Source organism: Arthrobacter sp. C9C5 (genome assembly GCF_013359735.1).
Taxonomy (GTDB): domain Bacteria; phylum Actinomycetota; class Actinomycetes; order Actinomycetales; family Micrococcaceae; genus Arthrobacter.
This window is the reverse complement of record NZ_JABFMX010000013.1, coordinates 1-55,032: the sequence shown is the minus strand read 5'-3', so window position 1 is coordinate 55,032 and position 55,032 is coordinate 1. Positions and strand designations below refer to the sequence as shown.

Genomic DNA, 55,032 nt, shown 5'->3' with positions numbered 1-55,032 from the left:
GTGGTCGTTTCCGCTGGCCCTGGTTCCGCCGGTCCGGGTCCAGCCCCTGTCGCTTCCGAGCCGGCACCCGGCGCTACGATCGGCGTCGTGTACGTGCCGCGTTTCGGCGCCGGGTACATGCGGCCCGTCGTGCAGGGAACCACACCCGAGGTACTGGACTCGCTGGGGCTCGGACACTACGACGGCACCGCGATGCCCGGCGCGGCGGGAAACTTTGCGCTGGCCGGGCACCGACAGACCCATGGCGCCGTCCTGGACAATATCGACTCCTTGATCCCGGGCGACAGGATCTACGTGCAGACCCGGGAGGGCTACTACGTCTACCGCTTCCGCAACAGCGAGATCGTTCTGCCCTCCGCCACGGACGTCCTGTTGCCTGTCCCGGCCCAGCCCTCGGCCACCCCGACGGAAAGCTACCTCACCATGACCAGCTGCAACCCGCGCTTCGGTTCGCAGGAGCGGATCATCGCCTACTCCCTGCTGGAGCGCTGGCAGCCCGCCTCCGCGGGGCCGCCGGCCGAAATAGCAGCCCAGGTGGCCCGCACCCTCGGGGAGGATTAGGCGATGTACGGATGGATTTTCAGCAGGCTTCCCGGACCGTTGTGGCTGCGTATTGTCACGTCGCTGGTATTGCTGGGCGGCGTGCTGGTATTGATGGTTCAGTTCCTATTTCCCTGGATGGCGCAATTCAGCCCGTTCACTGATTCGACGATTGGCTAAGCAAGGCACCCATGAGCACAACCAAGATCCTGGTCGTAGACAACTACGACAGCTTTGTCTACACCCTGGTCGGCTACCTCCAGGAGCTCGGCGCGGAGACCACCGTGGTCCGCAACGACGACGTGACGCTTGCCGAGGCGATCGAGATGGCCGAAGCCCGCGACGGCGTCCTGGTCTCGCCCGGACCCGGTGCGCCGGCCGACGCAGGTGTCTGCATCGAGCTGATCAAGTGGTGCGGCAGCCACAACAAGCCTATGCTGGGCGTCTGCCTCGGACATCAGGCGCTGGCGGAGGCCTACGGCGGGCGCGTTACGCACGCCCCCGAACTGATGCACGGCAAGACCTCGCTCGTCGAACACCATGGGGCCAGCGTCTTCAGCGGCCTCCCGTCGCCCTTCACGGCGACGCGGTACCACTCCCTCGCCGCCGTGCGGGAAAGCATCCCGGAGGTCCTGGAGATCACCGCTGAGACGGCTACCGGCGTCGTGATGGGACTGCAGCATCGCTCGGCACCGCTCTGCGGCGTCCAGTTCCACCCCGAGTCGGTGCTCACCGAGGGCGGCTACCTGATGCTGGGGAACTGGCTTGAATCACTGGGCATGGCAGGGGCGGCGGCGCGGGCCGCGGCACTGAGCCCGCTCATCCAGCACTGACCCTGGCGCGGCGCTAGGCGCCGGGGCCCAGCAGCTTGCCGACGCCTTCCGTGACGTCCGTCTGGGTCGGCGAAGGGGTGGGCGAAGGGGACGGCGTCGGCGGGGGCGGCGGGGCCTTTGCCACGGTTACGGTAATCGCCTTGCCCTGCTCGACGGCGGCCTGCGCGGCATCGCTTTGCGCCGTCACCTTGCCCGGCTGGACCTGCGTGTTTTCGACTTCCTTGATGATGGCGAGGAGGCCGACTTTCTTCAGTGCAGCCTGAGCCTCCGCCTTCGGGAGGCCGATGAGCTGCGGCACCGCCACCTTGCCGGTGGATACGATGATTTCCACCGTGCTGTCCACGGCCACGGTCTGGGCCGGTGCCGGGTTGGTCGTAATGACGATGCCCGCCGGCACATTGGGGCTGTTGTCCAGGGTGGTTTTCGGGGCACCGGTCAGCCCCGTCCGGCGCAGCTCGTCCCGGGCATCCGCCTCGGTCCGGCCGGGAAGGTCCGCGGGGATGGTGATCACACTGGGGCCTTCGGAGATATTGAGGGTGATCTCGGAATTGTTTTCCAGCGAGCTCCCGGCCGTGGGCACGGTGCCGACGGCGATGCCCTTGGGGATGGTCTCGTGCTGGATGCGCTTCAACTGGGGCTTGAGCCCGGCGTTGTAGAGCTTTTGCAGCGCCTCGGATTCGGTCAGTGATGTCACCGCGGGGACGTCGACCTTGGCTATGGGCGCAGGCTGCTGGTTGACCATGTTGTAGAGCCACAGGCCGCCTCCGGCCAGTACCAGCAGCGTGAAGATCAGCAGCGTTGCAGTCCACATCCGGCGGCGGGACTTTTGCCTAGGGGTGGGTTCGCGTTCGGCCGGAAGGCTCAGCTCGAGACTGTCGGTGTCGGGGTGACCGGGCGAGGCCGAGCCGGACTGGGCGGGTGCCTCGTCCTCGACGGGGGTCTGTTGCGGCGTGATGCGGCCGGAAGGAGCGTCATCGAGGAACTTGGCCCCGGTCAAGGCGAAGGCGGCCGTGGGCGGCGCCTGCTCCGCGCCCGCGACCGTGTTGTTCGGGTCTGTCGGCGCCTCACTGGTCGGCAGGGCCGGCACGGCGACGCCGCTGCGAGCCGCCCGGAGCGCGCGCCGGAAAGCAGCCGCGTCCTGGAACCGGTCGGCCCGGTTCTTTTGCAGGGCCTTGGCCAGCACGCTGTCCAGCGCCGCGGAAACGTCAGGGTTTAGGCTGCTGGCCGGTTCCGGAATCTCACGCACATGCTGGTAAGCGACGGAGACCGGGCTGTCGCCGACGAACGGCGGGCGTCCGGTCAGCATCTCGTAGAGCAGGCAGCCGGCCGAGTACAGGTCGCTGCGCGCGTCGACAGTTTCGCCGCGTGCCTGCTCCGGGGAAAGGTACTGCGCCGTTCCCACCACGGCCTGCGTCTGCGTCATGGTCGCAGAGGAGTCGGCCATGGCGCGGGCAATCCCGAAGTCCATCACCTTCACGCTGTTCGAGTCCGGGCAGAACATGACGTTGGCCGGTTTGATGTCGCGGTGCACGATTCCGGCCTTGTGGCTGTAATCGAGGGCGGACAGCACTCCGAGCGAAAAGTCGACGGCCTGGTCGATCGTGACTTCCTTGGCCCTGATCAGGTCGCGGATGGTCTTGCCCGAGACGTACTCCATCACGATGTACGGCACGCGCATGTTGTCGTCGGGACCACCGGGGACGGCATGGTCCCCGGTGTCGAAGACCGCAACGATGGAGGGATGATTCAACGCCGCGACGGCCTGCGCCTCACGCTTGAACCGGGCCTGAAACTGCGGGTCCCTCGCCAGGTCCGGGCGGAGCAGCTTGATGGCCACGGTCCGTCCCAGCCGGGTATCAATCCCGCGGAACACGTCCGCCATCCCACCGCGGCCAATCAGCTCACCCAGCTCATAGCGCCCGCTGAGGACGCGCTGGGCCGACGCCGGGCTGCTGTCCTCCCGGTGCGATGGAGTGCGGGGTGAAGTGGACACGGATGCCTACTTGGTGGTGCTGACGCTCGGCGAGGGAGAGTCCGAGGCGGGCGCCGGCGCGCTGGCAAGGTGGTAGGTGACCACGGAACCGGCGGGGACCTGCTCGCCCGATCCCGGTTCGGAGCTCACAAAGGTGCCCTCGTCCTGGGTGCCGTCGCCCTCGACCGGAGCGCCCTTCTGCCAACGCAGCCCGGCCCCCTCGATCGCGCGCTGGACGGCGGCCTCGCTGGCCCCCGTTTCCAGCGTCGGAACGGTGACCTTCTCCGGTCCCTTGGAGTAGCTGACCGTGATGGTTTCGCCCGGCTGCACGGGGCCGGAAGGATCGATATCGATCACCGTGTCGGGAGCGGAGGGGTCTGCGACGGGGTTGCCCTTGACCTGCAGGCCCAGCCCGTTCAGTTCCGCCCGGACGTCGTTGTAGGGGCGGCCCTTGTAGGCATCCGGAATCAGGTTGATGGCGGCCGGCGTCGACTCGGTGGGCGTGGCCGAGCTGCTGGAGGGGCTGGGGCTGGGGCTGTTGGAGGTCGGCGCGGCGCTTGTCGTACTGACCTTGGCGCTTGAGCTCGTGGCGGCCGGGGACGAGGGGAACAGGATCCCGGCCTGCGAGAGGACCACTCCCACCAAGGCAAACAGAACCAGCAGGATCAGGGCGATCAGCGGCCAGGTCCAAGGGCTGCGGCCCTTCCGCCGTGGCTCTTCCTCTTCCGGTTCGTAGCCGTCATAGTCCTCTTCCTCCGGGACCCAAGTGCGTTCCGCGGCCAGCGCATCCGCGCGGGACAGGGCACTGCGTGCGCCGTGTCCGCTTGCCGCGGCGGCCCCGGCCGCCAGCCCGGCTGCGGCACCCGCGCCGGCGGCGCCGATCACCGGCAGCGCCGACGTCGACTTGTCCTCAGCCGCGCTGGCGCCGATGACACCCGTCGCTGCGGTGGGGACATTCACCGGTGCGGTAATGGGGCCGGTGGCTGCTTCGAAGAGCAGCATGCCCGGAACGGCCGCGTGCGCGGCCGCGATGTCGCCGTTGCGGATGGCATCGGACGCTTCGGCCAGCTTGATCGCATCGGCCGGGCGATTCTTGGGATCCTTGGCCAGCATCGACATCAGGAGCGCGCGGACCGGCCTGGGCAGGCTGTCCGGCAACGGCGGCGGGGCGTCGTTGACCTGGGCCAGCGCAATCGCAATCTGGGATTCGCCGGAGAACGGACGGTGCCCCGTGAGGCATTCGTAGCCGATCACGCCGAGCGAGTAGATGTCGGAGGCGCCGGTCGCGGTCTGCCCGGTGGCCTGTTCCGGGGCGAGGTACTGGGCCGTGCCCATCACCTGGCCCGTCTGCGTCAGCGGAACCTGGTCGGCCAGCCGCGCGATGCCGAAGTCGGTGACCTTGACCCGGCCGTCCGGGGTGATGAGCAGGTTGCCTGGTTTGATGTCGCGGTGCACCAGGCCCTGGGCGTGGGCGACGGACAAGGCCCGTGCCGTCTGGGAGATCATCGACAGGGTGCGGTCCGGTGAGAGCACCTGCTCATGCTCGATGATGCTGCTCAGCGGCTGTCCGGGAACGAGTTCCATGACGAGGTAGGCGGAGCCTTCTTCCTCGCCGTAGTCAAAGACGTTGGCGATGCCCACGTGGTTCAGCAGGGCGGTGTGCCGCGCTTCGGCCCGGAAACGCTGCAGGAAACCCGGATCGCCGGTGTATTCCTCCTTGAGGACCTTGATCGCGACGATCCGGCCAAGGATCAGGTCCTTGGCCTTCCAGACTTCTCCCATGCCGCCGATCGCAATGCGTGTGGTCAGCTGGAATCTGCCGCCGAGGGTGATTCCCGATGTAGGCCTCACTTATTCAACACCGCCTCAAAAATCTTCTTCGCGTTCGGACTGGTTAGATTTGCGCCGGTGGTGATGTCCACGCCTTGCATGACAATCGTGACGGCCACTTGCGGGTCATTCGCCGGGGCGAACCCGGTAAACCATGAATTGTTCAGGCCCGTGCCGAGCTCGGCAGTGCCGGTCTTGCCTGCCACCTCGACGTCGGGCACCGCGGCTCCGCGGGCGATGCCTTCGCTGACCACGCTGGTCATCCACTCGGTGATCTGGCGGGCAATTTCCGGACTCGTGGAGGTCCGGAGTGCCTCGGGCTTGGGCTCATTGAGGATCCGCAGATCGGGGGACCGCAGGGCCTTGATCAGGTTGGGCTTCATCTGGACGCCGCCGTTCGCAATGGCCGCGGTCATCATGTTGATCTGCAGCGGCGTGGCACGGACATCGCGCTGGCCGATGGCCGACTGCGCCAGTCCTGCGTCGTCCAGCGGCTCGCTCGGGAAAGTACTCTTTGCCATCTCGAGCTTTAGCTGGTCGCCGAAGTCCTGCCCGAAGCCGAACTTGGCGGCCTGTTCTTCGATTGCCTTCTGGCCCAGGTCGATGGCGATGCTGGCGAACGGGGTATTGCAGGACTGCTGCAGGGCGAAGGCGAACGAGGCCTTGTCCCGGGTGTAGCAATTGCCGCCGGCGTAGTTCGGCAGCTTGTACTGGATCCCCGGGAACGGCATCTCGGCCGGGTTGGGCAGCACGCTGTCCTTGTTGTACTTGCCGGAACCCAGGGCCGCCGCCGTGTCGATGATCTTGAAAACGGAACCCGGAGCCAGCAGCGCGCCGGTGGGACCGCTCACGGACTGGTTCAGGTTGATGCCCGGGATCTTGTTCAGCTTGGTGATGTTCGCCGCTTCGGCGTCGGAATCCTGGGTGGCCACCAGATTGGGGTCATACGAGGGCTTGGACACCATGGCCAGGATCGCGCCGGTCTTCGGGTTGGACACCACGATCGATCCGCGCTGGCCCTCCGGAATCAGGTCATAGGCAAGCTTCTGGATTTTCGGGTCCAGGGTCAGCTCGACTGAGGCGCCCTTGGGCTGGTTGCCGAGGAACAGCTGGCCGACCCGGTCCAGGAACAACTGGTCCGAGCTGCCGGCGAGCTGTTCGTTCATGGCCAGTTCCATACCCGTCAGGCCGTAGTTCTTCGAAAAATAGCCGGTGATGCCGGCGTAGAGCTCCGGCTGCGTGTAGCTGCGCTGGAACTGGCAGCTCTCGCTGCCCGCCACGGACTGCGCCACCGGCTTGCCGCCGACGATGATGGCGCCGCGGTCGTTGCAGTAGTTCTGCAGCAGGGTGCGCTTGTTCCACGCGTTGGCTTTGAGTTCATCGGCGCCCACCACCTGGACATAGCTGAGCGCACCGAAGATCAGCGCGAACATCGCGATCGCGGCGATCCAGGAGTTGCGAATGGCCTGGTTCACGGGAGTTTCACCGCCTCGGTTGGAGCGTCTGGACTGGTGCTGGCGCCGCGGGCCGGTGCCGTGGCAGGCTTCGGCGGCATGGCCGGAGTGTCTTTCTTCAGCTCAGGATCCTGGCCCGGCGGGAGAGGCGTGGTGTCCACCGGCCCGCGTGCGGTGTGCGAGATCATCAGCAGCAGGCCAACGATGATCCAGTTCGCCAGCAGGGAGGAGCCGCCGGCCGCCAGGAAAGGCGTCGTCAATCCGGTCAGCGGGATCAGGCGCGTGACGCCGCCGATTACCACGAAGCACTGCAGGGCGATGGCGAAGGACAATCCGGTGGCGAGCAGTTTGCCGAACGCGTCCCGGGTTCCGAGCGCGGCGCGGAAGCCGCGGGTGAAGAGCAGTAGATACATCAGCACGATCGCAAAGACGCCGATCAGCCCAAGTTCCTCACCGAAGGAGGCGACGATCATGTCGCTGTTGGCGAACGGGACGAGGTTGGGGCGGCCCTGGCCCAGGCCGGTGCCGACGAGGCCGCCGTTGGCCATGCCGAAGAGCCCTTCGACGATCTGCCTGCTGCCGCCGAACTCGCGGTCGTAGACCTCGGGCGTGAAGGCGTTGAGCCAGCCGTCGATCCGGAGGGCCACGTGCGAGAAGACCTTGGACGCCACGAAGCCGCCGCCCACCATCAGGACGACGCCAATGATCACCCAGCTGATCCGGCTGGTGGCGACGTAGATCATCACCAGGAACAGCCCGAAGAACAGGATCGAGGTGCCGAGGTCGCGCTGGAAGATCAGCACGCCGATGCTGACCAGCCACGCGGTGATCATGGGGCCCATGTCCTTGAACCGGGGGAACTGCACGGGGCCGATCTTGCGGCCGGCCAGCAGGATGAGGTCCCGGTTGGAGGAGAGGTAGCCGGCGAAGAAGATAGCGAGTGTGATCTTCGCGATTTCGCCGGGCTGGAAGGTCATGGATCCGAGTTTGATCCAGACGCTGGCGCCCAGCACTTCGCCGGCGGAGATGCCCGGGACCAGCGGCAGGATCAGTAGCACCGCGCTGACTGCGAGGGAGATGTACGTGAAGCGGCGCAGGAGCCGATGGTCTTTGAGGACGAAAATGACCGTGATGGCCACGGCCATTGCCACGAGGGTCCAACGCAACTGGTTGTTTCCGGTGTCTTCCCCGACGCGGTCGAGGCGGTGGATCATCGCCAGTCCGAGGCCGTTCAGGGCCACCACCAGCGGAAGTATTACCGGATCGGCATATTTAGCGCGGAGCCGCAGCACCACGTGGAAAGCCAGTGCTGCGGCCGCCAGGAGGCCGGACTGGAACCAGAAATCGGTGTCGAAGGCCTTCTGCCGGTCGACGCCGACGAGGGCATTGGCACCGATCCCCACCGCGAGGGCAAGGACCAGCAGCACCAGTTCGGCGTTGCGGCGCGGCTTGGGCGTGGGATCGATCGGCGTCATTTGCCCCCCTCGCAGTAACTCGGCGTCGGCGTCGGGGTGGCCGATTTGGAACCGGCGGCCGCGCCGGAAGTGGCCCGCCCGGTCGCGCTAGCCGAGGGGCTCGCGCTCGGGGTGGGGGAGGGCGTCAGGCACTCGTCGGCCGGCGCCGTCGTGCCGGTGCGCTCAAGGTTCTTGACGATCCTTTGCGCGTCGTACAGGTCTCGCGCGGGAACGGTCTGGCGTACACGCTGCTGCGAGAACTCTGGCAGGTCAGACATCCGGATATCGGTCACCGTCTCGAGGGTGGAAAGTGGAATGGGGCCCAAACGCTGGGATACCCCGTTGAAAATGGCAACTCGCTGATCGTGCTCACCGATGTAGTACCGGGTCTGCGTCCAGGCGTAGCCAAGCCAGAGGCCGATGCCCAGCACTGCCACGATCGCCGCGGCGATGGAGATTGTCAGCCAGGGCCGGCGCCTGACCGGCGGTTTGTACTCGTCGGCTTCTTCCTTGTCCGGCTCCGCCTTGTGCGTCAACACCGTTGCGGCCCGGCGGGCCACCGTGCGGCCGGCGATGGAGGGGATGGAGCCGGAGGCCGCGGCGGAGGCCGCCGCGCCTACGAGTTCATGGGGACGGGTTGAGAGTTCCTCACGCAGGACTTCGGCGGACAGGTGTTCGCCGAGGTGCGGATCGGTGGCGGGCTGTGGTTCCTTAGCTGGGCTGGCGGCCTCCTCCGGAGTTTTGCCTGACGTGCCGGCCGATTTGTCGTCTTTGGCGCTCTCGGAAGCCTTGCCGGCATAGGTGCTGCCGGGGCTGCCGGCTGGTGGTGCGGCCGGCGGTGCGGTGCTCGATGCCAGCGCTGTCGCGGTGACGGTTGCCGGGACGACCTGGACGGCGGCGGTGTTCACGTCGTCGGGCGTCTGTTCCGCGATGTCCACCAGGACGACTGTCACGTTGTCCGGGGAGCCGGCCTCCAGGGTGAGGTCAACGAGCCTTTCGGTGCACTCGCGCAGGCTCTTGGTTTCCCGGACGGTGCGCTCAACGACGTGGCCAGCAACGTAGTTCAGCCCGTCGGAGCAGAGCAGCCAGCGTTCCCCGGGCTCGACGTCGAGGACGTCCAGATCAAGTTCCGGGCTGGCGTCGACGTCGCCGAGGACACGCATGAGCACGTTCTTGTGCGGGTGGGTCTCGGCCTCTTCCGGGCGCAGCCGGCCCTCGTCGATGAGCCGCTGGACGAAGGTGTGGTCCACGCTGACCTGCTCGAACTTGCCGTTGCGCAGCCGGTAGGCGCGCGAATCGCCGATGTGCGCGAAGTGGAGCTTTCCCCCGGCCAGCAGCAGGGCAGTCACGGTGGTCCCCATGCCGGCCAGTTTCGGGTTCATGTGGACCAGCTCGGAGAGGAGCGAATTGGCGGTCTGAATCTCATCAGCCAGGACGGTGTCGGCCTCGCCGGCCTCCGCGTCGTAGTCATCGCGGTCCAGATGGATCATGTCCAGTACGGTGGCGGCGGATGCCACGTCACCGCCGGCGTGCCCGCCCATGCCGTCCGCGACGACGGCGAGGTGGCGGCCGACGTAGGCGGAGTCGTCGTTTTTCGCGCGCACGCGGCCGACGTCGGAGCGTGCGGCGTAGCGCATGATTAGCGGCCGCTTCGGGGCAGTTGCTGCCTTGTCTGCGGGGGATTCGGGGGCAGCCACGGCTACGGCCTCAATTCAATGACCGTCTTGCCGATTCTCACGGGGACACCCAGCTCCACCGGAAGCGCCCGGGTCAGCTGTTGATCTGCCAGATACGTGCCGTTGGTGGAACCGAGGTCCTCGATGAACCAGCGGCTGCCCTGCGGGAACAGACGTGCGTGCCGGCCGGAGGCGTAGTCGTCCTCCAGGACCAGGGTGGCTTCCTGTGCCCGGCCGAGCAGGATGGGGCTCGCCGCCAGCGGAAGGGTGGTGCCCTTCAGCGGGCCTTCGGTGACGACGAGCTGGCGGGCCTGCTGCTTCACCGGGACCGGGGCAGGTTCGGCCAGTGCAGGGTTCCGGCGGACCTGCCGTGCCGTGGGGGAGCCGGCGGCGGCTTTGCGGCCGATCATGAGGTCGCGGCGCATGGCTGAGACGATGCTGAAGATGAGGACCCAGAGAAGGATCAGGAAACCAAAGCGCAAGGCGGTAATCGTCAGTTCACTCACGGGCGGCCGCCCGGGTTGGCGGGCATCAGGCGGAAAATGATTTTGGTCCGTCCCATCGTGATCGTGGAGCCGTCGGTGAGTTCCGAACTGCCCACCACTTTGTGGCCGTCCACGTAGCTGCCGTTCGTTGAGCCCAGGTCGATGGCCTGCGCTGCGCCCTGACCCGTGCGGATTTCCAGGTGTCGGCGTGAGACTCCCGTGTCGTCGATCAGGATGTCCGCTTCGGAGGAGCGGCCCAGGACCACCGAGGGTGCATTCAGCGAATACCGCTGGCCGTCGATGTCCAGCACCGGCTGGAGGCGGCCGGGCTGCCGGGTCGGGGCTGCGGGCATGGTGCCCTGGCCGCCGGGCTGGGCGGGGGCTCCACCGGTCTTTTCGGTCCGGGACGTGATTTCAAAATCGCCGGCCCGGCGGTCCTCGTCGCGGCGGAAACTGATCCGCACCGGACCCTGGAGGGTGTATCCCTGGCTGCGGACGTGGTTGATGACAACGTCGCACAGTTCTTCGGCGAGCGGTGTCCCCCATTCCTGGGCCCGCTGGAAATCTTCGCCGCTGAGCAGGACATCGAAAACGTTGGGTGCAAGGGTGCGTCCCGCGGCGACGGTGAGGGCCTTGTTGTCCACTTCGCGGCGGAGGTGGCTGGCGATCTCGACCGGCTCGACCTGGGCGCGGGAACCGGTGGAGAAGACTCCGCGGACGGCCTTTTCGATGCCGCGCTCGACTTTGTCCAGCAAGCCCATGGTCCTTCTCCTTTCCTGGCAGCTGCGGGGCAGCGTTTGTTCCGGAACTCGGTTTCCAACATTCGCGGGAGTCCGCCGTAACCGGGCACTCCTACATCAGATACTACTGGGCAAGGCTGGGAATGGCCTTAATGCGGCCCGCCGCTGCGGCCGGGAAATTTGCGCCTGACCGGCCCTGACGTGCGCGGATATCCGGGAGCTTGCAGTGGGCGTGCAGGTACCGCGGGGTAATGGGCAGGCGGGTTCCGGGTGCCTTCGTTGTGGCCGTGTGGCGCCCCCGGAGCCCCGATTGGTGTTTTCCCGCAGTTGTCCGTTATGCTTGATCTCGCTGCTTTTACGAGGTTGCTGGTCCGGATTCCGGGCCTCTACCGGGTGAAAGAAGTTGCGCGCGAGTGGCGGAACGGCAGACGCGCTGGCTTCAGGTGCCAGTGTCCGAAAGGGCGTGGGGGTTCAAATCCCCCCTCGCGCACGCAAATGAAAGAACCCCGGTCTTCGGACCGGGGTTCTTTTTGTTTTGCCCACGCAGCTTCGATCGGCGCCCCGCGGAACTACCGGGGTCTGACAAATGCTCGCGTAGTCCCGGCGCGCGTTGCCGGGTCGGTACTGCCGCCCGAACCCGACAGCCGGACGCGGGGATGGCCACTACAATTGGCCGGTTCCTGTGCCTCGATCCGGGCCCGGCCCACGAAGCCGGCCACCGACAGAAAGATCCCATGACGACCACCTCTGACCACGCCGTTCCGGCTCAAGTTGACCTGAAGCAGGACGCCGCACCGGACCGCAAGCCGCTGGTCCGCTGGCTGCTCGCCAACCAGGTCGCGCCCGCAGGCCCCGAAGCCGAGGAAGACCACCGGCCCAACGCCTGGTGGAAAGTCATGTGCCTGACCGGGGTGGACTACTTCTCCACCCTGTCCTACCTTCCCGGCATCGCGGCCCTGGCCGCCGGTGCCCTGTCGCCGCTGGCCACCCTGCTGATTGTGGCCCTGACGCTGCTGGGCATGCTGCCGATGTACCGCCGAGTCGCGCAGGAGAGTCCCCACGGCCAGGGATCGGTAGCCATGCTGGAGAAACTGCTGCCGTTCTGGCGGGGCAAGTTCTTCGTCCTGCTTCTGCTCGGGTTCGTCGCTACGTCGTGGATCATCACCATCACGCTCTCCGGCGCCGATGCCACCGTGCACCTGCTGGAAAATCCGATGATCCCGGAAGGACTCAAGGGCAGCGCCGTGATCATCACGGTGATCCTGCTGCTGATCCTGGGCGGGGTGTTCCTGCTCGGCTTCAACGAGGCCGTCGGCGTCGCCATCCCGCTCGTGGCCGTCTACCTGCTGCTGAACGCCGCCGTCGTCGCCGCCGGATTCGGGAATGTCTTCTCCGACCCGTCCCTGATTGCCGGCTGGACCGATCGGCTGCTGGCCAGCGCCGGCGGCGGACCGATGGACCTGATCGGCCCGGCCGTCATCGCCTTCCCGCTGCTGGTGCTCGGGCTCTCCGGGTTCGAGACGGGCGTCTCCATGATGCCGCTGATCAAGGCAGCCGGGGACACCCCTGAGGAGATCGCAGCTTCACGGGTCAGGAACACCCGCAAGCTGCTCACCACCGCGGCGCTGATCATGAGCGTCTATCTGATGTCCACCAGCTTCCTCACCACGGTCATGATCCCGGCCAATGAGTTCCAGGACGGCGGACAGGCCAACGGCCGCGCCCTCGCGTTCCTCGCCCACGAGCTGTTCGGCGCCGGGTTCGGTACCGTCTACGACATTTCCAGCGCCCTGATCCTTTGGTTCGCCGGTGCCTCCGCCATGGCCGGGCTCATTAACATCGTGCCCCGCTACCTGCCCGCCTACGGCATGGCACCGGAATGGGGCCGCGCCGTCCGCCCGGTGGTAATTGTCTACACGCTGCTGAGCATCGGCATCACCATCGCTTTCAAGGCCGACGTCAACGCCCAAGCCGGCGCCTACGCCACGGGCATCCTCGCCATGATGGTCTCCGGCGCGGTCGCCGTGACCGTCTCGGCCATCCGCAGAAAAAGCCGCGCCGGAACCGTCGGCTTCGGCGCGCTGACCCTGGTCCTGCTGTACGCCCTGGGGGCCAACGTCATCGAAAAGCCCGACGGCATCGCGATCTCGGCGTTCTTCATCGCCGGCATCATCGTCGTTTCCTTGATCTCCAGGGTGAAGCGCACCACCGAACTGCGGCTTGAAACCATCGAATTCGACGAAGCAGCCCGGCAGTTCATCACCGACTCGATCGCCTTCGACGGGCAGCTGAACGTCATCGCTAACAAGCGCCAGGCCGGCGACGAGGCCGAGTACGCCGACAAGGAGTACGAACAGCGCGGCCTGAACCCGGTCCCCGGCCCGGCGGACGTGGTTTTCCTGGAGGTTGAGATTTCCGACCCCTCGGCGTTCAGCCACACGCTCAGGGTCGAAGGCGTCGAGGTGGGCGGGTATCGCGTCCTGCGGGTGAAGTCCCCGGCGGTGCCCAACGCGATTGCCGCAGTCCTGCTGGCCATGCGCGACTCGACCGGCACCAAACCCCAGTGCTATTTCGAATGGTCAGAAGGAAGCCCGGTGGCCCACCTCATGCGGTACCTGTTCCTGGGCGAGGGGGACACGGCCCCGCTGGTGCGTGAAATCCTCCGCGAGGTCGAACACGATCCGGCCCGCCGACCCGGCATCCACGTCGGCTGACACCGCCCAGGAACAGCAAAGACGCCAACAGCCCCGCCAGCACCCTCCCGGCGGGGCTGTTGGCGTCTTTTGGTCCAGCTCCCTACCTCCGCAGCGCCCCGAAGCCCGCGATCAGCGCCTCAAGCCCGAGGCCGAAGGCCACGTCCGCCTGGTTCGCGTAGCCTTGCTCGCCCAGGCTGGCGACGGCGGCGGAGAAGTTTGGCGTCGCGGCCGCCAGGCTGCCGGAATCAAAGATGTCCGCCGGAGCCGTCACGTCGTAGGCGGAACCGAAAATGAAGGACTCCAGGGCCACGATTGCCGAGATGATGCGCTCCTGCGGGAACCCCGCCCGGCGGAACCCCGCGCTGACGGCCTCGTACATGGCGAGTGTCTTCGGAGCATCGGCCACCGGAAGCACCGCGATAACCGGGATCAGCGGGGTGTGCCGCGAGAAGACGTCGCGGTAGCTCCAGGCCCAATCCCGCACCGCCTGTTCCCAGGGCTCGGTCTCGAAGGCCGACACGTCCACGAATGACGTCAGGTGGTCCTGGATGAGGACCAGCACCTCCCGTTTTGAGGACACGTGGTTGTACAGGGCCGACGGCGCCACGTTCAGCAAGCGGGCCAGGGCTGCCATGGTGAAGCCGTCGTAGCCGCTTTTACGCACCAGTTGCAGGCCGGCGGCGGTGATGCCGTCCTGGTCGAGGACGGCCGAGGGGGGCCTGCCCACCCGGCGGCGCGGTTTGGCGTCGGGGCGGTGCGGATCCGCGGTGGCGCTTTTGGCTGCCGGCATTCCGGGCCTTTCTACTGGGCTGTCCCAAGGATTATTCCACTGGATGCGATCTTGCGCCGGGGTCTTCCCTCTTTCCAACGGTACCGCTATAGTCGTCCTAAATGAATGGCATTCATTTAGTGGCTCGCATCACTCCGCGGCCACAGAGAGGACATCATGCTGGAACTTGATCGCGACGTCGTCATCGTTGGAGCCGGGCCGGCGGGCCTGACCGCAGCACGGGAGCTGCAGAAGGCCGGCCTGAGCGTTGCCGTGCTGGAAGCCCGCGACCGGGTGGGCGGCCGGACCTGGACGGACACCATTGACGGCGCCATGCTGGAGATCGGCGGCCAGTGGGTCTCGCCGGACCAGACGGCGCTGCTCGAGCTCCTCGATGAGCTCGGCCTGAAGACCTACGACCGCTACCGTGAGGGCCAGTCCGTCTACATCGGTGCCGACGGCAAGCGCACCCTGTACACCGGTGACTCCTTCCCGGTCAGTGACTCCACTGCCGCCGAGATGGACAAGCTGACCGCTCTGCTGGACTCGCTCGCCGCGGAAATCGGCGCCACCGAGCCGTGGGCGCACCCCAAGGCCCGTGAACTGGACACTATCTCCTTCCACCACTGGCTGCGCCAGAACTCCTCCGATGAGGAAGCCTGCAACAACATCGGCCTTTTCATTGCCGGCGGCATGCTGACCAAGCCCGCGCACGCTTTCTCCGCCCTGCAGGCCGTCCTGATGGCGGCTTCGGCGGGTTCCTTCACCCACCTCACCGATGAGGACTTCATCCTGGACAAGCGCGTCGTCGGCGGCATGCAGCAGGTCTCGCTGCTGCAGGCGGCGGAACTGGGCGACGACGTCGTCCTCTCCAGCCCGGTGCGCACGATCAACTGGGAGGTTGGCACAGCCGGAAGCACAGCCGGAAACACAGCCGGCGAAAACACAGCCGGGCAGCGGGTCACCGTGGTGTCGGACCGCGCCACCGTGAACGCCCGCTTCGTGGTCATGGCCGTGCCGCCGAACCTCTACTCCCGGGTCTCCTACAACCCGCCGCTGCCCCGCCGCCAGCACCAGATGCACCAGCACCAGTCCCTCGGCCTGGTCATCAAGGTGCACGCCGTCTACAGCACCCCGTTCTGGCGCGCGGATGGACTGTCCGGCACCTGCTTCGGGGCTGACGCGCTGGTCCAGGAGGTTTACGACAACACCAACCACGAGGACCCCCGCGGCACCCTCGTGGGCTTTGTCTCGGACGAAAAGGCCGACGCCATGTTCGAACTCAGCGCGGCGGAGCGACGCCGCGCCATCCTTGAGTCGATCGCCGGCTTCCTGGGCGAGAAGGCCCTCGAGCCGGAGGTCTACTACGAGTCCGACTGGGGCTCGGAGGAATGGACCCGCGGTGCGTACGCCGCCAGCTACGACCTGGGCGGCCTGCACCGCTACGGCAGGGACCAGCACGCGCCGGTGGGCCCGATCTACTGGGCTTCCTCCGACCTCGCCGCCGAGGGGTACCAGCATGTGGACGGCGCAGTGCGGATGGGGCGCCGGATAGCCGCCCGGATCACCGCCGCTGCCGACCGCACGCCGGCCGCCCGCTAGCCCCCGAAAAGCACGTCCCTTCAACCCCTATCCCAGAAGCCCTAACAACAAGATCAGAGAGGTCGGCCAGATGCGTTACGTAGTGGGGTATTCCGCCAATGCCAGAGGCCGTGATGCCGTCAATCTGGCCGTCTCCCTGGCCCGCGGCCGTGGCGCGAGCCTGGACCTGGTGGTGGCCATCCCGGACGCCGGACCGTTCAACGCGGCCCACGCGCCCGCCGCGGGCTATGACAGCTACCTGCACCAGCAGGCGGGGGAATGGCTCGACGAAGCCCTCGCCCTCATCCCGGCGGACGTCCCCGCCAAGGCCCATGTGCGCAGCGGGGAATCCGACGCGCAGACCCTCATCGAGGCCTGCGACGAGTTCCAGGCAGACATGCTTATCATCGGGGCCACCAGCAGCGGGCTGTTCAAGCGCTTCACCGTCGGCTCCGTGGCCAGCGCACTGCTGCACGCTGCGACGGTGCCGGTGGCGCTGGCTCCGCACGGCTACCACCGCCGGGACGCGCTTACCCGTGTCAGCTGCGGGCTCGGCAGCCGTGCCGGCGCTGAGAAGCTGCTGGATTTCGCCGTCTCCATGGCGGTGAACCGGGAGGTGCCGTTGCGTGTCGTGTCGCTGCTGACCCTGGATGCGGGCGACTCGGACGAGGCGGCAGATGCCGCCCGCGAGTACGCCAACAAGCACCTCGCGGCAGCCCTGCCGGCCGATTCGTCGGGCGCCGCGCCAGCCGCGAAGGCCGACGTCGTGGTGGCCCAAGGCCGCAGCGTCGAAGAGGCCGTGGACCGGCTGGACTGGGAAGACGGCGAGATCCTGCTGATCGGATCAAGCCGCCTCGCCCGGAGCCGGTCCATCTTCCTGGGCAGCACTGCCAACCGCATCCTGCGCGCCCTGCCGGTGCCGATGATCGTGGTCCCCAGCGACTACGAGCTCAAGCACCTGAACCAATCACCGTCGAGTGACACCTCCCGAGAGGCACAAGCATGAGCACTGAACACGCGACCGCCAAGGCCGCAGCACACAGCAAGCAGGACCACGGCCTGAGCGAGAAGGGGCTGAAGGCCGGATCGGTGGGGCTGATCGGCGCCGTCGTCATCGGCGTCTCCTGCATCGCGCCGGCCTACACCCTGACCGCCGCCCTGGGCCCGACGGTTTCCGAGGTCGGCGTCCACCTTCCGGCGATCTTCCTCGTGGGCTTCCTACCCATGCTGCTGGTGGCCTTCGGGTACCGCGAACTGAACAACGCCATGCCCGACGCCGGCACCTCGTTCACCTGGGCTTCGCGGGCTTTTGGCCCGTGGATCGGCTGGATGGGCGGCTGGGGGCTGATCGCGGCGACCATCATCGTGCTGTCCAACCTGGCCGCCGTCGCCGTGGACTTCTTCTACCTCATGCTCGCCCAGCTTTTCGGCAACCCGGAGCTGGCGGACCTGACCACCAACCTGCCGCTCAATATCGCCACCACGCTGGTCTTCATTGCCCTGGCATGCTGGATTTCCTACCGGGGCATGGAAACCACCAAGACCGTCCAGTACGTCCTGGTCGCCTTCCAGCTGCTCGTCCTGGGCTGGTTCGCCGTCGCGGCCTTCAGCCACGTGGCGAACGGCACGGCCTTTGACGCCACCGCCATCGCGCCGGACTGGTTCAACCCCTTCGCCGTCGAATCCTTCTCCGCCTTCGCGGCCGGTGTGTCGCTGTCCATCTTCATCTACTGGGGCTGGGACGTCACGCTGACCATGAACGAGGAGACCAGGAACCCGGAGAAGACCCCGGGCCGCGCGGCCACCGTGACGGTCCTGGTCATCGTTATCATCTACATGACCGTCGCGCTGTCCACCCTGGCCTTCGCCGGCGTCGGCACCGAGGGCCTCGGCGCCGGCAACCCGGAGAACCAGGGCAGTATCTTCGCCGTCCTCGCCGGACCCGTGATGGGCCCCTTCGCGATCCTGATGTCACTGGCCATCCTGAGCAGCTCGGCCGCATCGCTGCAGTCCACCTTCGTTTCCCCGGCCCGTACCCTCCTGTCCATGGGCCACTACAAGGCGCTGCCGCACAAATTCGGCAAGATCAGCCCCAGCTACAAGTCCCCGAGCTACGCCACCATTGCCTCGGCCGTGGCCGCCGCCGTGTTCTACGTCGTCACCCGGACCCTCTCCGAAAATGCGCTGTGGGACACCATCACGGCCCTCGGCATGATGATCTGCTTCTACTACGGCATCACCGCCCTGGCCTGCGTTTGGTTCTTCCGCGCCCAGGCCTTCAGCGGAGCGCACTCGTTCTTCTTCAAGTTCCTCGCTCCGCTGCTGGGCGGCGTCATCCTGCTGGTGATGTTCTTCAAGACCGCCTACGACTCGATGGACCCGGAGTACGGCTCCGGTTCATCCGTCGGCGGCCTGGGGCTGGTCTTCATCCTCGGGATGGGCGTCATCCTGCTGGGCGCGGTGCTCATGCTGATCATGGCCAAACTCCGCCCCGAGTTCTTCAAGGGACAGGTCCTGACCCGCGGCAACTGAGCCGGAATCCGGACAATCGAAGGTCTTCCTTCCGCCAGCCCTGTGTGTGCGCCTTGAAAAGTAAGCACACTTATCAATAGGCTGGCGGGAGGAGGACCTTCCTCCGTTGGATCAAGGACGAGGTGAGCGCATGTCGGACGCACAGGACATCAGCAAGGTGACGGACATCATTAACGATTCGCGGATCGGGATGTTCACCACTAGTAACGAGCAGGGCGCCCTCGTCAGCCGCCCGCTGGCCGTCCAGGACGTCCAAGACGACGGCGACATGTGGTTCTTCACCTCGGAGGGCACCTCGCAGGTGGCGCACATCAAGGCCAACCCCGCGGTCAATGTGTCCTTCGGCAAGGGCACCGAGTGGGTGTCGGTGGCCGGTACGGCGGAAGTGGTCACGGACCGGCAGGCCATCCGCGACCGGTGGAACCAGGCCGTCGAGGCGTGGTTCCCGGACGGGCCGGACACGCCCGAGGTGGTCCTGCTGCGCGTGGACTCCGATTCGGCCGAATACTGGACCAGCCCCGGCGGAACGGCCGCGACCGTGCTGCAGTGGGTGAAGTCGAAGGTCACCAACAGCCGGATGAGCGTCGGCGAGAGCGGTACGGTCGAACTCTAGGCCGGCCGGACCGGCGGCGCTGCTTGGCCGATCATCTCAGTCGATGATCTTGAGCGCCGTCCCCCAATTGAAGGACTCGTAAGCCGGATTCATTTGCAGGCCGATCACCAGCAACTGCATCCCCTCCAGTTCGCGGGCATGTCGTAGCGCCCCGACCTGGAGGGGCCGTAGTCCGGCCGCGGCGACGAAGGCCGCCACCTCATTGCGGGCCGCCTCGGAGTCGGAGGCAATAAAGACGTCCAGCGCCATGCCCTTCGCGGAGCCCTCCGCCAGGGTGCCCGCGAACGTCGTGTTGAAGGCCTTCACCACCCTGGCTCCGGGCAGCAGCCGGGCGATCTCTTCCGCCGCCGAGGTGCCCGGCTCGACCACCAGCGAATCGCCGGTTTCCACGTTGACCGGGTTGCTGATCTCGACCACGGTCTTACCGCTGAGCGTGTCGCCGTAGTGGGTTGCGACTTCCTTGGCCGGTTCGAAGTGGAGGGCCAGGACCACGATGTCGCCCTCGGGAACATCGCCGAGGCCGCCGGACGTCGTGGTCGGACCCAGCTCCGCCGCGAGTTTGGCGGCGTTGTCCGGACTCCGATCCAGGACCTGGACGGACCGTCCCGCCGAGACCGCCCTGAGGCCGATAGCCCGGGCCATGTTGCCGCTGCCGATAATCGTGATGTCAGTCATCGTGCCCCTTCAGCGGAAACCTGCAGCGCGCCGGCGGCGCGCTCCGCCTCCGCCAGTGCCTGTTCCAGCCGGTCGACGGCGGTGCTGTAGCCGCCGGGCGCCTGGCCGTCCGGGCAGGCTCCGTGGCGCAGCCGCTCGGCCGCCTTCATCGCCTTCAGCATTGCGGCGGTTTCCGGCCGGGCCGGATCGCTCATGGCCGGGAAATCGATGCAGAATGCGGGATCCAATTCGTAGCGCTGCCACCGTGCGAGGGCCGCGCGGTGCCGGTCGGCCGCGGCTGCATCGGCGGCTGCGGCGCCCCGGGCGGTACGCCTTGCTTCCTGCCAGCGGAACAGCCTCGGCGTCCAGCGGTAACTGGCAGCCGCCGTCGTAACGGCCACGGCTGCGAGCATGAGCCCGGTCCACGGGGAAACCAGCGACGGCAGGAGTACAGCGGGGGCGACGATCGCGACCCCTGCGAAACCGTCCCAGAACACGGCGTCCGGCAGGCCGCCGTCGGACGCCCGGTGCTTTCGGACGAGGTAGACCGTGCCGGCCACTGCAGCCGCGACGAGGAGGGCAAGGGACGCGAACTGCCAGGCCCCCAGCGGAGCGGAGTCTGATAGTGACGGCATGGCGCACCTCCTGCGGAACCCGTCCCGGGCGGGCGCAGTTCCGCTGCTTCCATTGGAATCCATCCCGGGCAGGCCGTCAATGGCCGGTTCCCACCCCGTTCCCACCCGGGTAGCCTAGGGCCCATGCGACTGAAAATGTGCAGTATCCACGTCAAGGACCCGGCGGCCGCCCACGAGTTCTACACCGGAATTCTGGGCTTCGAAACGCTTATGGCGCTGCCCGAGCACAACCTGTACATCGTCAAGGATCCGGGCGATGGCGGATCGGTCGGGCTACTGCTGGAGCCCAGCGACAACCCCATCGGTGCCGCCTACATGAACGCCTGCCACGACGCCGGGCTGCCGGCGATCGTCTTCGGCGTGCCGGATGTACGAGCCGAGTATGAGCGGCTCGCCGCCAAAGGCGTGATCTTCCAGGCCGAACCCTCGGAAGGCCCCGGCGGCACGAGCGTGGTGCTCGACGACGGCTGCGGGAACTACGTCCAGCTGCACCAGGACTAGGCGCCGGGCCCCGCCGGAAGGCTACTCGGCCTTGGCGCGGGCCTTCTTGGCGTCCTTCTTGGCAGCCTCGTCCTTGACGCGCTGGGCTTCGGCGCGGACCGCGGCGTGGGTGGCGCGCTCGGCGACCAGCCAGGCCGGGGGAGCCTGCAGCAGCGCGGTGATTTCCGCCGTCGTCAGCGCCTCCTCGACGCCGCCGCGGGCGAGGCCGCTGATGGAGACGTTGAGTTTCTGGGCGACGACGGGGCGCGGGTGCGGACCGGTGCGGCGCAGTTCGGCGAGCCACTCCGGCGGATTGGCCTGGAGTTCGGCGAAATCAGCGCGAGTGATAACCGAATCCTGGAACTCCTGGGGTGTCGCGGGCAGGTAGATGCCAAGCTTCTTGGCAACGGTGGCCGGCTTCATGGACTGGGAGTTTGCAGAGGTCATGCTTCAAGGGTATCCGGCGACCAGCCCGCAGGGCACCAAAACAGCACCAAAGCAGTACCTAGCGGCCGCCGGGGCGGGAGCATCCTGCGGCACTGACGGTACTGTGAACCTGTGCCCGCAGAAGAAGAAACAGCCCAGCCCCACGACGAATCGGTACCCGAGAGCCGGGGACTGCGGTTCGCGTACGTTGCCGGCGTGACCCCCGGAAAATGGATCCGACGCTGGGAAGAGCGGATGCCCGACGTCCCGCTGCACTCCTTCATGTCCGACGACGGCGCCCAGCTCGCGGTGCTGCGCGACGGCTCGGCGGACCTGAGCTTCGTCCGCCTCCCGGTGGAGCGCGAGGGCTTGAGCGTCATCCCGCTCTACGAGGAACAACCCGTGGTGGTGGCGCCCAAGGGCCATGAAATCTCCGTGTTCGAAGACGTCGCGCTGGCGGACCTGGCCGCCGAGACGTTCCTCGATGTGGCGGCCTTGGGCGGACCCGAACAGGCGCTGCAGGTGGTGGCCACCGGGGCCGGGCTGGCCATCCTGCCGATGTCCGTGGCCCGGCACTTCAACGTCAAGGACACGGTGGCCCGGAAGCTTACCGGCGCGCCAACGACCGAGATCGCCCTGGCGTGGCCCAGCGATTCAACGGATGCGGTGATCGAGGAGTTCGTCGGAATCGTCCGCGGCCGCACTGCGGCCAGCTCCCGGCAGCCCTCGGCCCAGCAGGAGAAGCCCAAGCGCGAGCCGAAGCCGGACCGGCGCGGGCCCGCAGTCAAGAAACCCAAGGTGGCGCAACGGTACGCGCCGAACCCGGACAAGGGCCGCGGCAAGGGATCCCGGAAAAAGGGAAAGCGCTAGCCGCCGACCAGATGCTGCGGGCTACTTGGCGCAGGCGTCCTGCAGGGCCTTGACCGAATCCGCCGGCACCTTGTCGCCGGAGTCCGCGATCTGCTTCAGCGGAGTGGTGATCTCCGCCGGCACCCCGGCGCTCTGGGCACCGGCTACCAGGCCGCCCAATGCCTTCTTGTCCTGGACGCTGACCAGGCCGTCCGCCACGAGGGAACAGGCCTGCCTCTTGATCTCGCTGCCGGCTGCGGTGGCGACCTGGGACGCGCCGTCGTTGACGGCTTTTTCCGCTGCCTGCTGTACCTGGCCGCAGCCGGAAAGCACGATCATGAGTGATGCGGCGGACAGGGCGGCGAGGCGTCGATTCATCCCGCCAGCCTAGCAAGAATGCTGCGCCCGGCGGGGCCGCGCCCGGCAATCTGCAGGGTCTTCCGGTGCACCCGGGACGGGCGTAATCTGTGCGCACTTGCAGGACAGACAGTTCATGGAGGTGGGCACAATGTCGGACAAAAAGCAGGTGCTGGGGGTCGGTGCAGGAGACCTGCAAAGCGCGGTCTCACGGGAGTCCGCACGCATCATGCGGGAGGCCAAGGGCGACCGGCTGAAGGCAAGCAAGATCATCCTGGCCAGGCTCCAGGAGATGGGGTTCATCACCGACGCGGAGGTTCCGGTACTGGGCCGTATCTGCGAGGAAGGATTTGCCGCCAGCTCCGGGAAGAAGGAGGCGTCCGCGGCCTACCACGAGGTCCGGAAGGCATACGACAAATTGCTCCTGGATCCGGGGGCCAGCCCGGTGGCACTGGCCTTCGCCTCAGCCTCGGCCGGCTCTTACGTGGCCGTGGACGACTCGGAAGGCGGTGGCAGCACCGGCGTCGTCTACAAAAAATCCGGCGGAAACTGGCAGGAGACACTGGCCGGGGCGGGAGCCGCGATCGGCGGCATCCTCGGCGGACCTGCCGGGGCAGGATTGGGCACCATCATCGGAGGCGTGACCGGCAAAATCGTGGACGAGTGCCTCTGAGTCCCGCCAGCCCGGAACCGGCCTACTCCCCGTGGACGGCGCTCTGCTTCTGTTCCGAGCGGTCGAGGTAGGCCAGCAGGAGTTCCGCAGCGCGGTCAGGTTCGCCGGCTTCCAGTGCGGCGCAAATCTGCTCGTTATCGTCCAGGTAGCTGCGGTAGAAGTGCGCGTCCACGGTGGCTTTGTGGAAGAACAGCCGCATCTCGGCGAGGACCTGCGACATGATCGTGTCCAGTCGGCGACTGCCGACCAGCGCCACGATCGCCCGGTGGAAGTGCTGGTTGGCGGTGCCCAGGGCCTCCTCGTCGTCGGCGGCCGCAGCGGCCTTGCCTTCCTCGACCGCGGCACGGACCGCGGCCACCCGCTCCGGGGTGCCCCCGCCGCGCAGGGCCGCGACCTCGACGGCGCGCCGCACCGTGTACACATCGTGGATGTCGCCGGGAGCCAGGCTGGCCACGAACACTCCGCGGTTGGGCTGCCGGACCACCAGGCGCTCCGCGGCCAGTTCGGCGAAAGCCTCGCGCACGGTGTTGCGGGAGACGCCGAGGTCTTCGGCAATCGTCGACTCGGTCAGCCGGGTGCCCGGCAGCAGCACTCCGTCGGCCAGCTGCTGGCGGAGTTCGGCCGCGACCCGGTCCGCCACGGAGGGGACGGCGATGCGCAGCCGCGCCGCGGCCGCCAGGGCGCGGGGGCCGGCGTCGGAAGTCGTCATAGTGCCGAATCTACACGATTGTCCCAAAAAAGAATCGTCGGATTGTTGAACAATCTGTCGGGATGGTGCATCCTAGTAGGGGGCCAAGCACTGAGACGAGGATCACACATGGCACACACCGGGCTAAACACCATCGACCTGAACAGCGACGTCGGCGAGTCTTACGGACGCTGGAGCCTCGGTGACGACACCGCGATGTTCCGTTCCGTTTCGAGCGCCAACGTAGCCTGCGGATTCCACGCCGGAGACCCCAGCGTCATCCGCCGGACCTGCCGCGAGGCGGTCTCCGCCGGCGTCATGATCGGCGCCCACGTCGGCTACCGCGACCTGGCCGGCTTCGGCCGCCGCTTCCTCGACATCGACCCCAACGAACTGGCGGACGACGTCGTCTACCAGATCGGTGCGCTGCAGGCCCTGGCCGCCGCGGAAGGCGGCCGGGTCACCTACGTCAAGCCGCACGGCGGCCTGTACAACGCGATCGTCGCGCACACCGCGCAGGCGCGGGCCGTCGTCGACGCGGTGAAGTCCGTGGATCCGAACCTGCCCATCCTGGGCCTGCCGGGCTCGGAAGTGCTCCGCCTGGCCGAGGCGGCCGGACTCCGCGCGGTCACCGAAGCCTTCGCTGACCGCGCCTACAACCGCGACGGCACCCTCGTTTCCCGCACCCTCCCCGGAGCCGTGCTGCACGACCACGCCGAGGTCACCGAACATGTCCTCCGGATGGCCACCGACTCCGCCGTCCGCACCATCGACGGCTCCATCTTGAAAATCCGGGCCGAAAGCATCTGCGTCCACGGTGACTCCCCGGGCGCCGTAGCCATGGCGACCGCCGTCCGCGAGGCGCTCAGCGCTGCCGGAATCGGCACCGCCTCATTCATCTAGGAACGCCCCTAACAGCCTCACCGGCGCTGCGTTTTAGACCCGGCGCAACCTCAACAACCCACCCAGCACAGGCAGCACCCGCATCTGGAGGAACATCATGACCGCACCGCACCAGGCCGCCCCGGCCGCCAGCAAGAGGGCCGGCAAAAGGACCGGCAAAAGGAACCTGCCCCCCGGCGCCCTCAAGGCCTACATCGCTAGCCTCACCGGCACCTCGCTGGAGTACTACGACTTCGCGATCTACTCCGTGGCGTCGGCGCTAATCTTCCCTAAGATCTTCTTCCCGGTGGGGGATGAGCTGGTCGGCCTGTTGCTGTCCTTCTCCACCTTCGCCGTCGGCTACCTGGCCCGCCCGATCGGCGGCGTCATCTTCGGCCGGCTCGGCGACAAGATCGGCCGCAAGCACGTCCTGGTGGTCACACTGATGCTCATCGGCGTCGCCACCGTGCTCATCGGCGCCCTGCCCGACTACTCGGCGATCGGCGTCGCGGCCCCGGCCATCCTGGTGCTGCTGCGCCTGGCGCAGGGCATTGGCGTCGGCGGTGAATGGGGCGGAGCCGTCCTGCTCTCCAGCGAATTCGGCGACGCCCGCAAGCGCGGCTTCTGGTCCTCGGCCGCTCAGATCGGCCCGCCGGCCGGCAACCTGATGGCCAACGGTGTGCTGGCCCTCCTCGCGGCAACCCTCAGCAACGAGGCGTTCCTGTCATGGGGCTGGCGCGTGGCCTTCCTGGCCTCCGCCCTGCTGGTGGTCTTCGGCCTCCTGATCCGGCTCAAGCTCGAGGAAACCCCCGTCTTCAAAGCCATCCAGGCCCACGGCGAGGCCCCCAAGGCCCCCATCAAGGAGGTCTTCACCAAGGAACCCCGCGCGCTGCTGGCAGCCGCCCTGTCGCGCATCTGCCCCGACGTGCTCTACTCCCTCTTCACGGTCTTCGTCGCCCTCTACGCCACCAAGCAGCTGGGCATGACCACCGGCAACGTCCTCGGCGCCATCCTGATCGGCTCGGCCTTCCAGCTCGCCCTGATCCCGGCCGCCGGCGCGCTGACGGACCGCTTCAACCGCCGCCTCGTCTACGGCATCGCCGCCGTCGGCACGGCCGTCTACATCCCACTGTTCTTCCTGATGATCCAGGGCAAATCCGTGCTGATGCTGACCATCGGCGTCGTGATCGGCCTCGCCTTCCACGCGTTCATGTACGGCCCGCAGGCCGCCTACATCACCGAGCAGTTCCCGGCCCGGTTGCGCTACGCCGGCAGCTCGCTGGCCTACACCCTGGCCGGAGTGATCGGCGGCGCCGTCGCCCCGCTGATCTTCACTGCGCTCTACGCCGCCACCGGCAACTGGTTCCTGATCGCCGGCTACCTCGCGGTCTCCGCCGTGGTGACGGTGGTGGGCCTGGCGATCGGCCGGAACCCGCAGACCAGCGAGGAAGAGCGGCTGCTGCAGGAAGCCCGCGCCTAAGCGGCGCGGACCCTGGAGGCGGCGGCAATGATGGAGGCAGCAATGGAAACGATGGCAACGCGGCAGGCGTCCGTCCACAAAGTGAACGCGGTGCGGGCGGTGGGCACCCGCGCGGTGCTCGCAGAACTCACCGGCACCGAAGGCGTGCTGGCGCTGCAGGCACTGCTCCTCGGGCGCCCGTTGCCCGGGCAGCTGGACGTGCTCGCCGCCGCCGAAACCGTCATGGTCACGGCCGACTCGCCCGTCGCCGCCAGCCGGATCGCCGCGCAGCTGCTCCAGCTCGACCTCACCGCCCCGGTGCAGCGCGACGGCGGCCTCGTGGTCATCGATACCGTGTACGACGGCGCTGACCTCGCCGAAGTTGCGGAGCTGACCGGCCTCGGGATCGAGGGCGTGATCGCCGCCCATTGCCGCCAGCAGTGGACCGTGGCCTTCGCCGGCTTCGCCCCGGGATTCGGCTACCTTGTCGGGGAGAACGAAGCCCTCAACGTTCCCCGCCGCAGCTCCCCGCGCACCGCCGTGCCCGCAGGTGCCGTGGCGCTGGCCGGAACCTACTCGGCCGTCTACCCGCGCCGCTCACCCGGCGGCTGGCAGCTGATCGGCCACACCTCCGCCCGGATGTGGGACCTGGACCGCGAGCAGCCGGCCCTGGCCGCACCGGGCCACCGGATCCAGTTCCGCGCGGTCCGGGAGACGGTGGCGCTTGCCCCGGAACCGCAGCCTGAAACCGCCGCGCCGGAGGTGACTTCCGGGCTCCGGATCGTCTCGCCCGGCCTGCAGAGCCTGATCCAGGACCTCGGACGCCACGGCCACTCCGGACTGGGTGTTTCCGTCGCCGGAGCGCTGGACCGTGCCTCGCTGCGCCGCGCCAACCGCCTGGTCGGCAACGCGCCGTCGGCCGCGGCGATCGAGACCGTCGCGGGCGGACTTAAGGTCCAGGCCGTCGGGGACCAGGTCCTGGCCGTCGCCGGGGCGCCGTCGGAACTGGCCATCACCACCCCGGGCCGCCCTGACGCGGAGCCCGACCGCCGTACCGTGCCGATGGCCACGCCCTTCGCCCTGCTCGACGGCGAGACGCTGAGCATCGGCGCCCCGGAGAGCGGCTTCCGCAGCTACCTCGCGGTCCGTGGCGGCGTGGATGCCGCGCCGGTCCTCGGCAGCCGGTCCACCGACACGATGTCCGGGATCGGCCCGGCGCCGCTGACCGCGCGGCAACTCCTGGCCTCCGGCGGCGACTCCGAGTCCGGCGTCGTCGGCCACCCGGAACTGCAGCCCGAGTTCCCCGGCACCGGGGTGACCGTGCTCGACGTCGTCCCCGGCCCCCGCGCTGACTGGTTTGACGCCGATGCACTGGATTCGCTCACCGCCCAGGAGTGGCAGGTCAAGCCGCAGTCCAACCGGGTGGGCATGCGGCTCGACGGAACGCCGCTGCAGCGCACCCGGGACGGGGAGCTGGCCAGCGAAGGGACCGTCGCGGGCGCGCTGCAGATCCCGCCCGAAGGCCTGCCCGTGCTCTTCCTGGCCGACCACCCGATCACCGGCGGATACCCCGTGATCGCCGTCGTCGTCGATTCGCAACTGGACCTCGCCGCGCAGGTCCCGATCGGCGGCCGGATCCGCTTCCGCTGGGCGGACTCCAGCACCACCGGCCCCGCCACCCCCGACCACACCCCCGCCGAACAAACCCCCGACGAAGAAGTGAGTAACTGATGCGCAAGGTCCTGATCGCCAACCGCGGCGAAATCGCCGTCCGGATCGCCCGGGCCTGCGACGACGCCCAACTGGCGTCCGTCGCCGTCTACGCGGACATCGACGCCGACGCCCTGCACGTCTCCGCGGCGGACGAGGCCTTCGCCCTGGGCGGCAATTCGCCCGCCGACACCTACCTGAACATCCCCAAACTGCTGGCCGCCGCCGCCGAATCCGGCGCCGACGCCATCCACCCCGGCTACGGCTTCCTGTCCGAAAACGCCGACTTCGCCGAGGCGGTCCTCGACGCCGGACTGACCTGGATTGGGCCCGCGCCCGACGCCATCCGGCTGCTTGGCAACAAGATCACCGCCCGCGAAACCGCCGTCCGAGCCGGGGCGCCACTCGTGGCCGGCAGCGACGGCCCGGTCGGTTCCGCGGCCGAAGCCCGCGCCTTCGCCGAGCAGCACGGGCTGCCGATCGCGATCAAGGCGGCATTCGGCGGCGGCGGCCGCGGCCTGAAGGTGGTCCGCGCGCTCGACGAAATCGAGGAGGCCTTCGACTCTGCCGTCCGCGAGGCCGTCGCCGCCTTCGGCCGCGGGGAGTGCTTCGTGGAGCGTTATCTTGACCGGCCGCGCCACGTCGAGGCCCAGGTCCTGGCGGACACCCACGGGAACGTCGTCGTCGTCGGGACCCGCGACTGTTCGCTGCAGCGCCGGCACCAGAAGCTCGTCGAGGAAGCTCCCGCGCCGTTCCTAACGGACGGGCAGAGGAGCCAGATCTATCAGGCGTCCAAGGCCGTCTGCCGGGAGGCCGGCTACTCCGGCGCCGGCACGGTGGAGTTCCTCGTCGCGGCCGACGGCACGGTCGCCTTCCTGGAGGTCAACACGCGCCTGCAGGTGGAGCACCCCATCACGGAGGAAACCACCGGGATTGACCTGGTTCAGGAGCAGTTCCGCATCGCGAGCGGGGAGCCGCTGCGCGTCACCGAGGACCCGGCGCCCCGCGGGCACTCCTTCGAGTTCCGGCTCAACGCCGAGGACGTGGGCCGCGGCTTCCTCCCCTCGCCGGGCACAGTTGTCGAGTTCTCCGGCCCCACCGGCCCTGGGATCCGGCTCGACTCCGGCGTCCGCTCCGGCTCGTTTGTCCCGCCGCAGTTCGACTCGCTGCTGGCCAAGCTGATCGTCACCGGCGCGGACCGGCAGCAGGCCCTGCGCCGCGCCCGCCGCGCCCTAGCGGAGCTCAGCATCACCGGGGTGGCCACCGTGCTGCCGTTCCACCGGGCCGTGCTGGAGTCCCCGGACTTCACCTCCGAGGCCGGTCTGGGAATCCACACCCGCTGGATCGAGACCGACTTCGCTGACCGGATTCCGGCCGACCCCGGCTACAGCACCACGGCGCCCGACGGCGAACGCCGCACCATCACGGTCGAGGTCGACGGCAAGCGTCTGGCCGTCGGGCTGCCGGCGGATTTGCTGGACGGCTGGGCGCGGTCCGGCCGAACGCTGCCTGGCGGGGCCGTGCCTGCCGGAGTTTCACTTGGGGGCTCGCCGGGGGCCGCGTCCGACGGCGGCGCTGCCGCGCCAGCTGATCCGGGGGAACTGCGGGCCCACATGGCCGGGACCGTGGTGAAGTGGCTCGTCGCGCCGGGTGCCGCGGTCGCCGCCGGGGACCCCGTCGTCGTGCTCGAGGCGATGAAGATGGAAACCCAGGTCGCCGCGCACCGGGACGGAACGGTGACCGACGTCCGCGCCGAGGCCGGTGGTGTGGTCTCTGCCGGAGCGGTGCTGGCGCTGATCGGGTAGCGCGACGGGCAGTCCGGCCCTACCGCCCCGCCCGTCCCGGGAACATAATCGGCGGTATCAACCCCGTACGGAGAATGGAAGGCGGCAGCCATGTCTGTCTACACGCTTGGAATCTGGCTGGTCCACCCGGGACGCGAGAATGATTTTGTGCAGGCCTGGCGGGATTTGGCGAGAAAAACGCAGGAGGACTATCCCAACACCAAAGCGGTGCTGATGCACGACCATGACGTGAGGAACCGGTTCATCAGCACCGGCCCCTGGGAGTCACTCGAACAGATTGAACAGTGGCGGGCGTCAGCCACCTTCACCCAGGGGGTGGATGCAATGCGCGAGATGCTGGAGCACTTCGAATCGCGCACGCTCGACGAGGCAGCCAGCATCGGCTGAGGGCCCCTCCGGCAGGGGTGGCGGGGGCCGCCGTCGTCAGCCCAACGTCAGCGCGTCGAGGACAGCATCCAGCAGCACGCCGTTCCGGCCCCAGACGGGGTCGAAAATCTCGACGTACCAGGACTCGGCCAGGACCAGCGCAAGCGATTCGTTGGCCTCGGCGGACCAGTCCTTGAGCTGGTCCGCTTCTATCGGGCTTTCGCTCGTGCCCAGCACGGTGAGAATCTCGGCGTCCTGCAGCGTCACGGGAATCGAGGCACGGCTCATTTCCCCCGGGGCATGGGCCACCGTCACCAGCTCCGTCCGCGCGGAGAGGTCCAGAAGGCTGCCGGCCGACTCGGCGGTGCAATAGCCCGTCACGTAGGCCCGCTGGAGGTTGCCGCCCTCGCGGAGCCCGGGCTGCGACTCCTTGGTGAACAGCCCGTTCCGGTTGAGTGCCGCCAGTTGGCCGGCGATCGCCTCGGTCTCCGCGTCAATGCCCGGGGTGAACGTTCCGGGCTGGTACTGGCTCCGGCCTTCCAGCCAGCGTGCGGTCAGTTCGCCGGCCGCGGGGATCGTCGTCGCCTGCCGCCAGACCTGCCGGTCCGCCAGCAGCCTGCCGAAGCTGTCCCGTTCAGTTGTGTACTGGTCGTCCATGAGCGAGCTCCACCTCCCTGCCGTGCATTGAATCCGGTCTACTTCATCCTGCTGACCCTGCGCATCCACCGCAAGGCGGGTTTCGCGCCGCGTCACGCAACGCAACGGCTGCCGGAGCATCGACGTCCGCTCTTGAAACGTCGATTGCTCCGTAACCGCCGTTATGAGGCTTGAAAACGGCGTTTACGGAGCAATCGATGAGAGAAGGGTGAGGACCGGGAGGGGGTCCCCGGCGGGAATCAGGCCTCGCGCAGCGGGCGCCGGGCCAGCCAGGCGGCCACGATGGCGCCGGAAATGTTGTGCCAGAGCGAGAACACGGCCGACGGCAGCGCCGCCAGCGGGCTGAAGTGGGCCGTGGCCAGCGTCGCCGCGAGGCCGGAATTCTGCATTCCCACCTCGAAGGCCAGGGCGCGGCGGGCCTTGTCGTCCAGGCGTCCGAGCTTTCCGGCCAGGTAGCCGAGGCCCAGGCCGAAGCCGTTGTGCAGCACCACGGCGAGGAAGACGATGCCGCCGGCGGCCACGATCTTGTTCGCACTGCCCGCCACCACGATTGCCACAATCAGTGAAATGACGACGGCGGAAGCCCAGGGCAGCGCCGGGAGCACCTTGGCGACGACCTTCTTCAGGAACAGGCGGGCCAGCAGGCCGGCGATTACCGGCAGCAGTACGGTCTTGACGATGTCCAGCACCATGCCTGCGGCGTCGATCTGAAGGTAGGACCCGGCCAGGAAGAGCACCAGCAAAGGCGTGACGATCGGGGCGATCAGCGTGGACACGGAGGCGACGGCCACCGAGAGCGCCACATCGCCCTTGGCCAGGAACGCCATCACGTTCGACGCCGTGCCCGACGGGGCGCAGCCGACCAGGATCAGGCCGACGGCGAGTTCCGGCTCAAGGTGCAGCGCCTGGGCGATCAGCCACCCGGCGCCGGGCATGATGACGTAGTGCGCCACGATGCCCAGCACCACGGCCCAGGGACGCTTCGCCACGGAGGCGAAGTCCGGCGGGGTCAGGGTCAGGCCCATGCAGAACATGATGATGCCGAGCAGGTATGGGACGCTCGGCGCCAGCGGTTTGAAGGCGCCCGGCAGGAGGAAACCGGCGACGCCGGCCACCACCACCAGGAGCGGGAACACGGTGACCGCGATGCGGGCGATCTTCGCCTCGGCGGCGAGGGCCGGATTGACCGGGGTGGCCGCGTCAGTGCGGGACTCCGGTGCGGACTCTGGGGATTTGGTTGCCTCAAGCATCCAAGCATGGTGCCACCAGCGTCCGCCATGCGGCCACTTTATGACCAATCGGCGGACGAGTATGTCAGATTTAAGGCCTCGGCGCGGGGTTCAATCGCCGGGTTCAGGCGGTTCGCTGACCCAGCAGGGCGATGAACTCGTCCGCCTGGCGCAGGTTGCGGGCCATCTTGGCGCGCTGGTGTTCGGCCCGTTCCAGGAATTCAGCCAGCCGGGCGTCGGGGCCGGCACCGGTGGCCGCGGGGCCGGCGGCCTCGGCGTTGAGCAGGCCCAGAATTTCGGCCATCTCCTCGAGGGAGAAGCCCAGCGGTTTCATTTGCTTGATCAGCATCAGGCGCGCGGCGTCAGCCTCGGAATAGACCCGGAAGCCGCCCTCGGTGCGCGCCGTCGCGGGGAGCAGCCCGACGTCGTCGTAATGGCGAATAGTCCGCAAGGACAGTCCGGTGCGTTCTGCCAGTTCGCCGATGTGCATGGTGTTGCGGCTCGCATTCGTCAACGGGCACCCCTTCCTTCGTCCGGTTTAAACTCTACCATCACGTTAGGGTAGAGTTTGTGGGGAGTGGTGCGACCGCCAAGGCCGGTCCCGCTCCCTGCCGGCGCAGTGCTGCGCCCCTGCATTCTTCGCAACTGAGGGCGCCCTGCCGCGCCTCCCTGACCCTGAACGGAGCCAGCGATGGCCGTCAAAACCGCCGGGAATTCCCCGGCCTTCACTCCCGAACAGCTGCAATCGGTTCGGGGCGCCCTGCTGTCCCCGCGACGGCTGAAAACAGAGGTGCTGGGCGGACTCGTCGTCGCGCTGGCCCTGATCCCGGAGGCGATCGCCTTCTCGATCATCGCCGGCGTCGATCCCCGAATCGGGCTCTTCGCGTCCTTCACCATGGCCGTCACCATCTCCTTCGTCGGCGGCCGGCCGGCAATGATTTCGGCCGCGACCGGAGCCGTCGCCCTGGTGATCGCCCCGCTGGTGAAGTCCCATGGGCTGGACTACCTCGTTGCCGCGGTGATCCTGGCCGGCCTGTTCCAGATCATCCTGGGACTCTCCGGGGTGGCCAAGCTGATGCGCTTCATCCCGCGCTCGGTGATGGTGGGCTTCGTCAACGCGCTGGCCATCCTGATCTTCCTCTCGCAGCTGCCGGAGTTGATCGGCGTCCCGTGGCTGGTCTACCCGTTGACGGCGCTGGGGCTGCTGATCGTGTTCGGGCTGCCCAAGCTCACCAAGGCAGTCCCTGCCCCGCTCGTCGCGATCGTGGCGCTGACGCTCATCACGGTGTTCGCCGCCGTCGCCGTCCCCACCGTGGGGGACAAGGGCGCACTGCCCGATTCGCTGCCCGCACTCTTCGTCCCGAACGTGCCTTTCACGCTCGAGACCCTGCAGGTTATCTTCCCCTTCGCCCTCGCCATGGCCTTCGTGGGGCTGCTCGAATCCCTCATGACCGCCAAACTGGTCGATGACATCACGGACACCCGCTCGCCCAAGACCCGGGAGGCTTGGGGCCAGGGCGTGGCAAACGTCGTCACCGGGTTCTTCGGCGGCATGGGTGGCTGCGCAATGATCGGCCAGACCATGATCAACGTGAAGGCCTCCGGCGCCCGCACCCGGATCTCCACCTTCCTGGCCGGTGTGTTCCTGCTGATCCTGGTGGTGGCCCTGGGCGGCATCGTCTCGCTGATTCCGATGGCCGCGCTCGTTGCCGTGATGATTTTCGTCTCCGTGGCCACCTTCGACTGGCACAGTATCCGTCCGCGGACCCTGAAAATGATGCCCAAGAGCGAAACCTCCGTCATGGTCGCCACCGTCATCGTCACCGTCGCCACCCACAACCTGGCGATCGGCGTCGGCGTCGGGGTGCTGGTCGCGATGGTGATGTTTGCCCGCCGGGTCGCTCACTTCGTTACCGTGCACCGCACCGTGGCAGAGGTCGACGGCGGACCCGTCGCCACGTACCGGGTCGACGGCGAACTCTTCTTCGCTTCCTCAAACGACCTCTATACCCAGTTCGAATACGCCCTGGACCCCGAGCGCGTCGTGATCGACCTGCATGCCTCACACCTCTGGGATGCCTCCACCATCGCGGCGCTGGACGCCATCACCGAGAAATACCACCAACACGGCAAGGGCGTGTTGGTCGTCGGCCTCAACGACGCCAGCGTCAACATGCGCGAACGCCTCGGCGGCAAACTCGGCGCCGGGCACTAGGAACTGGGCACTAGGGGCGGGGAGCTACGAGGACGGCTTGGACGCCTTCCCGTCGAGCCAGAGCGTGTCGGACTCGTCGCTGTGCGCGCCGGTGGCGCCAACGTGCTTGCTGCTGATGCCGGGGCCCTGCCGGATGACGTGGACGAGCGCCATCCCGTGGCCGCGGCCCAGCCCGTACTCCGTCTTCAGCCAGTCGAGGATCTCGCCGGCCTGCGCGGGCGTGTCCGCGAAGCCCTTCTGCCGGGCGAGCTCGAGGAGTTGGCGGGGAGTGAGGCCGGTCTTGTCCTCGATCGTGTCGAGGTACGCCTGGAATGACATCCTTGGAATCCCTTCAGCGGTTCTTGAGTTCCGGGCCACTCTAAGGACCGGGATCGGTTACCGCCAGACCCGTCTGGCCCTAATTTGGGGTCCTTCAACCGGATTCCGGGAGGGGCTACGCTCGGGACTATGGCGAAGACATGGGAACCGGGCCAACCCGGTGTGCTCAGTCTTCCTTCCGGACGCCTGATCCGTGGCCGGGGCCTGCTGGCGCCGTTTCCGTCCGGTCCGCGGCCCGAATTCGGCTTGTACCTGCTGGGCAGCCGCCCGCGTCCGACGGAGTGGGACTCCCGCTGGGTCCGCTGGCGGGACCTGCATGTTCCCGCCGACGACGCCGATGCCCTCGACGCCTTCCGCGAGGCGTGGCGGCGCGCGGAAACGGAGCGGGTCGAGGTCGCCTGCTGGGCCGGCCGGGGCAGGACCGGGACCGCACTTGCCTGCATCGCGGTGCTCGACGGCGTCCCGCCCGCCGAGGCCGTCGCCTTCGTGCGGCGGAACTACCGGCGCAGCGCCGTGGAGACGCCCTGGCAGCGGCGTTACGTCACGCGTTTCCGCGGGGCCGATCCCTGAGACGCAGGGCCTCGGGCGAGGGTTCCCGGGCGGATTCGGTACGCTCGATTTCACGACCGCGACCGCGTACCGGAGGAGAACATCGTAATGGCTGCCGAAAGTCCGACAATCCTTGCAACATCCGGCGGCTATAAGCCCGGGAAGCGGACCCGACTGGAATTTAACAAGCTAGTCCATCACGCGGTGGACTTGGCCGGAGTAACCGGGCGCGCGCCGAGGGTTTCCCACGTCGGCACCGCCAGCGGTGACCAACTGTGGTTCAACAACGAGATCAGCGAAGCGGGACGAGTGGCCGGTTTCAATCTCACCCACCTGAACCTGTTCACCATGCCCAACGTGGACAACATCGAGGAGTACCTGCTTGAGCAGGACGTCGTGTGGGTCAATGGAGGCTCGGTGGTCAACCTCCTTGCGGTTTGGCGCGCCCACGAGCTGGACACGATCTTTCGGCGCGTCTGGGAAGCCGGAGTCGTGCTGGCAGGTGTGTCGGCCGGTTCCATCTGCTGGTTCAACGGCGGCACCACGGACTCATTTGGTCCCGAGCTTCGTGCGGTGCGCAACGGACTCGGGCTACTCCCTTTCGACAACGGCGTCCACTATGACTCCGAGGCCGCACGCCGGCCCCTCGTCCACCGTCTGGTGGCGGACGGGACCCTAGGCGAAACCCACTGCACGGACGACGGCGTGGGCCTGCTGTACCGGGGGACCGAGCTACATGGTGCGGTCACGGAGACGCCAGGCAAAGCCGCGTACCGGGTGAAGCTGGTCCGTTCCGGGACTTCAACCGCTGACGTGGTCGAGGAACGGCTCGAGCCGGCCGGGCTCTAGGCCCGAAGCACCTAGCCTTGGGTCAGCCGGTAGCGCTCGATCTGCTTGAGCCGGCGCAGCAGGCTGTCGCGCCGCGGGTGCGGGACGGCGTCGGCCGGTTCCGCGGTGAGGTCGATGTGCGCCGTGCCGTACTGCCAGAGCAGCAGGTCGTCCAGCAGCCGGTCGGGGCCGGGGGAGTAGCGGTGGTCCAGGGCCTTACGAACCTCGGTGATCCGGTTGGCGCTGAGCAGGCCCGCGAGCTGCACGGTCTGGTTCAAGCCGTGCGCGGCCATCAACTCGGCGGCCCAGCCCCAGTCGTCGTCGACCTTGCGATCCACGTGCGGCAGCAGCGTCCGCCAGACGTCCCGTATCCGGTTGGGGGTGAGCTGCGCGGCGCCCTCGCCGTCCATGTCCCAGTAGCTGCGGACCTCCTCGTAGCGCTCGTGCAGGTCCGCGAAGGCACCCTCCACGGTCTCCAACATGGCGGCCGTGGCGGTGAACTGGCGGTCGAAATGCGGGGTCCATGCCCGCGGATCCTCGGCCTTGAACCGGATGTCGTGCTCGATCTCGCTCCAGGCGTGCGCGAAGACCGTCCGGATCTGGCATTCGAAGAAGTAGCTGCCGTTGGGCTGCGCCTCCGGGTTGAAGACCTGCTGGTACTCCTTGACGGCCTCGTTCTGGATGGTCCGCAGGATCAGGTGCCGGCTCGAGTAGCCGTAAGTCCCGGACTCGATCGAACCGATGTCCTTCTCGCGGTCGCCGCGGCAGTCGAAAAGCTGGCGCTGGCGCTTGATCAGGTTGGCGACGACGGCGTTTTCGGCCGGGAGCTTGGTGATGACGCGGATGCCGACCATGTCATTGAGCGTGCGGAACGGGTCCGGAAATTTCAGCACCGGCGGCCCGCCCGGCTCCAGCGGCTCCTCAATGCGGGAAATCTTCTCGCGGAACGACTCCACCGTCTTGGTCCGGCCGGTCACGAACAGCGGCGTCACCTCGGTGCCCTTGAGCATGGCACGCAGCGTCAGCAGCACCTCGCGGGTGACCAGTTTCAGGGCAGGACGGACCCGCTCATAGAGTTCAACGTTGTCCTGCACGGATTCGCGCAGCGCGGGGTCCAGGCGCTCCCAGTTGCTAGCCATGGGCTTAGCTTACGGCGCAGCCGTGACAGCGGGATCGGCGCGTCGCCATGTGGCGGCAATACAGTGCCGCCTTCAACGGCGCCGCGCGGCGCCCAAGGTAGGCTCTGCAGATGGCTGATGTGCGGCGTCGGACTTTATTCGCGGTCGCAGCGGCGGCGACATTGGGGGCGGTCGCTGCCTGTTCACCGGGCCCCAAGGAGGACACAGTGAAGCGGCAGAAGTACCACTACGGCGACGACCCGAGCCAGTGGGGGGAACTTTTCCTCCCGGACGCGGCCGAGCCCAGGGGCGTCGTGGTGGTCATCCACGGCGGCTATTGGCGTTCGCAGTACGGCGCCGAGCTCGGCGAACCGCTGGCCAAGGACCTCGCTGCGCACGGCGTGGCCGCCTGGAACCTGGAGTACCGCCGGGCCGGCAACGGCGGGGGCTGGCCGCACACCTTCGCGGACGTCCTCGCCGGAATCGACAAGCTCCGCGACATCGCCGGCGAACACGGCCTCGGCCTGGACCGCGTCGTTGCGCTCGGCCACTCCGCCGGCGGGCACCTGGCCGTCTGGGCGGCCGGCCGCAGCCGGCTCGGCCAGCTCGGCGCCCCGGACGCGGACCGCCAGCTGCAGCGCAAGGACGACGACGACGGCGCGGTGCACCTCACCGGCGTCGTCAGCCAGTCCGGGCTGCTGAACCTGGCCGAGGCGGAGCGGCTCAACCTGAGCAACGGCGCGGTGAGCAACTTCCTGGGCGGTTCCTCGGAAAAATACCCTAAACGGCATAAGTTCGCCGACCCCATGAGCGCGGTGCCGCTCCGGGTTCCGGTGTACGCCGTGCACACCACCGAGGACGATACTGTGCCCATGAGCCAGTCCGAGGCCTACTCCGCCGCGGCCAAGGCCAGCGGCGCCCCGGTCCAGTTCCTCAAGGTCCCCGGAGACCACTTCGCGCTGATCGACCCGAAGGCGGCCGCCTACCGGAAATGCCGCGAACTCGTGCAGCAACTGCTGGGCTGAACCCCGAGGGCAGCCGCGTCATCACATAGACTGGGTTCAGGTGCGCCGGGAAGTCTGGTCGGCATAGTTCAGTCGACCCAATTTTTAGGACTTCCGCATGAGCCACACACCTCCTCCCGCGCCCCCGTCCGGCACGCCGCGCCCGACCATCTTCGGCCGCGGCAGTTACGCCGAATCCCTGCGCATCGGCGAAATCCTCCGTAAGGAAACCGTCGGCGGAGCCCTGCTCGTGTTCGCGGCCGTCGCCGCGCTGATCTGGGCCAACTCGCCGGCCTCGGAGAGCTACTTCGCCCTCCGCGACTTCAAAATCGGCTACGAACCCTGGCACCTGGACCTCAGCCTGGGGGCCTGGGCGGCCGACGGACTGCTCGCCATCTTCTTTTTCCTGGTCGGCCTGGAGCTCAAGCGCGAGTTCGTGGCCGGCGACCTTCGCCAGCTGGACAAGTCGATCGTGCCGGTCGCCGCTGCCGCCGGCGGGGTGATCATCCCGGCGTTGATCTACGCCGTCGTCAACCTCGGCAGTCCGGAAACGCTGCGGGGCTGGGCGATCCCCACCGCCACGGACATAGCCTTCGCCGTCGCGGTCCTCGCGATCATCGGCTCGCACCTGCCGAGTGCGTTGCGGATCTTCCTGCTCACCCTCGCCGTGGTGGATGACCTGATCGCCATCACCATCATTGCCGTGTTCTACTCCAGCGACCTCCAGCTGGCCCCCCTGCTGCTGGCACTGCTGCCCCTGGGCCTGTACACCTACCTGGCGCACCGGTACCGCCGGTTCTTCGGGCTGAAGGCCCCCGCGGCGTGGTTCATCCTGCTGCCCCTCGGCCTGGCCACCTGGGCCCTGGTGCACGCCTCGGGCATCCACGCGACTGTGGCCGGCGTCCTGCTCGGCTTCGCGATCCCGGTGCTCCGCTCCCAGGCCAGCGGGGGACCGGAAGCCGGACCGGGGCTTTCGGAAATCTTCGAGCACCGCTTCCGGCCGATCTCGGCCGGCGTCGCGGTGCCGGTCTTCGCCTTCTTCTCCGCCGGCGTTGCCGTGGGCGGCTGGGACGGGCTGGGCTCGGCGCTGGCGGACCCGGTCGCCGTGGGCATCATCCTGGCCCTCGTCCTGGGCAAACCGGCGGGCATCCTGGGTACCACCTGGCTACTCACCAAGGTGACCAAGGCGCGTCTGGACAACTCGTTCAAGTGGATCGATGTGTTCGGCGTCTCGATCCTGGCCGGGATTGGCTTCACCGTGTCGCTGCTGGTGGCGGAGCTCAGCTTCGGAAACGGCAGCCTCCATGACGACCACGCCAAGGTTGGCATCCTGGCGGCGTCGTTGCTGGCCGCCCTGCTGGCGAGCGTGGTGCTCCGCACCCGCAACCGGCAGTACCGGCTGGCGGAGGAAGAGGAGCGGCGCGACTCGGACAATGACGGGATTCCCGACGTCTACCAGGAGGGCGGCGCGGAGCGCTGAACCGGCCCGGAGCGCTGAACCGGCGCGGGCCGGCGCTATGCGTGGTGGTCGGTGCCGCGCATCCGGACCGCGACGATGAGCCCGGACGCCGCCGTCAAGGCGGCGACGACGGCGATCGCCACCGGAATGCCGTAGGCGTCCGCTAGTATCCCGGACAGCAGCGCGCCCACGGCAAAGCCGCCGTCGCGCCACAAGCGGTAGATGCCGACCGAACGCGCCCGCCACTGCGGGTGGGCCACATCGCCGATGGCCGCCAGCAGGGTGGGGTAGACCATCGCCGTGCCGACGCCGAGCAGGACGGCCGCGAGGAGCCAAATTTCGAAGCCATGGCCGGCCGCCACGATGGCCAGGCCCACGGCCTGGATAAACATGCCGCCCGCGATCAGCCACTTGCGCCCCAGCCGGTCCGAGGCGGCGCCGGTGACCAGTTGCACCGCACCCCAGACCGCCGGGTATACCGCGGCGAGGATGCCGATGCGCTCGATCGAGAGGCCGGCGCCGGCGAAGAGGACCGGGAACAGGCCCCAGGCCAGGCCGTCGTTGAGATTGTTCACCAGCCCGGCCTGGCTCACCGAGGAGAGGGAGCGGTCCCGGAAGCTGGTCAGGGTGAAGATTTCGCGGGTGCTGAGCGCCGCGCCGGCACCGCTGTGCGCGTCGACGTGGTTTGCGGCCTCGGTTTTCGCGTGGTGGTGCGTTTCCTTGACGGCGAGCACGGACAGGCCGAGCCCCAGGGCGATGTAGGCGGCGCCGAGCAGGAACGGCGCCGGCCGCAGGCCGTAGGACGCCGCGAGGTAGCCGGTGACCAGGGCCGTGCCGGCCACGCCCAGGTAGCCCGCGGCCTCGTTGAAGCCCATCGCGAGGCCGCGCCGGTTCGGGCCGACCAGGTCCATCTTCATGACCACCGTGGTGGACCAGGTCAGGCCCTGGCTGACGCCCAGGATCACGTTGGCGGCCACGATCCAGGACCAGCTGGTGCCGAAGATCAGCAGCAGCGGCACGGGCAGCGCGATCAGCCAGCCGGCCACCAGCACCGGCTTACGCCCATAGCGGTCCGAGAGCGTCCCGGCGAAGTAGTTGGTGGCGGCCTTGGCCAGTCCGAAGGCCAGGATGTAGGTCAGGGCGCTCGTGTATTTGTCGAGATGGAACACGTCGCTGGCGAGCAGCGGAAGCACTGTGCGTTCCTGGCCGAGGGTGCCGCCGACGAGGGCGTTGACCGCAACGAGCAGCATGAACTGGGCAACGTTTTGGCGCAGCCCCAGGACCACGGCGCTTGGCGCGCCGGTGCGGCGGGGCGAGGGCTCGGTGTCAGGGGCCGGCATTCCTTCAGGCTATACCCCTGGGGGTATCTAATCAAATCATCCCCTAGAGCGGCGCCGGGCGGCGTTCTCTGGCAGAGTATGACCATGCTCACAGTCATTGGTGAGGCCCTGGTTGATGTTGTCCAGCGCTCCTCAGGTATCCAGGCCCACGTCGGCGGCAGCCCCTTGAACGTCGCGGTGGGCCTGGCCCGGCTGGACCACCCGGTGCAGTTCATCGGCCGCTACGGCCGGGACGCCTACGGGGAATCCGTCGCGGCGCACCTCAAGTCCAGTTCGGTGCTGCTCCCGCTGGGACCGGATGAGCTGCCGACGTCGGTGGCCACCGCACTGATTGACGACGACGGCGCCGCGAGCTACACCTTCGACCTCGCCTGGGAGCTCCCCGGCCTCGCGGACCGGCTGCCGTTCATGCTGCAGGGCAGCACGCTGCTGCATACCGGCTCGATCGCCACGATGCTGGCGCCGGGCGCCGCGGAGGTGCTCGCCGCCGTCGAGCATGCCCATCCTTCGGCGACCATCAGCTTCGATCCCAACTGCCGCCCCAGCATCATCACCGATGCCGACTATGCGCGCCACCAGGCTGAAAAGTTCGTCACGCTCGCGGACGTGGTGAAGGCCTCCGACGAGGACCTGGAATGGCTCTACCCCGGCGTAGATCCGCTGGAGTCGGCCCGCCGGTGGCTCTCGCTCGGCGGCTCGGAGGGCCCCGCCATGGTGGTGGTCACGCGCGGCGCCGCCGGCCCGTGGGCCGTCAATGCCGCCGGCGAGGCGCACGTCCCGGCCCCGTCGGTGAAGGTGGCGGACACCGTCGGTGCCGGGGATTCCTTCATGGCCGCGCTGCTCTCCGGCGTCGTGGACCTGGGCCTCAATGGGGCCCAGAACCGCAAGGAGCTGCGCGAGCTTTCCGCCGGGAGCCTGCGCGAACTCCTCGGCCACGCCGCCGCGGCGGCCGCCGTCACGGTCTCCCGCGCCGGGGCCAACCCGCCCACCCGGGCCGAACTGAACCGGATGGAACTGGGCCCTGAAAGTGCGGGCCTAACCAGCAATTGAGAGGAAGCCATGGCAGCCTTCAGCCTACGCAGCGACACCTTCGAGGACGGCCAGATCCTGCCGGCGGCCCAGCGCGGCGCCGCGACCGGTCCCGGCGGCAAGGATGAATCGCCGCCGCTGCACTGGGGCGGCGCGCCGGCCGGCACCCGAAGCTACGCCGTCACGGTGTTCGACCCCGATGCGCCGGGCCACGGCGGCTTCTGGCACTGGGCCGTGCTGGACATCCCGGCGGACGTCACCTCGCTGGCCGCGGGGGCGGGATCGCGGCACGGCGGAGGCCTGCCGCTGGGCGCCTTCCAGCTCCGGAACGACGGCGGTTCCGCCGGCTACCTGGGGGCCGCCCCGCCCAAGGGCCACGGCCCGCACCGCTACGTCATCACGGTGCACGCCCTGAACGTGGAAAAGTCCGGGCTCGACGCCGGCGCATCCCCGGCCAAGCTGGAAGCCAAGCTCGGGCCGCACACCCTGGCCCGGGCGAGCCTGACCGGCCTGTACGAACGGCACTGACTGGCGTCGTGCGGGTCTTGGAACCGGCCCGCCCGAGTCCCAGGCGCAGCCAACGTAGACTGGCAGTATGCGGCTGGTAGCAAGTGATATTGACGGAACGATCCTGGGCCACGACGGCAAAATCAGCGACCGGACCGTGCGCGCATTCCACGCCTGCCGCGACGCCGGGGTGGAACTGGTGTTCGTCACCGGCCGTCCGCCGCGCTGGCTGCACCCCCTGCAGGAGCAACTCGGCCACACCGGAACCGTGATCTGCTCCAACGGCGCGGTGGTGTGGGACCTGGAGGCCGACCGTATGGTCTCCGCCCGGGCCCTGGAGCTCGACGCCGTCTTCGAAGCCCGCCGAATCATCCAGCGGCTCCGTCCTTCCGCGCTGTTCGCCGCGGAAACCCTCGCCGGCTTCCACCTGGAACCCGGGTTCCTCGGAACCGGCTCCAGCGGACTGCTCGCCGAATTCACGCCCGCCCCGCTGCAGGACACGCTCACGGCGGACGACGCCGTCGTGAAGTTCCTCGCGATCGTCCGGGAGGGCACCGCGGATGAGTTCCTCGCCGAGGTCTCGCCCGCCGTCGCGCATCTGGCCGCCGCCACACACTCGGCCCCCAACATCGCGCTGCTGGAGCTGTCGCTGCCCGGCGTCAACAAGGCCGTGACCCTCGCCGAATACGCGGCGTCCCTGGGCGTCCAGGCGCACGAGGTGGTGGCCTTCGGCGACATGCCCAACGACATCGAGATGCTGCGCTGGGCCGGGCACGGCTACGCCATGGCCAGCGGACACCCCGAGGCCATCCGGGCGGCCGGCCAGCAGGCACCGCATTTCGACGACGACGGCGTGGCCCAGATCCTCGAAGCCAAGCTCGCCGAGCTGGGTGTCCGGCTCCCCTAAACCGACGCCGCCCGGCGGACACGGGATTCCCAGCTGACGGACAACTGCCGTTCACCTTGGCCTCTTAGGCTGGCGTGACCGAACGGATCTTTTGACTGATGGTGGGGCAATCATGGCCAGGTACGGCAACCGACATAGTGATGACCAGCCGCTCCGGCGGGTGGACCCGGACGCGCACTGGAAGAGTCTGCGCCAGGGCGACCGGGTCCGGGTACGGCTCTCGCCCGGGTTTGAGACCGGCGGGTTCGTCGACGCGGTGACGCCGGACCACACCACGGTGTGGGTGGACCTCGACGGCGGCGGCCGGACATTGCTGCACTGCAGCGACGGGGTGGAAATCCTGCCGCACGGCTCCTGAGCCCGCGTTCCGGCAACGGCCGGCCTGGCTCCGGTACGCTTCAGGAGTGACCCTCCCGCACCCCTTCCTCGCCCCCGGCGGCGCTGCCGGAGCGCCCGTGGCGATGGCCCACCGCGGATTCTCGCCCAAGGGCGCCGAGAACTCGATGGCCGCGTTCCGCGCCGCCGTCGCACTCGGTTACCGGTACCTGGAAGCGGACGTGCACACCACCGCCGACGGCGTCCTGCTGCTCTTCCACGACGAAACGCTGGACCGGGTCACGGACGGCAGCGGCCGGATTTCCGAGCTCCCGGCCGAAACAGTGGCCCGGGCCAGGATCGCTGGCGCGGAGCCGATCCCGCTGCTGGAGGAGCTGGTCGCGGAATTTCCGGAGGTCCGGCTGAACCTCGACGTCAAGGACTGGAACTCGGTGGCCACCCTGGCCGCGGCGATCGAGCAGTACGGCCTGCATGACCGCGTCCTCATCGCCAGCTTCTCCGACCGCCGCCGGCGCGCCGTGCTGCGGCGCCTGAGCCGGCCGGCCGCAAGCTCCGCCGGCATGGCCTCCAACGCCCTCTTCGTGCTGCTGGGGCCGCTGCTTCCGGCGGGCCTGCTGCGCCGGGTGACGGCCCGCCCGCTCCGCGATGTGCACGCCCTGCAGGTCCCGGTCCGCTACGGGGCCGTGCCGGTGGTGACGGCCGGGTTCGTCCGCCGCGCCCACCGCCACGGCCTGCACGTCCACGTCTGGACCATCAACGAGGCTGCCGAGATGCACCGCCTGCTGGACCTCGGCGTCGACGGTATCGTCACTGACCGCGCGGACCTGCTGAAGACCGTCCTGCAGGAACGCGGGCAGTGGCCGGACTGATGTCCTGCCCTGACCAGCGGCGGTCCCGCGTCCCGCTCAACTGCTGAGTTCCACCATCAGCGCCGGCAACTCATCGCAGAGCTCGCGCGCCAGATAGCCGAGTCCGCCCAGCCTGCTCGCCAGCCGGTCGCCGGCAGCGGCATGCAGGTGGGAGCCCCAGCAGGCGGCCTGCGCATCGGTGGTCCCGCGGGCCCGCAGGCCGGCGATGGCGCCGGCCAGCACGTCGCCGCTTCCCGAAGTGCCCAGGCCGCTGTGTCCGGTGGTGATTTCCCACAAGCTCCCGCCGGGCTCCGCGATCACCCCCTGGCAGCTCACCACGGCCTGGTACTTGTCGGCGATCCGTGGAACATCCTGCTGAAGATCCTCTAGGTCCCGGCCCAACAGGATGCCTCCCTCGGTGACGTTGGGGGTCAGGATCAGCCGGCCGGCCCAGGGCTGCACTTCCTCGGCCAGCTCGGGCAGGCAGCCCAGGGCGTAGGCATCGAGGACGACGGCGGGTCCGCGCTTCGGCTGCGACCGGCCCGGCGGCAGCAGCCCCCGCAGCAACGACAGGGTCTCGTCCTTGTCGTCCAGGCCGGGTCCGACGAGGATGGCGTCAGCGGCGCTGGCCTCGTCTGCCAGCAGCGACGCCCCGGAGCCCTTGACCGAGCCGTGGCCCGTCTCCGGCAGCCCCACGACGCCGGACTCCGGGAAGGCCACCGCCAGTTGCACCGCCGTCGACTCCGCCACCGCCAGGGTCAGACGGCCGGCACCGGAGCGCAGGGCCGCGACGCCGGCGAGCAGGGCGGCCCCGGGCGTCTTGCGGGCGCCTCCCACCACCAGCACCGAACCGCGGTCGTCCTTGCCGGAACCGCCGCCGGGCAGCGGCCAGCCGCGCAGCAGCGTGGGTGTCAGCTGCACCGCGGGCGAGGATTTAGCGCGGGTGGACATCCGCGTCCCCTGCATGCTCGGTGACGGGGACGCCCTGCTCCGCCAGATGGTCCGCCATGTTGAAGCTCTCCAGCTCCCACGCCCCCAGCCCGTCCGTGCGGACAAAGCGGCTGACGGAGGCGTTGAGAATGCTGGTGGTGGCGGCAATGTCCAGCAGCTCGGACTCCGAGAGGCCCTGCAGAATGTAGCGGAACAGCACGATCAAGGCGTCGTGGCAGACCAGCAGGACCTCTTCTCCGGCATGGTCGCGATCCAGGTCGGCCAGCAGCGAGCGGAGCCGCAGCACGACGTCGGCCCATGATTCGCCGCCCGGCGGCCGGTAGTAGAACTTCCCGAGCCACCGCCGGCGCTGGGCTTCCTCCGGCAGCCGCGCCTCCACACCCGCGGAGGTCAGCATGTCCAGGATGCCGAGCTCGCGGTCGCGGAGCCGCTCGTCCAGCCGGACCTGCACCCGCCACCCGCCGGTCTGGACGGCGAGTTCGGCGGTCTGCCGGGCGCGGGCGTAGGGGGAGGACCACACGGCGGCGCGGCCCGGCTCGGGGACGCCGGCCAGCAACCGGCCCAGCGCCAGCGCTTGTTCCCGGCCGGTGTCCGAGAGTCCGACGTCGGCGTCGCGCGCCGGGACGTTGATGACGTGTGCCCCGGCCTGATGCGCGAGGGTGGCGGCCACGTTGCCTTCACTTTCCCCGTGCCGGACCAGGACGAGTCCCGTGATGCCCGGCAAGCTGCCGCCGGTGCGTCCCATGTTGCTCACCGTTACCTCCTGCTCGCCGGCCCGCTGGGCGGGCCGGAACTGCCACGGCCGGCCGCGGGAGGAGCCCCGGCGGCCCGGAAGTGCCCACGATACTCCGGCGCTCCCGGCCTTGTCTCGGAAAGGAATTGTCGGCGCGGGCTGGCAGGATGGAGCCATGCGTATCCTGATCGCCCCGGACAAGTTCAAGGGCTCCCTGACCGCCGCCGAGGCCGCCGCCGCCATTGCCGAGGGCGCCCTGCGCGTCTACCCCGAGGCCGAGGCCATCCAGTTCCCCGTGGCCGACGGCGGCGAGGGCACCTTGGAGGCGGCGGTCGCCGCCGGGTACGAGGAGCGCCTGAACGCCGTCGTCGGGCCGATCCTGGCCCCGATCGGGGCGGCCTGGGCGATCCGCAAGGACGCCTTCGGCGGGGTGACCGCCGTCATCGAGACGGCGCAGGCGTCCGGACTCGCGCACATGGAGCCGACGCCGGCCAACGCCCTGCGGGCCCACAGCTACGGGTGCGGACAGCTGATCGCGGCCGCGCTGGACGCCGGCGCCACCGAAATCGTGCTTGGCGTGGGTGGCTCGGCCATGAGCGACGGCGGCAGCGGCGCCCTGCGCGCCCTGGGCCTGAAGCCGGTGGACGCCGCCGGCAATGTAGTGCCGCTCGGCGGCGGCTCGCTCGGCGACGTGGCCGCCGTGGATCTCAGCGGCCTGGACCCGCGGCTGGCGGCCGTGAAGTTCAGGATTGCCGTGGACGTGCAGAACCCGCTCTACGGACCCGACGGCGCCGCGCACGTCTTTGGCGCCCAGAAGGGCGCTGATGAGGAGGCCGTGGAGGTGCTCGACGCCGGGCTGCGCAACTGGGCCTCGGTGCTGCGGCAGGCGACCGGCCGTGACGTCAACGTCCCGGGCGCGGGCGCCGCCGGCGGCTTCCCGGCGTCGTTCCTGGCCTTGAGCAACGCTTCGCTGGAGGGCGGCTTTGAACTCGTGGCCGGGCTCACCGGACTCGCCGCGAAGCTCGTGGACGCGGACCTGGTGATCACGGGCGAGGGCTCGCTGGATTCGCAGTCGCTGACCGGGAAGGCGCCGATTGCGCTGGCCGACGCCGCCCGCGAGCTGGGCATCCCGGTCATCATGGTCGCCGGCCGGATTCTCGTCACCCCCGAGGACCTTGAGCGCCACGGGGTGGTCGCCGCCGCCCAGCTGCTGGACGTGGCGCCAAGCGCGGCCGACGCCATCGCCAACGCCGCGAAATACCTGGCCTGGGCCACCAGCCAGGTGCTTGAGGGGGCCTAGCCGCGCGGCCGGGATCGCGCATTCGTGATGGTTTGACTCTGGTTTCGGACGCGCCAGCCCCGATAAACTTTTTTCAATTGGGGGCCGTGAGTCCCTGCCAGGGCCACGCGCAAAACAGTGGCCCTGCCCAGGAGACCGAAATGTCCATGAAGCGCAACAGCCCCCGCCGGCCCAAGCTCCAGGAACGCCGGCTGGAGGTCGAACATATCAACGTCGTGGACAGGCGCGTTATGCGCAAGGCCCTCGGCGGCACCATCGTCGGGAACACGATGGAATGGTACGACGTCGGCGTGTTCGGCTACCTGATCACCACCATGGGGCCGGTCTTCCTGCCGGAAGCGGACAAGACAGTGCAGAACCTTTTCCTGCTCGGGACCTTCGGCGCCACCTTCATCGCCCGTCCGCTGGGCGGGGTGTTCTTTGGCTGGCTGGGTGACAAGATCGGCCGGCAGCGGGTCCTTGCCATGACGCTCATCATCATGGCGGCCTCCACCTTTGTGGTGGGGCTACTGCCCGGTTACGCCGTCCTCGGCATCTGGGCGGCCGTCCTGCTTGTGGCGACCAAGCTCATTCAGGGGTTCTCGACGGGCGGCGAATACGCCGGTGCCACGACGTTCGTCAGCGAACACGCCCCGGACGCCCGCCGCGGCTACTTTGCCAGCTTCCTGGACCTCGGCAGCTACATGGGCTTCGCCATCGGCGCGGCGCTCGTGACGCTCCTGCAGGTCACGCTGGGCGGCGACGTGATGGAGGCGTGGGGCTGGCGGATCCCGTTCCTGATTGCCGGTCCGCTGGGTCTCATAGCCATCTATTTCCGGATGAAGATCGAGGAGTCCCCGGCCTTCCAGGCCAGCCTGGACGCACAGGGTGCCGGCGGTCCGGCGGGGGAGGCCGCGGAAACCAAGGGCCCGGTCGCCATTTTCGCCTCGCATTGGCGCGGCATCCTGCTCGCCATGGTCCTGGTGGCCGCCGCGAATACGGTCGGCTACGCGCTGACGTCCTACATGCCCACCTACCTGACATCCAACAAGGGCTATGACGAGCTCCACGGAACCCTGCTGACCATCCCGATCCTGGTCCTGATGTCCGCCGCGATTCCGCTGACCGGGCGGCTCTCGGACCGGATCGGGCGGCGGCCTGTCCTGTGGATCGGTTCGCTGGGCACAGTCATCCTGGCCGCCCCGGCCTTCCTCCTGATCGGCGTCGGGGCCATCTGGTCCACGCTGCTGGGGCTGGCGCTGATCGCCTTCCCGCTGACGTTCTACGTGGCGAACCTGGCCTCCACGCTGCCCGCGCTCTTCCCGACCGCCAGCCGCTATGGAGCCATGGGCATTGCCTACAACTTTGCCGTGGCCATCTTCGGCGGCACGGCGCCGTTCATCATCGCGTCCCTGATCGCGGCGTCGGGGAACGAAATGATGCCGGCGTACTACCTGATGGCAACGTCGGCGATCGGGGCGGTGGCGGTTTACTTCATCAAGGAGACTGCCGGCCGTCCGCTGATGGGATCCATGCCAAGCGTCGACACGCTAGAGGAGGCGCACGAACTCGTAGCCGGGCAGGAGGCCAACGAAAACCTTGACCTCAACGAGATGCCGTTCGACCACACCTACGCGCCTGCCGACGCGGAGGAGCTGCCGGGCGGCGCTGCCGAGCGCAGGGATAAGCCTGCAGAGTAGGCGCCCCCGCCCTAGGTTCCGGTCTCGTAGTGCGGTTCGGCCACTGGTTTGGACTCGGGGGAGCCCTTCTCCCGCAGATACACGGAGGCGCCGACCAGCACGGCGACGGCAAGGAACTCGCTCTGCCAGTTCTGGAATGACTCGAACCAGAAGCGGCTCGTCGCGAGGTACCCCAGCACGGTGACCGGGGGCTGGCCATGGGCCTGCTGCTCCTGGCTGTACTCCTCGCTGCCGCCAACCGCGTGGAGCGCGACCGACATCAGGAACAGCAGCAGGAACATGATCGAAAGTGAGTGCTCGTAGAGTTTCAGCACCCAACCGCCGCGGCGCACCGGCCACGGCGTCGCCGCCTTGATCGTGGCGTGCCGCGGATCCTCGTCCTGCGGGGCCTTTTTCCCCATCGGCTTGGACTCGGAGGAACCCTTCTGGAAGAGGAACACCGTCAGGATGACGTACATGCCCATCTGCAGGAACTCCGACTCCCAGTTCTCGAAGGTCGCCTCCAGGAACGCGCCGGTACCCAGATACTCGAAGATTCCGACGGCGGACTGGCCGTGGGCGAGCTGGTCCTCGCTGTAGTCCGCGGCCCCGCTGATGACCATGCCGCCGAAGAAGACGACGAAAAGTCCGATGTTCGCCAGCAGCAGTCCGTGTTCCTTGGCCCACTTGCGCATTCTTGCTCCCGACTCTGGGTGGATCGTGTGAGGTGCGGTTCCGGTCATGGCCTACTCCCGTCCGGCCTTGCGGCGGAGCCTGTTGGGAATCAGCACGAGCAGGATCAACAGTAGGGCCAGCAGCGCGCCGCCGGCGGTAAGCCCGGCGGTCCGTCCCGCTGTCACGTCAAATACCAGCGAAGAGGTGCCCACGCTCAGAAGGGCGACGCCGGCCAGGGCCACTTTCGCGATCCGGTCCGCACTGGCCACGAGGGTGTCCTTGAGCCCCTTGCGGAAGAGCCGGCGATGCGCGCTCACCGGCAGCAGGATCAGGGCGGTGGTTAGGGCGGCCAGGACGACGTTGCTGAGGTAGAGCGTCAGCTGGAATCCGTCCAGCGTCTCGAAGCGGGACTGGAACGGCAAGGTCAGCAGGAAACCGGCCAGGATTTGGACGCCGGTCTGGAGAACCCGCAGCTCCTGCAACAGTTCGGCCCAGTTGCGGTCCATCTTCTCGTCGAAGGTTTCGTCCCGGCCATCGTTCCGGGTTTCTTCGGCGTTGGGCATCGTTGCTCCCTTTCGAGTTTCACCTGCGGCCACCTTCCGTGCGCCCGGCACGGGATGGCGGTCAACGTGGCCTGAAAACACAAAATCAGCTCGGTACTAAGCTTACTGAGGATTTTTCGGGTACGGTGGAAAACACGGAAAGGCCGCGCTCCCGGGCGCGGCTGGACTCCAGATCCGATCATCCAGACTCGACCGGCCGAATGCCAGAAAGCAGGAGGAACGACATGACTCAGGACCAGCAAGGACGCCCCATCGAAGAGGAAGCGGGCGGCTACGGAACCCCCACCGCCGAGCAGGAACTGCCCGGCGGGGACGCGAAGACGTTTGCGCAGCCCCGCGACGAAGAGGCGTTCGATGCCGCGGGCCTCAACCAGGACAGCCCGGACGGCGAGACCTACCCGGCGGGGACACCGGACCTGAACCAGTTCGGCGCCGAGGACCAGGACAGTGCAGGAGAACCCGGAGCCGGACGCTTCGGAGGAACGGAGGAACAGATGAACGCGGAAAACGAAAGCAGCGAACCCGGATTCGAGCAGGGCAACGAAGCGGCAGCCGAAAGCGGCGGCGCGGTGCCCTCCTCGGACGCGGAGATGGATGCGGCCAACACCGAGGAACCCGAGCCGGGGCGGCCGTTCTCCTCGGAGTCCGGCCAGGACGCCGCCGGAATTCCGGACGGCAGCGGCACGGACCTGCCGGAAGAGCAGTCACCGAAGGACCGTGACAGCGAAGACAAGGATTCGTTCGACGCCGGCTAAGCCGCCGCGGACACGCCGAAGGCCGGCGCCCTGCCACCGCATGGTGGGAGGGCGCCGGCCTTTTTGTGTAGCGGCGGGGCGGCTAGCGGCGCTTCTTCGGGGAGCGCTTCGCCGCGGCGTTGACTGCAGCCCTGGCCGCTGCGACGGGCGCGGCGTCTTCGGTCTCCGGTTCGGCCACGGTGCCGCGGGCCTTCGCGATGGCCTTCATGCCGTGGTAGATCACCAGGGCGGCCGCGGAGCCAAGGGCGATGCCGGTGAACTTGAGGTCACCAATGGTCCAGGTGTAATCCGCGATGCCGACAATCAGGGCCACTGCGGCGGTGGTGAGGTTGATCGGGTTCGAGAAGTTGACCTTGTTCTGCACCCAGATCTTCACGCCCAGGACGCCGATCATGCCGTAGAGCATGGTGGCTGCGCCGCCGAGCACGCCGGCCGGGACGGTCGCGATCAGTTCGCCGAACTTCGGCGAGAAGCTCAGCACGACGGCGAAGATGCCCGCCACCCAGTAGGCCGCCGTCGAATAGACCTTCGTTGCGGCCATGACGCCGATGTTTTCGGCGTAGGTGGTGGTGCCGGATCCGCCGCCCAGGCCGGCGAGGACGGTCGCGGCGCCGTCGGCCATCAAGGCGCGGCCGGACACGCCGTCGAGGTTCTGCCCCGTCATGGCGGAGACCGATTTCACGTGGCCGATGTTCTCCGCCACCAGCACGAGCACCACCGGGACGAAGAGGCCGACGACGCCGAGGTGAAATTCGGGGGTCTGGAAGTGCGGGAGCCCGAGCCAGGCGGCTGCGTCGACCTTGGCGAAGTTGATCTCGCCGCGGATCATCGCAACGAGGTAGCCCACCACGACGCCGACCAGGATGCTGAGGCGGCCAAGGATGCCGCGGAAGAAGACGCTGACCACGATGATCACGGCGAGGGTGATCAGCGCGGTGATGGGGGCGGCGTCGAAGTTGTTCTTGGCGGCCGGGGCCAGGTTCAGGCCGATCAGCCCCACGATGGCGCCGGTGACGATCGGCGGCATGAGCCGGTTGATCCAGCCCGCCCCGAACTTCTGCACGATGGCGCCGATGATGGCCAGCCCGACGCCGGCCAGCACCACGCCGCCCAGCGCGCCGGGGATCCCGTACTGCTGTTGCGAGGCCATGATCGGGGCGATGAACGCGAAGGAGGAGCCGAGGTAGCTGGGCACCCGGCCCTGCGTGATGACCAGGAACAGCAGGGTGCCGATGCCGGAGAAGAACAGGGTGGTGGCCGGCGGCATGCCGGTGATGATCGGCACCAGGAAGGTGGCGCCGAACATGGCGACAACGTGCTGCATGCCCACGCCGATTGTCAGGGGCCACGCGAGGCGTTCATCCGGCCTGACGACCTCGCCGGGGCGGATGGACTTACCGTTTCCGTGGATCTTCCATTTGGTGCCGAGCATGCTCATTGCAGCGAGCCTTTCAAGAATGTGTGGCGGGACCGGGAAGGAATCTTCCGGTGACACTTTACCGCGACGGCCGGACGGCTCTGGTGCCGGACGGCATCGATATAGTGGCGGTATGCCAGCCCTGACTGTTCCTTCTCTAGGTCTGCGCGCTGCTTGGCTCGAGGCACACGCCGAGTGGGGGCCGGGTCTTCACGAGGACGGCTTCGGGCTGCTGCCGGACGACGACGTCGAGTCCCCGGACGGTTTCGAGGCGTGGCTGGAACGACTGGCTCAGGAGTCGGCCCGTTGCACCTACCGATGGATCATCGAGGGCGGACAGGTACTCGGCGGGATCGCGCTGCGCCACGCGTCCAGCGGGCTGGTATCCCAGAGCCGTGGACGCCTGCGTGTCGAGGATCAGCGGCGGAGTGAAGTTCCAAGGGTGCGCGCCAAGGTCCGGATGGGCGTCGGAATTCAGGAGGATTTCTCCCCATTCGTGGCAGAGGTGGTTCGCGACGGTTAGAAACCGCACAGCGCGCTTCCGTAGAAGAAATCCTGGTCGAGGAGTACGGTTTCCCGCGCCGAACCGTGCCCCCGTCGCTGTAGCGTGAGGTCCGATGACTACTTCCAAACTCCTTACGGCGTACGACCAGCAGCTCCGCACCGATGCGGAGACCCCCAGTGCGGTCGCCGTCGAGCGTTTGGGTCCGTTGCGGCTGGTGACCTTCGCGGGCGGCCGCGGATTCGTGACCTATCAGGACCTGGCCGGAGCCGACGCGGCGACGATCGCGCGGTGGGTGGCTGAAACGGTGGCGTTCTACCGCGCGGATCCGGATATCGTGCGGGTCGAATGGAAAACCCGGGGCCACGACAATGCGCCCGGGCTGCATGAGGCGCTGCTGGAGAACGGGTTTGAGCCAGACGAGACAGAGTCGGTCATGATCGGGGATGCCAGCGCGCTCGACGTCGACGTGGACCTGCCGCCCGGGGTGAGCCTGCGGCGGGTTACGGACGAACCGGACATCCGCGCCATGAGCGCCATGCAGGACGAAGTCTTCGGCAGCCCCGTCTCTGACGGAAACGCAGAAGCAATCCTGCGCCGAATGGCCCGCGGCGACGGGATGGAGCTGTGGGTCGCCGAGCACCAAGGGGTGATCGTCAGCGCCGGGCGCCTGGAACCGGTACCGGACACCGACTTCGCGGGCATCTGGGGCGGCGCCACACGCGAGGAATGGCGCGGCCGGGGGATTTACCGCGCGGTCACCGCAGCCCGTGCACGCGCGGCGATGTCCCTCGGCAAGACGCTCATCCACAGCGATTCAACCGAATATTCACGACCGATTCTGGAACGCTATGGCTTGGTCCGGGTGTCCACGACGACGCCGTATCGCTGGCGGCGCTGAGCCCGAGGGCGGCCGCGCCCTCCGTGGCAGACTGATTCCGTGAACCACGGACCCGACTACGCTGCGTACGCCGCCAAGATGCGCGGCCTGGCCGTCTCCGGTTGCGACCTCGAAGTCGACGCACGATTCGTTGACATGCTGAGTCCGCGACAAGCCCGCATCTTGGATCTCGGCTGTGGAATCGGGTCGGCGGTCGGTGCCCTTCGAAACCGCGGCCATCTGGCCTACGGCGTGGACCCGCGTAGCAAGATCTGGTGGCCACCGGCTCGGGTCTCACCCTGACCCACCGTTTTTCAGATTGGCACCTGAGCCCGTTCAGCCAGGATTCGCCTTGGTCAGTGAGTGTCTATTCAAACGCCGGCCAACGCCGCACCGCCGCCGGCCCGGACGGGATCTTCGTCCTCGGCAGGTGATACCGCGCCGCGTGCCCCAGTTCACCGCCGACGTCGGCTGCGTTGTTCAGCATCTGAAGTAGTGGTTTCTTCGTGGTGTTTGGCGTGGGTCGAGGTGGGGTGGCGGGATGAACCAGGGGATCCCGGCGCGGATCTGGATGGTCCATTGTTCTTTGTGGGTCAGGTGGTGATGGTGGGAGCAGAGGAGTGTTCCGTTGTTGGTGGACGTGGTGCCGCCTCTGGACCAGTAGGTGATGTGGTGGGCTTCGCACCAGGGTGCAGGGATGGTGCAGCCGGGGAAGGCGCAGCCTTGGTCGCGGGCGGTGATGGCTTTGCGGATGTGGGGCGGGAAGATCCGGGTGGTGCGGCCGATGTCCAGGATCCGGCCCTGGGATCCGAGCAGGACGGGGATGATGTCCGCGTCGCAGGCGATCTTGCGGATGGTCGCTGCGGTGACGGGGCCGGTGAAGGCCAGGGTCCCGGTGCCGGTGAACCCGAGCGGGCCCGCCCCGGGGCCGTGTCCGGTGGCGTCCGCCGCGCTGCCGACCCCGCCGGCGACCCCGCCGGCGCCGGTCCCGCTGAACTTGCCGACCCCGCCGGCGGCGGCGCCGGTGTCTCGTTGGAGGCGGTGGAGGCGTTCGAGGAGGTCGCGGTAGTCGATGGTGACCATGACCTGGGGCCG

Annotated in this window: 56 protein-coding genes and 1 tRNA gene (1 of these 57 only partly in view); 31 read left to right on the top strand and 26 right to left on the bottom strand. The window is 68.2% G+C overall.

The genetic code is table 11. The features are described from left to right. The 3 genes in view from HNO80_RS11665 to HNO80_RS11655 are tightly spaced (at most 11 nt apart) and all read left to right on the top strand, a layout consistent with a single transcriptional unit that may run on beyond the window. Nucleotides 1–561, top strand: the 3' portion of a protein-coding gene (locus tag HNO80_RS11665) for a class E sortase (protein WP_175323079.1). The gene continues 255 nt to the left of window position 1, outside the view; the window shows 561 of its 816 coding nt (coding positions 256–816); its start codon lies off the left edge, out of view; its stop codon occupies nt 559–561. Nucleotides 562–564: 3 nt separating this feature from the next. Next, on the top strand, nt 565–720 hold the full coding sequence (locus tag HNO80_RS11660; RefSeq protein ID WP_175323020.1) for a hypothetical protein: 156 nt from the start codon (nt 565–567) through the stop codon (nt 718–720). Nucleotides 721–731: 11 nt separating this feature from the next. Continuing rightward, the gene (locus HNO80_RS11655) at nt 732–1,373 is read left to right on the top strand and encodes an anthranilate synthase component II (protein WP_175323019.1); all 642 of its coding nucleotides are present in this window, start codon (nt 732–734) and stop codon (nt 1,371–1,373) included. Nucleotides 1,374–1,386: 13 nt separating this feature from the next. Here HNO80_RS11655 and pknB read toward each other — a convergent pair whose 3' ends face one another. Genes pknB through HNO80_RS11620 form a run of 7 tightly spaced genes read right to left on the bottom strand, consistent with a single transcriptional unit; the run spans nt 1,387 to nt 11,005 of the window. Next, nucleotides 1,387–3,366, bottom strand: a complete 1,980-nt coding sequence (gene pknB / locus HNO80_RS11650) for a Stk1 family PASTA domain-containing Ser/Thr kinase (RefSeq protein WP_175323018.1) — start codon at nt 3,364–3,366, stop codon at nt 1,387–1,389. A gap of 6 nt (nt 3,367–3,372) precedes the next feature. Further along, complete coding sequence (locus tag HNO80_RS11645; protein WP_175323017.1) at nt 3,373–5,196, bottom strand: protein kinase domain-containing protein; 1,824 nt, start codon at nt 5,194–5,196, stop codon at nt 3,373–3,375. Then, nucleotides 5,193–6,650 (bottom strand): peptidoglycan D,D-transpeptidase FtsI family protein, encoded by a 1,458-nt coding sequence (locus tag HNO80_RS11640; protein WP_175323016.1) that lies wholly within the window; start codon nt 6,648–6,650, stop codon nt 5,193–5,195. Before HNO80_RS11640 ends, HNO80_RS11645 begins: the two co-directional genes overlap by 4 nt. Further along, entirely contained in the window at nt 6,647–8,104 is a 1,458-nt protein-coding gene (locus HNO80_RS11635) for an FtsW/RodA/SpoVE family cell cycle protein (RefSeq protein ID WP_175323015.1), read from the bottom strand. Before HNO80_RS11635 ends, HNO80_RS11640 begins: the two co-directional genes overlap by 4 nt. Then, nucleotides 8,101–9,780 carry a PP2C family protein-serine/threonine phosphatase gene (locus HNO80_RS11630; protein WP_502707847.1) on the bottom strand — a complete coding sequence of 560 codons (1,680 nt, stop codon included), beginning with the start codon at nt 9,778–9,780 and terminating at the stop codon, nt 8,101–8,103. Before HNO80_RS11630 ends, HNO80_RS11635 begins: the two co-directional genes overlap by 4 nt. 2 nt (nt 9,781–9,782) lie before the next feature. Then, nucleotides 9,783–10,265, bottom strand: coding sequence for an FHA domain-containing protein FhaB/FipA (locus HNO80_RS11625; protein ID WP_175323014.1), 483 nt, complete (start codon nt 10,263–10,265; stop codon nt 9,783–9,785). After that, entirely contained in the window at nt 10,262–11,005 is a 744-nt protein-coding gene (locus HNO80_RS11620; protein WP_175323013.1) for an FHA domain-containing protein, read from the bottom strand. Before HNO80_RS11620 ends, HNO80_RS11625 begins: the two co-directional genes overlap by 4 nt. 386 nt (nt 11,006–11,391) lie before the next feature. Between HNO80_RS11620 and HNO80_RS11615 the strand changes: the two genes are divergently transcribed. Next, nucleotides 11,392–11,474: transfer RNA gene (locus HNO80_RS11615), tRNA-Leu, on the top strand. A gap of 244 nt (nt 11,475–11,718) precedes the next feature. Next, the gene (locus HNO80_RS11610) at nt 11,719–13,698 is read left to right on the top strand and encodes an APC family permease (protein ID WP_175323012.1); all 1,980 of its coding nucleotides are present in this window, start codon (nt 11,719–11,721) and stop codon (nt 13,696–13,698) included. Between the two features lie 82 nt (nt 13,699–13,780). Here HNO80_RS11610 and HNO80_RS11605 read toward each other — a convergent pair whose 3' ends face one another. Beyond that, nucleotides 13,781–14,470: a TetR/AcrR family transcriptional regulator gene (locus HNO80_RS11605; RefSeq protein WP_175323011.1), complete on the bottom strand. Its 690-nt coding sequence runs from the start codon at nt 14,468–14,470 to the stop codon at nt 13,781–13,783. Nucleotides 14,471–14,626: 156 nt separating this feature from the next. Here HNO80_RS11605 and HNO80_RS11600 point away from each other — a divergent pair, with 156 nt between their 5' ends. The 4 genes from HNO80_RS11600 (at nt 14,627) to HNO80_RS11585 (ending at nt 19,175) form a co-directional block, all read left to right on the top strand. Continuing rightward, nucleotides 14,627–16,051 (top strand): flavin monoamine oxidase family protein, encoded by a 1,425-nt coding sequence (locus tag HNO80_RS11600; protein ID WP_175323010.1) that lies wholly within the window; start codon nt 14,627–14,629, stop codon nt 16,049–16,051. A gap of 70 nt (nt 16,052–16,121) precedes the next feature. Further along, a complete protein-coding gene (locus HNO80_RS11595; RefSeq protein ID WP_175323009.1) occupies nt 16,122–17,036 on the top strand; it encodes a universal stress protein in 915 nt (304 codons plus the stop codon). Next, a complete protein-coding gene (locus HNO80_RS11590; protein WP_175323008.1) occupies nt 17,033–18,562 on the top strand; it encodes an APC family permease in 1,530 nt (509 codons plus the stop codon). Before HNO80_RS11595 ends, HNO80_RS11590 begins: the two co-directional genes overlap by 4 nt. A gap of 130 nt (nt 18,563–18,692) precedes the next feature. After that, on the top strand, nt 18,693–19,175 hold the full coding sequence (locus tag HNO80_RS11585; protein WP_175323007.1) for a pyridoxamine 5'-phosphate oxidase family protein: 483 nt from the start codon (nt 18,693–18,695) through the stop codon (nt 19,173–19,175). Between the two features lie 36 nt (nt 19,176–19,211). Here HNO80_RS11585 and HNO80_RS11580 read toward each other — a convergent pair whose 3' ends face one another. After that, complete coding sequence (locus HNO80_RS11580) at nt 19,212–19,850, bottom strand: NADPH-dependent F420 reductase (RefSeq protein ID WP_175323006.1); 639 nt, start codon at nt 19,848–19,850, stop codon at nt 19,212–19,214. Then, nucleotides 19,847–20,464: a hypothetical protein gene (locus HNO80_RS11575; RefSeq protein ID WP_175323005.1), complete on the bottom strand. Its 618-nt coding sequence runs from the start codon at nt 20,462–20,464 to the stop codon at nt 19,847–19,849. Before HNO80_RS11575 ends, HNO80_RS11580 begins: the two co-directional genes overlap by 4 nt. 123 nt (nt 20,465–20,587) lie before the next feature. Here HNO80_RS11575 and HNO80_RS11570 point away from each other — a divergent pair, with 123 nt between their 5' ends. Further along, nucleotides 20,588–20,965: a VOC family protein gene (locus HNO80_RS11570; RefSeq protein ID WP_175323004.1), complete on the top strand. Its 378-nt coding sequence runs from the start codon at nt 20,588–20,590 to the stop codon at nt 20,963–20,965. Nucleotides 20,966–20,986: 21 nt separating this feature from the next. Here the strand turns inward: HNO80_RS11570 and HNO80_RS11565 are convergent, their stop codons facing one another. Then, nucleotides 20,987–21,391, bottom strand: coding sequence for a DUF5997 family protein (locus tag HNO80_RS11565; protein WP_138767873.1), 405 nt, complete (start codon nt 21,389–21,391; stop codon nt 20,987–20,989). A gap of 111 nt (nt 21,392–21,502) precedes the next feature. Here HNO80_RS11565 and HNO80_RS11560 point away from each other — a divergent pair, with 111 nt between their 5' ends. After that, nucleotides 21,503–22,240 carry a LysR family substrate-binding domain-containing protein gene (locus HNO80_RS11560; protein WP_175323003.1) on the top strand — a complete coding sequence of 246 codons (738 nt, stop codon included), beginning with the start codon at nt 21,503–21,505 and terminating at the stop codon, nt 22,238–22,240. 21 nt (nt 22,241–22,261) lie between these two features. Here HNO80_RS11560 and HNO80_RS11555 read toward each other — a convergent pair whose 3' ends face one another. Beyond that, entirely contained in the window at nt 22,262–22,597 is a 336-nt protein-coding gene (locus tag HNO80_RS11555; RefSeq protein WP_175323002.1) for a hypothetical protein, read from the bottom strand. A gap of 130 nt (nt 22,598–22,727) precedes the next feature. Here HNO80_RS11555 and HNO80_RS11550 point away from each other — a divergent pair, with 130 nt between their 5' ends. Beyond that, nucleotides 22,728–23,249 (top strand): hypothetical protein, encoded by a 522-nt coding sequence (locus tag HNO80_RS11550; protein WP_175323001.1) that lies wholly within the window; start codon nt 22,728–22,730, stop codon nt 23,247–23,249. Between the two features lie 22 nt (nt 23,250–23,271). On the opposite strand, the gene HNO80_RS11545 is transcribed toward HNO80_RS11550, so the two are convergent. Beyond that, nucleotides 23,272–23,958: a GntR family transcriptional regulator gene (locus HNO80_RS11545; RefSeq protein ID WP_175323000.1), complete on the bottom strand. Its 687-nt coding sequence runs from the start codon at nt 23,956–23,958 to the stop codon at nt 23,272–23,274. Between the two features lie 108 nt (nt 23,959–24,066). Between HNO80_RS11545 and HNO80_RS11540 the strand changes: the two genes are divergently transcribed. The 5 genes from HNO80_RS11540 to HNO80_RS11520 all read left to right on the top strand — a co-directional run bounded on the left by HNO80_RS11540 (nt 24,067) and on the right by HNO80_RS11520 (nt 30,180). Further along, nucleotides 24,067–24,840, top strand: coding sequence for a LamB/YcsF family protein (locus HNO80_RS11540; protein ID WP_175322999.1), 774 nt, complete (start codon nt 24,067–24,069; stop codon nt 24,838–24,840). Between the two features lie 97 nt (nt 24,841–24,937). Next, nucleotides 24,938–26,299 carry an MFS transporter gene (locus HNO80_RS11535; protein WP_175322998.1) on the top strand — a complete coding sequence of 454 codons (1,362 nt, stop codon included), beginning with the start codon at nt 24,938–24,940 and terminating at the stop codon, nt 26,297–26,299. Between the two features lie 30 nt (nt 26,300–26,329). Then, nucleotides 26,330–28,009, top strand: coding sequence for a 5-oxoprolinase subunit B/C family protein (locus HNO80_RS11530; protein ID WP_502707849.1), 1,680 nt, complete (start codon nt 26,330–26,332; stop codon nt 28,007–28,009). Continuing rightward, entirely contained in the window at nt 28,009–29,793 is a 1,785-nt protein-coding gene (locus tag HNO80_RS11525; RefSeq protein ID WP_175322996.1) for an ATP-binding protein, read from the top strand. Before HNO80_RS11530 ends, HNO80_RS11525 begins: the two co-directional genes overlap by 1 nt. 90 nt (nt 29,794–29,883) lie before the next feature. Continuing rightward, a complete protein-coding gene (locus HNO80_RS11520; protein ID WP_175322995.1) occupies nt 29,884–30,180 on the top strand; it encodes an antibiotic biosynthesis monooxygenase family protein in 297 nt (98 codons plus the stop codon). Between the two features lie 36 nt (nt 30,181–30,216). Here the strand turns inward: HNO80_RS11520 and HNO80_RS11515 are convergent, their stop codons facing one another. The 3 genes from HNO80_RS11515 to HNO80_RS11505 form a co-directional block, all read right to left on the bottom strand. Next, complete coding sequence (locus HNO80_RS11515; RefSeq protein ID WP_175322994.1) at nt 30,217–30,816, bottom strand: DUF6919 domain-containing protein; 600 nt, start codon at nt 30,814–30,816, stop codon at nt 30,217–30,219. A gap of 239 nt (nt 30,817–31,055) precedes the next feature. Then, nucleotides 31,056–32,066 (bottom strand): bile acid:sodium symporter family protein, encoded by a 1,011-nt coding sequence (locus HNO80_RS11510; protein ID WP_175322993.1) that lies wholly within the window; start codon nt 32,064–32,066, stop codon nt 31,056–31,058. 103 nt (nt 32,067–32,169) lie between these two features. Beyond that, nucleotides 32,170–32,535, bottom strand: a complete 366-nt coding sequence (locus tag HNO80_RS11505) for a MerR family transcriptional regulator (protein WP_175323077.1) — start codon at nt 32,533–32,535, stop codon at nt 32,170–32,172. 201 nt (nt 32,536–32,736) lie between these two features. On the opposite strand from HNO80_RS11505, the gene HNO80_RS11500 reads away from it, so the two are divergent. Next, nucleotides 32,737–34,260, top strand: coding sequence for a SulP family inorganic anion transporter (locus HNO80_RS11500; RefSeq protein WP_175322992.1), 1,524 nt, complete (start codon nt 32,737–32,739; stop codon nt 34,258–34,260). Between the two features lie 24 nt (nt 34,261–34,284). On the opposite strand, the gene HNO80_RS11495 is transcribed toward HNO80_RS11500, so the two are convergent. Further along, nucleotides 34,285–34,578, bottom strand: coding sequence for a DUF4287 domain-containing protein (locus HNO80_RS11495; RefSeq protein ID WP_175322991.1), 294 nt, complete (start codon nt 34,576–34,578; stop codon nt 34,285–34,287). A 129-nt stretch (nt 34,579–34,707) separates the two neighbouring features. Between HNO80_RS11495 and HNO80_RS11490 the strand changes: the two genes are divergently transcribed. Then, a complete protein-coding gene (locus tag HNO80_RS11490) occupies nt 34,708–35,148 on the top strand; it encodes a protein-tyrosine phosphatase family protein (RefSeq protein WP_175322990.1) in 441 nt (146 codons plus the stop codon). Nucleotides 35,149–35,235: 87 nt separating this feature from the next. After that, a complete protein-coding gene (locus tag HNO80_RS11485; protein WP_175322989.1) occupies nt 35,236–35,976 on the top strand; it encodes a Type 1 glutamine amidotransferase-like domain-containing protein in 741 nt (246 codons plus the stop codon). A gap of 11 nt (nt 35,977–35,987) precedes the next feature. Here the strand turns inward: HNO80_RS11485 and HNO80_RS11480 are convergent, their stop codons facing one another. Beyond that, on the bottom strand, nt 35,988–37,094 hold the full coding sequence (locus tag HNO80_RS11480) for a GTP pyrophosphokinase (protein WP_175322988.1): 1,107 nt from the start codon (nt 37,092–37,094) through the stop codon (nt 35,988–35,990). Nucleotides 37,095–37,300: 206 nt separating this feature from the next. Between HNO80_RS11480 and HNO80_RS11475 the strand changes: the two genes are divergently transcribed. Together HNO80_RS11475 and nhaA are read left to right on the top strand one after the other, a co-directional pair. Beyond that, nucleotides 37,301–38,098, top strand: coding sequence for an alpha/beta hydrolase (locus tag HNO80_RS11475; protein ID WP_175322987.1), 798 nt, complete (start codon nt 37,301–37,303; stop codon nt 38,096–38,098). A gap of 97 nt (nt 38,099–38,195) precedes the next feature. Further along, nucleotides 38,196–39,557, top strand: coding sequence for a Na+/H+ antiporter NhaA (gene nhaA / locus HNO80_RS11470; protein WP_175322986.1), 1,362 nt, complete (start codon nt 38,196–38,198; stop codon nt 39,555–39,557). A 35-nt stretch (nt 39,558–39,592) separates the two neighbouring features. On the opposite strand, the gene HNO80_RS11465 is transcribed toward nhaA, so the two are convergent. Continuing rightward, nucleotides 39,593–40,876, bottom strand: coding sequence for an MFS transporter (locus HNO80_RS11465; protein ID WP_249777309.1), 1,284 nt, complete (start codon nt 40,874–40,876; stop codon nt 39,593–39,595). Nucleotides 40,877–40,960: 84 nt separating this feature from the next. On the opposite strand from HNO80_RS11465, the gene HNO80_RS11460 reads away from it, so the two are divergent. From HNO80_RS11460 to HNO80_RS11440, 5 genes are all read left to right on the top strand, one after another. Further along, nucleotides 40,961–41,926, top strand: a complete 966-nt coding sequence (locus HNO80_RS11460; protein ID WP_175322985.1) for a carbohydrate kinase family protein — start codon at nt 40,961–40,963, stop codon at nt 41,924–41,926. A 9-nt stretch (nt 41,927–41,935) separates the two neighbouring features. After that, nucleotides 41,936–42,433 carry a YbhB/YbcL family Raf kinase inhibitor-like protein gene (locus tag HNO80_RS11455; protein ID WP_175322984.1) on the top strand — a complete coding sequence of 166 codons (498 nt, stop codon included), beginning with the start codon at nt 41,936–41,938 and terminating at the stop codon, nt 42,431–42,433. A gap of 67 nt (nt 42,434–42,500) precedes the next feature. Continuing rightward, nucleotides 42,501–43,319 (top strand): HAD family hydrolase, encoded by an 819-nt coding sequence (locus HNO80_RS11450; protein ID WP_175322983.1) that lies wholly within the window; start codon nt 42,501–42,503, stop codon nt 43,317–43,319. A 112-nt stretch (nt 43,320–43,431) separates the two neighbouring features. Next, nucleotides 43,432–43,677, top strand: coding sequence for a hypothetical protein (locus HNO80_RS11445; protein WP_175322982.1), 246 nt, complete (start codon nt 43,432–43,434; stop codon nt 43,675–43,677). 46 nt (nt 43,678–43,723) lie between these two features. Further along, complete coding sequence (locus tag HNO80_RS11440; protein ID WP_349627340.1) at nt 43,724–44,524, top strand: glycerophosphodiester phosphodiesterase family protein; 801 nt, start codon at nt 43,724–43,726, stop codon at nt 44,522–44,524. A 36-nt stretch (nt 44,525–44,560) separates the two neighbouring features. On the opposite strand, the gene HNO80_RS11435 is transcribed toward HNO80_RS11440, so the two are convergent. Next, nucleotides 44,561–45,454, bottom strand: coding sequence for an NAD(P)H-hydrate dehydratase (locus tag HNO80_RS11435; protein ID WP_175322981.1), 894 nt, complete (start codon nt 45,452–45,454; stop codon nt 44,561–44,563). Next, nucleotides 45,438–46,199 carry a histidine phosphatase family protein gene (locus HNO80_RS11430; RefSeq protein WP_175323074.1) on the bottom strand — a complete coding sequence of 254 codons (762 nt, stop codon included), beginning with the start codon at nt 46,197–46,199 and terminating at the stop codon, nt 45,438–45,440. The genes HNO80_RS11435 and HNO80_RS11430 overlap by 17 nt, the downstream gene beginning before the upstream one ends. A 163-nt stretch (nt 46,200–46,362) precedes the next feature. On the opposite strand from HNO80_RS11430, the gene HNO80_RS11425 reads away from it, so the two are divergent. Both HNO80_RS11425 and HNO80_RS11420 read left to right on the top strand, forming a co-directional pair. Beyond that, nucleotides 46,363–47,487 carry a glycerate kinase gene (locus HNO80_RS11425; protein WP_175322980.1) on the top strand — a complete coding sequence of 375 codons (1,125 nt, stop codon included), beginning with the start codon at nt 46,363–46,365 and terminating at the stop codon, nt 47,485–47,487. 140 nt (nt 47,488–47,627) lie between these two features. Continuing rightward, entirely contained in the window at nt 47,628–49,166 is a 1,539-nt protein-coding gene (locus tag HNO80_RS11420; protein WP_175322979.1) for an MFS transporter, read from the top strand. Nucleotides 49,167–49,177: 11 nt separating this feature from the next. On the opposite strand, the gene HNO80_RS11415 is transcribed toward HNO80_RS11420, so the two are convergent. Further along, a complete protein-coding gene (locus tag HNO80_RS11415; protein ID WP_349627339.1) occupies nt 49,178–49,888 on the bottom strand; it encodes a DUF6766 family protein in 711 nt (236 codons plus the stop codon). A 3-nt stretch (nt 49,889–49,891) separates the two neighbouring features. Continuing rightward, entirely contained in the window at nt 49,892–50,383 is a 492-nt protein-coding gene (locus HNO80_RS11410) for a DUF6328 family protein (protein ID WP_175322978.1), read from the bottom strand. 224 nt (nt 50,384–50,607) lie between these two features. On the opposite strand from HNO80_RS11410, the gene HNO80_RS11405 reads away from it, so the two are divergent. Beyond that, the gene (locus HNO80_RS11405; protein WP_175322977.1) at nt 50,608–51,138 is read left to right on the top strand and encodes a hypothetical protein; all 531 of its coding nucleotides are present in this window, start codon (nt 50,608–50,610) and stop codon (nt 51,136–51,138) included. 82 nt (nt 51,139–51,220) lie between these two features. On the opposite strand, the gene HNO80_RS11400 is transcribed toward HNO80_RS11405, so the two are convergent. Together HNO80_RS11400 and HNO80_RS11395 are read right to left on the bottom strand one after the other, a co-directional pair. Further along, nucleotides 51,221–52,576: a uracil-xanthine permease family protein gene (locus HNO80_RS11400; RefSeq protein ID WP_175322976.1), complete on the bottom strand. Its 1,356-nt coding sequence runs from the start codon at nt 52,574–52,576 to the stop codon at nt 51,221–51,223. Nucleotides 52,577–52,712: 136 nt separating this feature from the next. Then, nucleotides 52,713–53,087: a hypothetical protein gene (locus tag HNO80_RS11395; RefSeq protein ID WP_175322975.1), complete on the bottom strand. Its 375-nt coding sequence runs from the start codon at nt 53,085–53,087 to the stop codon at nt 52,713–52,715. A gap of 85 nt (nt 53,088–53,172) precedes the next feature. Here HNO80_RS11395 and HNO80_RS11390 point away from each other — a divergent pair, with 85 nt between their 5' ends. After that, on the top strand, nt 53,173–53,958 hold the full coding sequence (locus HNO80_RS11390; RefSeq protein WP_175322974.1) for a GNAT family N-acetyltransferase: 786 nt from the start codon (nt 53,173–53,175) through the stop codon (nt 53,956–53,958). Between the two features lie 459 nt (nt 53,959–54,417). Here HNO80_RS11390 and HNO80_RS11385 read toward each other — a convergent pair. Beyond that, nucleotides 54,418–55,032, bottom strand: a 615-nt coding sequence (locus HNO80_RS11385) for an HNH endonuclease (protein ID WP_249777308.1), incomplete at its 5' end; no start/stop codon positions are given.

Excerpts from the sequence above, each read along its gene's own strand:
- HNO80_RS11510 (WP_175322993.1), bottom strand. The coding sequence starts at position 32,066 with ATGCTTGAGGCAACCAAATCCCCAGAGTCCGCACCGGAGTCCCGCACT.
- HNO80_RS11595 (WP_175323009.1), top strand. The coding sequence starts at position 16,122 with ATGCGTTACGTAGTGGGGTATTCCGCCAATGCCAGAGGCCGTGATGCC.
- HNO80_RS11480 (WP_175322988.1), bottom strand. The coding sequence starts at position 37,094 with ATGGCTAGCAACTGGGAGCGCCTGGACCCCGCGCTGCGCGAATCCGTG.
- HNO80_RS11455 (WP_175322984.1), top strand. The coding sequence starts at position 41,936 with ATGGCAGCCTTCAGCCTACGCAGCGACACCTTCGAGGACGGCCAGATC.
- HNO80_RS11555 (WP_175323002.1), bottom strand. The coding sequence starts at position 22,597 with ATGAATCGACGCCTCGCCGCCCTGTCCGCCGCATCACTCATGATCGTG.
- HNO80_RS11590 (WP_175323008.1), top strand. The coding sequence starts at position 17,033 with ATGAGCACTGAACACGCGACCGCCAAGGCCGCAGCACACAGCAAGCAG.
- HNO80_RS11585 (WP_175323007.1), top strand. The coding sequence starts at position 18,693 with ATGTCGGACGCACAGGACATCAGCAAGGTGACGGACATCATTAACGAT.
- HNO80_RS11465 (WP_249777309.1), bottom strand. The coding sequence starts at position 40,876 with ATGCCGGCCCCTGACACCGAGCCCTCGCCCCGCCGCACCGGCGCGCCA.
- HNO80_RS11635 (WP_175323015.1), bottom strand. The coding sequence starts at position 8,104 with ATGACGCCGATCGATCCCACGCCCAAGCCGCGCCGCAACGCCGAACTG.
- HNO80_RS11450 (WP_175322983.1), top strand. The coding sequence starts at position 42,501 with ATGCGGCTGGTAGCAAGTGATATTGACGGAACGATCCTGGGCCACGAC.
- HNO80_RS11405 (WP_175322977.1), top strand. The coding sequence starts at position 50,608 with ATGACTCAGGACCAGCAAGGACGCCCCATCGAAGAGGAAGCGGGCGGC.
- HNO80_RS11550 (WP_175323001.1), top strand. The coding sequence starts at position 22,728 with ATGTCGGACAAAAAGCAGGTGCTGGGGGTCGGTGCAGGAGACCTGCAA.
- HNO80_RS11415 (WP_349627339.1), bottom strand. The coding sequence starts at position 49,888 with ATGACCGGAACCGCACCTCACACGATCCACCCAGAGTCGGGAGCAAGA.
- HNO80_RS11660 (WP_175323020.1), top strand. The coding sequence starts at position 565 with ATGTACGGATGGATTTTCAGCAGGCTTCCCGGACCGTTGTGGCTGCGT.
- HNO80_RS11620 (WP_175323013.1), bottom strand. The coding sequence starts at position 11,005 with ATGGGCTTGCTGGACAAAGTCGAGCGCGGCATCGAAAAGGCCGTCCGC.
- HNO80_RS11570 (WP_175323004.1), top strand. The coding sequence starts at position 20,588 with ATGCGACTGAAAATGTGCAGTATCCACGTCAAGGACCCGGCGGCCGCC.
- HNO80_RS11420 (WP_175322979.1), top strand. The coding sequence starts at position 47,628 with ATGTCCATGAAGCGCAACAGCCCCCGCCGGCCCAAGCTCCAGGAACGC.
- HNO80_RS11530 (WP_502707849.1), top strand. The coding sequence starts at position 26,330 with ATGGAGGCAGCAATGGAAACGATGGCAACGCGGCAGGCGTCCGTCCAC.
- HNO80_RS11575 (WP_175323005.1), bottom strand. The coding sequence starts at position 20,464 with ATGCCGTCACTATCAGACTCCGCTCCGCTGGGGGCCTGGCAGTTCGCG.
- HNO80_RS11425 (WP_175322980.1), top strand. The coding sequence starts at position 46,363 with ATGCGTATCCTGATCGCCCCGGACAAGTTCAAGGGCTCCCTGACCGCC.
- HNO80_RS11495 (WP_175322991.1), bottom strand. The coding sequence starts at position 34,578 with ATGTCATTCCAGGCGTACCTCGACACGATCGAGGACAAGACCGGCCTC.
- HNO80_RS11600 (WP_175323010.1), top strand. The coding sequence starts at position 14,627 with ATGCTGGAACTTGATCGCGACGTCGTCATCGTTGGAGCCGGGCCGGCG.
- HNO80_RS11515 (WP_175322994.1), bottom strand. The coding sequence starts at position 30,816 with ATGGACGACCAGTACACAACTGAACGGGACAGCTTCGGCAGGCTGCTG.
- HNO80_RS11505 (WP_175323077.1), bottom strand. The coding sequence starts at position 32,535 with ATGCACATCGGCGAACTGGCAGAACGCACCGGACTGTCCTTGCGGACT.
- HNO80_RS11520 (WP_175322995.1), top strand. The coding sequence starts at position 29,884 with ATGTCTGTCTACACGCTTGGAATCTGGCTGGTCCACCCGGGACGCGAG.
- HNO80_RS11390 (WP_175322974.1), top strand. The coding sequence starts at position 53,173 with ATGACTACTTCCAAACTCCTTACGGCGTACGACCAGCAGCTCCGCACC.
- HNO80_RS11610 (WP_175323012.1), top strand. The coding sequence starts at position 11,719 with ATGACGACCACCTCTGACCACGCCGTTCCGGCTCAAGTTGACCTGAAG.
- HNO80_RS11410 (WP_175322978.1), bottom strand. The coding sequence starts at position 50,383 with ATGCCCAACGCCGAAGAAACCCGGAACGATGGCCGGGACGAAACCTTC.
- HNO80_RS11435 (WP_175322981.1), bottom strand. The coding sequence starts at position 45,454 with ATGTCCACCCGCGCTAAATCCTCGCCCGCGGTGCAGCTGACACCCACG.
- HNO80_RS11525 (WP_175322996.1), top strand. The coding sequence starts at position 28,009 with ATGCGCAAGGTCCTGATCGCCAACCGCGGCGAAATCGCCGTCCGGATC.
- HNO80_RS11490 (WP_175322990.1), top strand. The coding sequence starts at position 34,708 with ATGGCGAAGACATGGGAACCGGGCCAACCCGGTGTGCTCAGTCTTCCT.
- HNO80_RS11535 (WP_175322998.1), top strand. The coding sequence starts at position 24,938 with ATGACCGCACCGCACCAGGCCGCCCCGGCCGCCAGCAAGAGGGCCGGC.
- HNO80_RS11460 (WP_175322985.1), top strand. The coding sequence starts at position 40,961 with ATGCTCACAGTCATTGGTGAGGCCCTGGTTGATGTTGTCCAGCGCTCC.
- HNO80_RS11445 (WP_175322982.1), top strand. The coding sequence starts at position 43,432 with ATGGCCAGGTACGGCAACCGACATAGTGATGACCAGCCGCTCCGGCGG.
- nhaA (WP_175322986.1), top strand. The coding sequence starts at position 38,196 with ATGAGCCACACACCTCCTCCCGCGCCCCCGTCCGGCACGCCGCGCCCG.
- HNO80_RS11540 (WP_175322999.1), top strand. The coding sequence starts at position 24,067 with ATGGCACACACCGGGCTAAACACCATCGACCTGAACAGCGACGTCGGC.
- HNO80_RS11580 (WP_175323006.1), bottom strand. The coding sequence starts at position 19,850 with ATGACTGACATCACGATTATCGGCAGCGGCAACATGGCCCGGGCTATC.
- HNO80_RS11500 (WP_175322992.1), top strand. The coding sequence starts at position 32,737 with ATGGCCGTCAAAACCGCCGGGAATTCCCCGGCCTTCACTCCCGAACAG.
- HNO80_RS11605 (WP_175323011.1), bottom strand. The coding sequence starts at position 14,470 with ATGCCGGCAGCCAAAAGCGCCACCGCGGATCCGCACCGCCCCGACGCC.
- HNO80_RS11430 (WP_175323074.1), bottom strand. The coding sequence starts at position 46,199 with ATGGGACGCACCGGCGGCAGCTTGCCGGGCATCACGGGACTCGTCCTG.
- HNO80_RS11400 (WP_175322976.1), bottom strand. The coding sequence starts at position 52,576 with ATGAGCATGCTCGGCACCAAATGGAAGATCCACGGAAACGGTAAGTCC.
- HNO80_RS11545 (WP_175323000.1), bottom strand. The coding sequence starts at position 23,958 with ATGACGACTTCCGACGCCGGCCCCCGCGCCCTGGCGGCCGCGGCGCGG.
- HNO80_RS11485 (WP_175322989.1), top strand. The coding sequence starts at position 35,236 with ATGGCTGCCGAAAGTCCGACAATCCTTGCAACATCCGGCGGCTATAAG.
- HNO80_RS11655 (WP_175323019.1), top strand. The coding sequence starts at position 732 with ATGAGCACAACCAAGATCCTGGTCGTAGACAACTACGACAGCTTTGTC.
- HNO80_RS11565 (WP_138767873.1), bottom strand. The coding sequence starts at position 21,391 with ATGACCTCTGCAAACTCCCAGTCCATGAAGCCGGCCACCGTTGCCAAG.